Consider the following 40,601-nt stretch of genomic DNA (forward strand, 5'->3'; position numbering starts at 1 on the left):
CGACACTCGGGCCCTCGGCCTGCCCACCCTCAGCCCACGGCACGAAAACGGTCCACCGACTCCGTCGGCGGACCGTCACGAAACTTCGAGGTTAACGGCACCATCATCGAGACCGGCACCGACTCCTACCGCCTCGCCAGCACCCGAGCCCGAACCGAACAACCCGCAGCGGGCTGACCCCTGAAGCCGCTGGACTGCTGGTCAGGGCACCTGTCAGGCTCTGCCTCGTGGAAATTCTCGATGTCCTGACCAGCATGGCGAAGACGGGTCGGCTGGGCCCGGTGTTCAGCGGGGCCGACTGGAACGATGTGACCGCGGCACTCGGCGAACCGTGGGACATCGGAGCAATGAGCCGGAACAGAAAGTGGCCGCGGCTCTTCGCCTACGGAGACCTTGAACTGAGTGTCTGCCGCTGCCGCAAGGTCTCCCTCATCTGCGTCCAGACCTGGCGTGACGTCGTCGAGCTCCCCCCGTCGGCTGTCGGGGGAACGGGCACCTTCCCGGCGGGGCTCAAACACGCGGACGTCGTTTCCGCCTTGGACAAGACCGGCTGTTCCTGGGAGCCCTATCCTCCGCTGACCTTCGGCGACCAGTGCTCACTCACGGCGATCCCGTCAGGAGCGAACTTCACCTTCGAGATCCCCGAGGGCGAGGAACCCGTGCTGAACATCATGGGCCTGCCCGGCGACGGACACGACTGCTCCGTACGGACTCCAGGCCAAGATCACTGACGCGAAGCGCCGTCAAAACTCATGAATATTCATCGTCCCAGAGATCGCTAATCGCCGCTCAAACTGGTCGACAAACGCTGTCACTGAAGGTGGACGAAGCCACCCACCAGATTTCGCCACGTTGCACATGTCCTCCTGACACAGGACCGGGGAACAGGACGGCTGCGCGCGGAGCGGCTCAGCAGTCGGGAGCACTTCCGCGGTGTGGCAAGGCGACGGCCCTCAGGGGAGCCCGAGGGCCGTTGGCCAACCGGGGGTCAGAACAAGGTGTGGTCCTTCCAGGCCGGGGAACTCAGCGCCTCAGGGGGTCCCAGGCTGCCGTCCGGCGCTGCCGGATGCAGTGCGAGTTCCCCTGCCCCGTCGCCGGTCACCACGTCAACGGTTCCGTCGGCGTTCACGTCACCGACGACGGCCAACTGGGGACGCTGTGCTGCTGCCCAGCCGGCCGCGGCGACCGTCGTCGGTGTGCCCAGGTCCCACATCTGGCTGGTGCCGTAGTCGAGGGGGAAGAGCTGCAATGTCCCCTGCTCCGCGTCTCGGGCCCACAAGGAGGGCGCACCCGATTCCGAGGGCGTGTCCGAGAAGTGCACCGACGTCGAACTCCAGCCGCTCGTGCCCAGGACGGACGGCTCACCGACCCATAGCTCTTCCTGCAACTGCAGTTCGAAAAGCAGGAGTCGGTCGGATTCCACGGCCAGCAGCATGGGACTGGAGTCTTCAGTCCGGTTCAACGCGATCCTGGTGACGTGGGACCAGTCGTAGCCAGTGATCTCCGCTGGCGCGCCGAACCCACCGAGACCGTCACCGGGGTAGGCGAACAGCTTGCCGTCCTGGAGGGCCACGATGTCGTTGCGGACATCATTGGCCTCTTGAGGACCGTACCGGTTCAGGAGCCAGCTGGCCCTTGCCACCGTGGCGTGCGACCAGTCTCTTCCGTCAGCCACCTGGGAGGTGGCGAAACCCCCACCCTCGACACCCGGTGACAGGACGAGCTTGCCGTTTTCGCCGACACCGAGCAGGTCCGGGTGGCTGTCGCTGTTGTAGTCGCCGAACCGCTCGATGAAGGGGTACTGGACCCAGTACCCGGCATGGACGCGATCGGAGATGTTGCCTGCTCTGTCTGCCGTCCGGGCCGAGATGCTCGCCGGGCCCGTTCGCTCGGGAGTGATGAACGTGGCCGTGACGGTTCCCTCCGGTCCGATCGGGACGCCTTGGCCTTCCGGGCAACCGTTGAGCTCACGTTCCGGGTCGAAGCAGATGCGGGTGGCCTCTGTCCCCTCCGGAAGGGTGAAACGTATGGTGCGCGGCGTGCCGGGCGGCGCGCCCTGGGGATAGGTGGCTGCGTCGAGGAAGGAGATGGCAGGTTCAGCCGGTCTCGTCCTGTCCATGTTGAACCCGCAGGCGGTGGTCCACGGTGAGGTACCGCCGATGCCCTCCAATCGTGCTTGCCACCAGTAGTTCTCCTTTTCGGGAAGTAGGTCTTGGGGCACGCGCAGGGTGGCGGAGCCGCTGGAGCCAGCTGGGACCGACACGTCGAGTACGGGTTCACTGCTGTCCTGCTGACGCAGGACGAACCGGGCTTGTGGGTGGCCTTCGGTGTTGCTTTGTCCGTCGACGCCCACCGACAGACGCACGTCCGTGTTCCCGAACCAGGGCAGTGATCCGGCGGTTACGCAGTTCCCCCCGGGATGCGTCTGCGGGTTGCTCGGCGTGTACGGGTACTCCGCAGCGAGCGCCGGGCTGCCGCCCAGCAATCCGGTGGCACACACCAGAGCCAGCACACCGGCTCTGAGTGACATGCTGATGCTCCTCATGTCCCCCTCCTCCAACAGCACTTGACGACTGGAGAAAACCTACCGGGCGTAGCAAGGCCCATCACTGGGCTGTCGGAGTCAACGCCAGCGGGCAGAAGGTGGGGCCTTGACCCTGAATCTTGAACACGGGTTATGCGGCTTGTGCCAGCGTAGTTGGTCTGAGGTGGAAGGCGTTTTCGTAGGCGATCGGTGATCGTTGTCCGAGGCGGGAGTGTCGGCGTCGGGTGTTGTAGCGGTGGAGCCATCGGAAGGCGTCGAGTCGGGCCTCGCGCTCGGTTGGCCAGCTCTTTCTTCCTTGCAGGGTCTCGCGTTTGAAGGTCGCGTTGAAGGACTCGGCGAGTGCGTTGTCCGCGCTGGACCCGACGGCGCTCATGCTGCGCCGAACCCCTGCTGACCTGCAGGCTTGGCCGCCTGCCGGGCGGCCCGGCCGGCGGCTGTCCGGCGCCAGTAGTAGAAGCTCGAGCGGCTGACGCCGAGGATGCTGCACAGCCGCTTCACGCCCTTTACGCAGGATTTCGCGTTCCTCCTCCAACTCACGGACCTTCTTCCGCAAGGCGGTGTTCTCCGCCTCCAGCGGCGCCGACGGCTGAGAGGGCTCCTGCGTCCGCCGCCCCCGGGGACGACTCACCCCGGCTGCCCGAACCCAGTTCCGCAGAGTCTCCGGATTGATTCCCAGATCGGCGGCGACCGACCTGATCGTCGCTTCCGGCCGCGACTGGTACAGCGCGACCGCGTCCGCCTTGAACTCCGGCGGGTAGTTCTTCATGACCACGAGATGTCCGTTCTCAGATCCGCAGGATCCAGTGTCTCGTGTGTTCAACATCAGGGGTCAAGGCCCGATCCCCCCTTCTAAGGGCTTGCCGGAAATCAACACGTTGGTTTGATCTTGGTTTCGTCAGGGGCGAGGCACCGGGCGATATCGTCTGGTGTGCGGAAACGGGCTGTTGAGGCAGGGAGGCAGACATCGTTGGCTTCCAGGAGCGGGCGGACGTCTTTCACTGCACGGCTGATGGTCATGGCAGTGGTGTTGAAGAGCTGGCCGAGGAGCTCCTGAAACGAGTGTTTCCGCAGGTAGAGGATGGTGGCCAGGATCTGGTCGGCGGGGGTGAGTGTGGGTTTACGGCCGGTGTCAGGGGCGACGCGGCGTGGGCCGCCACGGGCTGCTTGGCGGACTTGTTCGCGGTGCTCTTCCAGCACGGGGACCAGGGTGTCGATGAGGTCGCTGAGTTGCTTGCGGGGCATGCCGGTCAGCTCGGGGTGCTGCAGGTCATGGAGCGTGAGGGGGCGAGAGCTCTCGGCCAGCCACCCGTGTTGCCAAGGCAGGCATGGGCCCGGTTGATGATCTGCGGGGTGAAAGGTGTAGTTCCAGTCCCCGTGGAAACGGTGGCGGGTGAGCGGCAAGGCGGCGATGGCCTCGTCGCTGATGCGAATGCTGGTGGGGTACTCGCCGCTGTCGAGTTCGGCGTGCACGGTCAGACCGGTGCGGCTGGTGGTAGCGGCGATGGTCTGGAGCATGACTTCATGGCTGGTCAGGGGCCTGCCGCGCCAGTTCATGGTGATGTGGGAGAACAGCCGGTGCTCGATCTTGTTCCACTTCGAGGTGCCGGGCGGCAGGTGACACACGGTGATCTCAAGGCCGGTCTCGGCGGCGAGGTCGGCCAGGTGAGTCTTCCAGCCGCGGGTGCGGTAGCCGTTGGAACCCCCGCCGTCGGCGGTGATCAGCAGTCGGCGGGCGTGGGGGTAGTCGTGCCGGCCGACCGCCTGCCACCAGCGACGGATCGAGGCAACGGCGAACGCCGCGGTGTCGTGATCGGTGCCGATGGTGACCCAACCGGTGTTCGCCGCCAGGTCGTAGATGCCGTACGGAATCACCTTCTCGGCCTGGCCGAGGAAGTCGTGCGTGTTGACCCTCACGGGCTGCCCGGCGGGCCGCCACTCCTGCCCGGCGTTCTTGTAATCGCCGATCAGCTCCTTCTTCTTGGTGTCCACGCTGATCACGGGGTCACCGGCGTCCCGGTGATCGCATGCCTGCTCGTTGAGGTAGCGGAACTGGGCATCCCGGTCCGGGTGCTGGGCGCCTTCGATGGTCTTGGCGTTGCCCTGCAAGCTGAATCCTTCCTCCCGCAGCAGGCCGGCAACGGTGTCGGCGGATACCCGGTGGCCCCGCCGGGTCAGCTCTACTGCCAGTCTCCGGGTCGACTTCGTCGTCCAGCGCAGCGGCGACATCGGATCGCCCCGCTCGTCGGGCTCGACCAGCGCCAACAGCGCCGGCCGCAGCCCCGCATCCAGCTCGGTCGCCTTCTTCCGGCCCCCACCAGGACGACGGACCCGCCCCAACGGCGCCCGGCCGGAATCCAGTTCATCCACCCCGGCGCGAGACTGTGCCCTCCCGCACCCCGGCTGCAGCGGCGACGAGCCTGATCCCGCCATGCCCCAGCGACCGCGCTTCCGCCCCTATGGCCAGTCGACGCTGACGCCCGTCCAGATGCGGCAACAACGCCTGGAACTTCGCAGCCAGGACCGCCTCAATCCCCTCCGGTCTCCCCTTACCAGAACAACGATCCCCACAGCTGAAGCCACGACTTGTTCCCGGCAAGCCCTAAGACGATGATGGGGAGCTGGACGTCGGGCTGGCAGTGGGTGCAGGCCTTGAGTGCGGCGGCGAGCAGGCGACGGGCTTCGTCGTGGTCCTGCGGATGAATCCGCTCACCCGCACGACGGGCCCGAGCGACGGAGGGGAGCTATGCGGTGACTCTGTCCGTGGCCGCGGTGTCGTCGTCGAAGGTCATCTCCGGTGCGGGCCGGCGGAAGCCCTTGGTCAGGACGGCCAGGTAGACGACGCCGACCGCCAGCCAGACGCCGCCGATCTGGAGTGCGACGTCGCCGAGCTTCGTGAGCAGGTAGAGGGAGACGGCGGCGCCGATGGTCGGCATCACCAGGTACGAGAAGAGGTTGGGGGTGCGGCCGTGTCTGCGCTCTCGGACCAGGTGGGCGATCACGCAGACGTTCACCAGGGCGAAGCCGAGGAAGGCGCCGAAGTTGATGAATGAGGTGGCTGTGGTCAGGTCGAGTTTCATTGCGATGACGCCGGCGGCCGCGGTCAGCAGCAGGTTCAAGACGGGCGTGCCGGTTTTCTTCGACAGGTTGCCGAAGACGGCCTTGGGCAGTGCGCCGTCGCGTCCCATGACGTACATGAGGCGGGCGGCGGAGGCTTGCAGGGCGATGCAGGAGGCGATCGATCCGGCGATGGTGACGAAGTTGATGATCTCGGCGTACGTCTCGCCGCCGACCTGGACCTTCAGGTGATAGGCGGCCGCGTCGACGTCGGCGAACTCTGCGCCGGGGTGGGCCAGTTGCATCACGAAGGACAGCACGATGAAGATCGCTCCGGCGGCGATGACGCAGCCGATGATGCCGCGGCCGATCGTCCTCGCCCCGCCCCTGGCCTCCTCGCCCAGCGTGGAGACGGCATCGAAGCCGAGGAAGGAGTACGCGGCGATGGCGGCGGCCGCAGTGACCGCGCCGATCGAAGCTCCGGAGTTCCACAGGGCGTCCGCTGCAGGGGCGGAGGAGCCGTGCTTGCCGAGGAAGACGACACACAGGGTGGCGAAGAGGACCAGCGATCCCAGAGCGATGAACATCAGGACCTTGTTGACACGGTCCGCGAGCTTCATGCCGAAGACGTTGATGGCGGTGGTGATGCCCACCGAGACGATCAGCCAGACCCACTTGGGTGTCTCAGGGAACTGGGCGTTGAAGTAGATCGCCGTGATCAGCCAGCCGACCATCGGGATGAAGAAGTAGTCGAGCAGCATCGCCCAGCCGGACAGGAAGCCGATGCGGCTGTCGAGCATCTTGCGGGCGTAGGTGTAGACCGACCCCGCGCCGGGCACGGCGCGCGCCATCTTTGCGTAGCTCAGCCCGGTGAGCAACATCGCGAGGGTGGCGACGGCGAACGCGGTCGGGGCCACGCCGCCGCTGGTGGCGGCGACCACGCCGAAGATCGTGACGACGACGCCGGGGGAGATGTAAGCCAGGCCGAACAGGACGACGGAGAAGAGGCTCAGGTCGCCCTTCAGTCTCACGGTGTGCCCGGTTGTCTCGCTGTTCATCGTGGTGGCTCCTCGGTGGTGTGGGCGGGGTTCCAGGTGGCGGGGTCGATGCGGCCCCCGTACAGCGGGAGGTCGAGGGCTGGGTCGCCCGGGCGGAATTGGTCCCAGATCCGGTTGAGACCGGCGGTGCCGTAGCGGCGGACGTTGCCGACCTCGTCGAGGTCGATCACGTCGGTGAGGGTGGAGTCGCCGGCGTCGACGATTTCGGCGCGCACCGTGCCCTGTGGATCGATGACGAGGCTGCGGCCGACCCCGGAGGGGGCGGCAGCGTTGACGCTGGCGACGAAGACCTGATTGGTGATGGCGTTGGCGCGGCTGAGGACGACTTCCTGCGTGCGGTCGCTCGTCGGCGTGCGGACCACGTTGACGATCAGCTCTGCGCCCATCCATGCCAGGTGGCGGGAGACCTCCGGGAACCAGGTGTCGTAGCAGATGGACAGTCCGATGCGGCCAACCCCTGCGAGGTCGACGACCTGAAACCGGTTGCCGGGTGTGGTCGTCTCGTACGGCCGCCACGGGCAGATCTTGCGGTACGCGGCGAGGCGCTCACCCCGGGGTGAATAGACCGGTGCCGTGTTGTGGACGCGGTCGCCGGTGCCTCGCTCGTAGACGCTGCCGGGCACCAGCCAGATGCCCAGATCCCCCGCGAGCTCGGCGAAGGCCGCATCGCGTTTGCCGTCGAGCGGCTCGGCCCCCTCCTGTGGGGCGGCCGCAACGCCGGGGGCGCTCTCGCCGAGGTGCAGTTCGGGGTAGACGACGAGGGCGCCGGGTGCGCGCAGTTTCACGCGCCGCTCCACGTCGGCGGCAAAGCCTGCGAGGTCGTCGGCCGGGCGGCCTGGCGCCTGGGCGAGGATCAGGGGCAGGGGGCGGGCCATGCGGAAACACCAGCCAATCGAAAGAACTGTTCGGTGAGAAGTCGACGGATGTTCGGGCGCCGATCGCCAGACATTCCGGTGGGACAAGGATGCGACCGGTCAGCCATAGCTTCAAATACTTGCCAGGGGTGATTACCATGCCTCTGAGGCATGTAGGTGTCATGCCTCCTCCGTCTCCCGAGGGGCCACCGCCATGGAACTCCGAGTGCTGCGTTACTTCCTGACCATCGTGGAGACCGGTTCCGTCACCAAGGCTGCCGAGGTGGTCCACGTCGCCCAGCCCTCCCTGTCGCGCCAGCTACGCGGCTTGGAGAAATCCTTGGGAATGACGCTCTTCGACCGCGGCGGCAAGCAGATGGCCCTGACGGCGGCCGGCCTGCGCTTCCTTCCCCTGGCCCGCGACCTGGTCACTCGCGCGGACGCCGCCGAGGCCGCAGTCGGTGCGCTGGCTGCTGGTCGCGCCATGCGGATCACCGTGGCGGCGCCGCCCACCACCATCACCGACGTGATCGCACCGTTCCTGGCCACCTGGGGACCGGAGGATCCGCTCGTCACTGTGCAGGCGGAGAGTCCGGCACGTGCGTACCAGGCCCTTGCGCAGGGCGCAGACGTGGCCATCTCCTCGGCACCTCCGAGACGCCGTTTCGCCGGGCTTCCGGTGGCTCGCCTGCCGCTGTGGGCCTATGTCCGTGCCGACCATGCCTGGGCGGACCGGGACCGCGTCACTATCAGGGAGCTTGCCGCGGAGCCACTCATCGTCCTCACCCCGGCGCACCGCACCCGCCGCATCCTGGACTATGCCGTGCAGGAAGCGGACGCCTCCTACGACATCGTGCTCGAATGCGACACCCCGCACGTCGCTCAGGCCATGGCGGCTTCGGGCCATGGTGTCGCGGTGGTCTCCGACGATCCCCGCTTCGACCTGCACCCGCTCTTGATCCTCGACAGTACGAGCGAACCGCTGCAGATCCACCTGCACGCGGCGTGGGACGCCGGCCACTACGCGCTGCGCAGCATCGAAGCATTCGCGGCCGGGTTGTCCCGCTTTTGTGTCGAGCGGTACGGGCCACAGGTCGCCGACCGCCTGTGAACTGCAGCGACGACTACCGACCACAGCTCTCACCACGACGCGAGGCGTGACCGCACACCGACCCGACGGCCGACAGGCCAACGAGAGCTGGAGGTATACCCGGCAAGCAGCCTGACCAGACCGGGTAGGCATTGGACGGCGGTCCCGGCGCGCCCCACCATGCGGCGATATCCCCCAACAGCTGCCAGCCCGAGAGGACCTCGGACCATGCCGAGACTGTTCCATGCCCGACGGCTACGCCGTGCCGCCGCCACTGCCGCCGTGCTCGCGGGGCTGTTCGCCGCCCCGCTGCCGACGATGGCGGCGCCCGCCGTAGCCGCACCCGTACCAGGGGATCCGCTCACCGGAAGCGGTGCGGTGAACCGAACCGCACTCACCGCCGGCCAACTCACCGGGGGCACCGCCGAGGACACCGTGTCCGACAGTGCCTTCGCCCTGCCGGCGCAAGCAGCGCCACCCACCCACAGCTTCGAAGGCACCTTCACCCTCGACGGCCTCTCCACCGCCGGCGGATTCCGCGCACTGAAGGACCCGAACAGATACGGAGACGCAGCAGCCACCCGACACCTACCGCCGGTCGACATTGCGCTCGTGCAGAACGGCAGCCACCTCGTCCCGGCGAAGCGCGGGCTGCAGTACACGGGTAACCAGGCGTGGAACCTGGCGGTGGGACCCGGCCGCGCGTGGAACGAGGACGGCGACGGCCAACGCACCCGCGCCTCCCTGCCATTCGCGCTCGTCGAGCGCAACGCCAACTGCGTGCACAACGGCGCCCTGACGTTCCTCTTCGACCACACATCGATCTCCGAAGTCCGCTACCAGATCACCACGGAGACCTGCGAGTACTTCCAGTTCGACATGTGGGGCCAGGTACCGGCCGACTACCGGCCCGGTCCCGTTGACGGCGCCGAGAACCTGCGCGACGCGTACGCCTCCGAGGTCAGGGACCGGCTCCCGACCAAGCCCATCCCGACGCTGGCCACCGACTACCCGGACAGTCAGGTGGACGTGGCGAAGTTCGGCTCCGGTATCACGCCGTCCGCGCTGAGCACCTTCGGCTTCTACTTCGGCGGGGTCCACTACGTGGGCAACTGTCGGACCCGGCAAGGGCAGTACCCATTCTGCGGCCAGATGCTGCTGCCTTCGTACTCGACGGCGAAGTCGGCGTTCGCGGGAACCGCCATGCTGCGCCTGGCGCAGCGATACGGCCCGGCCGTGGCCCGGGAGAAGCTCTCCGTCCGCATCCCCGAGACCGCCGGCAAGACTGCCTGGAGCGGCGTCACCCTCGACCGCACCCTCGACATGGCCACCGGGAACTACACCTCGCCCGGCTACGAGAGGGACGAATCAGGCCGCACCATGGCGGACTTCTTCGCGGCCGAGCCGTACGCCGTCAAGATGCGACTCGCTCTGTCCTTCCCGCGTAAGGCCAGCCCCGGCAGCAAGTGGGTCTACCACACCTCGGACACCTTCCTCGCCAGCCGCGCGATGAACAACTACCTGCAGGTAAAGGCTGGTTCGGGTGCCGACATCTTCGACATGCTCCGTGATGACGTGCTCGAACCAATCGGCGTCGGGCCCGACTCCCTCGTCTCCTCCCGCACCGACAACAGCCCCGGCGGGGCAGCCTTCGGCGGCTACGGCATGTTCTGGACGCAGGACTCCGTCGCCCGGTTCGCGAAATTCCTCAACAACGACCACGGCGCCGTCAACGGCACGCAGATACTTGACCCGGCACTGCTCGCGGCCACCATGCAACGCACGCCGCAGGACCGGGGCATGACCACCACCGGCACCAGGCCCATGAAGTACCAGAACGGCTTTTGGGGCGCCGAGTTCACCTCCGCCGACAACCCCGCCTACACCTGCCCCTTCTACGTACCCTTCATGTCGGGATACGGCGGCATCACCGTCGCGATGATGCCGAACGGCGCCACCTACTACTACTTCAGCGACAACAACGAGTTCAGTTGGAACGCCGCCGTCGCCGAAGCCGACAAGCTAGCGCCCATGCCCAGCGCGGCAGTTACTGCGAGGCAGACCCCGTCAAATGACCCTTGTCGGCCTGGGGTGCGCCTCACCTGTCCATGACCGTGGCCTGGGTGTCCCACCCGAACCTTTCCAGGTTTCATTACGGCGATACGAAGGGGCTTGTGCGGGGACATCAGGGCTCCGTTCCATGGCAGGGGCGGTGCCCGGGCCTTCCACCTTGATCGTGGACACCTCGACACTGGATCTTGGGTCCAGGGAGAGGAGTCCCAGGTGGGGGCCTATAAGTACTCGGCGGAGTTCCGGTCCGACGCGGTGGCACTGGCCCGTTCATCGGGCCGGCCCGTCTCGCGCGTCGCCGCTGAGCTGGGCGTGAACCACGAGACGCTGCGGCAGTGGATCAAGACCGCGGAGCATGCCGAGCGGCCCGAGGGGGTCGCGCAGTCCACGAAGGACGCGGAGCTCGCGGCCTTGCGCAAGCAAGTCCGCGAGCTGGAGATGGAACGCGACATCCTGCGCCGGGCGGCCAAGTATTTTGCGGGCGAGACGAACTGGTGAGCCGCTTCGAGTTCGTTGCCGACCACCGCGGCGCCTTCGGCGTGAAGCGGCTGCGCACCGTGCTGAACCTGTCGAGGTCCGGGTTCTACCGGTGGCTGAAGCCCCCCGGACCGAGCCGCGAAGAAGGCCGCGGACGCCGCACTCACCCGACGAATACGCACGGTCCACACCGAGTCCGGGAAGACGTATGGAGCCAAGCGGATCACCGCCGAACTCCGCGCAGGCGGTGTGATGGTGAACCGCAAGCGCATCGAGCGGCTCAGGCGCCAACACGACATTCAGGGACGGATGTTGCGACGGCGACACCGCACTACGATGCCGGGCCCCGCCGCCCAGGCGGTGCCCGACCTGCTGCGGCGGAACTTCACCGCACCCGCCCCCGACCGGGCCTGGGTCGGTGACATCACCTACCTGCCCATCGCCGACGGAAGGTCGCTTCGCCACCACGGCCCTCGCAATCGAGGACCTCTCCCCCGGCCTCGCCCACCGACTCCTCGGCCCGCTCCGTCTCGCACTCGGCGACGTTCACAGCTACCTCGTCCCCTCATGGGCCGGCAGCATGTCACACGAGGCGATCTCGCGACGCCGCATACCAACGACCATTGAACCTGAGCCTTGCGCAGCGCAGATGACACGACCTGATCGCCCAGACAACTGACGAAGCCACAGGTCAGGCCGCTGATCCGGTACAAGCCCACAATCACTGCAGCTACTGGCACACTGCAATCCCCCCACCCACCGAAGCACCACAAACTGATCAGTGCAGGCCAGACCACCAACTACTGATCAGGAAAACCGCCCTTGGACAAGAGGCGCTGCGGGAGCCGGGTGTGGAGTGGGCGCAGACAGCGAAGGTCTCCCGTGGAATCTCTGACGGGGTCTGTTGTCAGAGGTGCCAGGGACACTGGTCGCATGCCTCAGCGCGGCCTGAGGCGTCAGCTTCCCGCACTCGAGGGATTGGCACACGCTCACCGAAGCGTTCATGGCCGTGGCCGGAGCCGGCGGTGCCGCCGTCGTCCAATCCGCCGGCACCAACGCATGGGCCAGTCTGATCGCGGAGGCGCGGGCATGCTACATATGACGGCGCGCGGGTGTGTCAATATCTGCGCCCGCGAGTTGAGATTTCAACGGAACAGGCTGACAGATTCTTTGCCGCAATGAGCGGAGAGGAATTTTTCACCGCACGCCGGCTGCTGCGGCGTGCTACTGTCGATCTCAGTTGCAGTTGTGGTTCCCGAAACTTCAAGTGCTCTCCGGTCGGCCATTGTTCCACTGGAAGCGCTTTTGTATTTCCGGTTTTTTCCGGGCGGGGTGATCATCGCGGCGACACGGTGTCCGCACGGTGCGGGCTCCGATGCATTGCCCCAAAGGAGAATGACATGGCTGCTGGTACCGTGAAGTGGTTCAACGCGGAAAAGGGCTTCGGCTTCATCGAGCAGGACGGTGGCGGCGCTGATGTGTTCGCCCACTACTCGAACATCGCCGCCCAGGGCTTCCGCGAGCTGCTGGAGGGCCAGAAGGTGAACTTCGACATCGCGCAGGGCCAGAAGGGCCCGACGGCTGAGAACATCGTTCCCGCCTGACGCTGACTGCCGCGTTCTTGTAGCTGGGGCCCGCATCCTCCCGGGGTGCGAGCCCCAGCTACATGCGTTTTCCGCAGTGATTCCACCTGCGGACGACAACCAGGAAATCCGTAGGCTCACCGCACACGGATCGTCCTTCAGGGGTGCAGACGCATCCCTTCATAGCTACCTCGCCGTGGACGCTCCGAATATTGAGTTCCCACCGCGCCACTCATTTCAGCGCCTACGCTCGCACGGGTTCACCGTCGGGGGATTCGCTGCCGCCGTTCCGTCGGTCCATTCTTGCAATTCTCCGTGCCGCTCATCGCTGCGGGAATTCCTTGATATGTGCCGCATCGAGGAAGGTTCCGCATGAACCGCACACGTACGAACGACCGCTTCGCCCGCACCCGTAATAGCAGTGCCGACTCCGGAAGGGGTGGCAGCCGCTTCGGTTCGCCGGCCCCGCGCCGGTCGGCCGGCCCGAGCCGCTCCGGCGGTTACGGCCGCCGGCCCGCCACAGTGCAGGGGGAGTTCGCGCTGCCCAGGACGATCACTCCCGCGCTTCCCTCTGTGGAGGGCTTCGCCGATCTCGACATGCCCGGGGAACTGCTGGCCGCGCTCAGCCGGCAAGGCGTGACCGTACCGTTCCCGATCCAGGCCGCTACCCTGCCGAACTCCCTCGCGGGCCGCGACGTGCTGGGCCGCGGGCGTACCGGCTCCGGCAAGACCCTCGCCTTCGGGCTGGCCCTGCTCGCCCGTACGGCCGGACAGCGCGCCGAGGCCCGGCAGCCGCTTGGGCTGGTCCTCGTACCGACGCGTGAACTGGCGCAGCAGGTCACCGACGCGCTCACCCCGTACGCCCGCTCCGTGAAGCTGCGGCTGGCCACCGTCGTGGGCGGAATGCCGATCGGCCGGCAGGCGAGCGCACTGCGCGGTGGGGCCGAGGTCGTCGTCGCCACCCCGGGTCGTCTCAAGGACCTCATCGACCGCGGCGACTGCCGGCTGAACCAGGTCTCCATCACCGTCCTCGACGAGGCCGACCAGATGGCCGACATGGGCTTCATGCCGCAGGTCACCGCCCTGCTCGACCAGGTACGCCCCGAGGGACAGCGCATGCTGTTCTCGGCCACCCTCGACCGCAACGTCGACCTGCTCGTGCGCCGCTATCTGACCGATCCCGTCGTGCACTCCGTCGACCCCTCGGCCGGCGCCGTCACGACGATGGAACACCACGTGCTCCAGGTCCACGGCGCCGACAAGCACGCCACCACCACCCAGATCGCCGCACGCGACGGCCGGGTGCTCATGTTTCTCGACACCAAGCACGCCGTCGACAGGCTGACCCAGGACCTGCTGAACAGCGGGGTGCGGGCCGCCGCCCTGCACGGCGGCAAGTCCCAGCCTCAGCGCACCCGTACTCTGGCGCAGTTCAAGACCGGACACGTCACCGTGCTGGTGGCGACCAACGTCGCCGCGCGCGGCATCCACGTCGACAACCTCGACCTCGTCGTCAACGTCGACCCCCCGACCGACCACAAGGACTACCTCCACCGCGGCGGCCGCACGGCCCGTGCCGGTGAGTCCGGCAGCGTCGTCACGCTCGTCACACCGAACCAGCGCCGCGGCATGGTCCGTCTCATGTCGGACGCCGGGATCCGGCCGCAGACCACCCAGGTCCGCTCGGGCGACGAGGCCCTCAGCCGGATCACCGGAGCCCAGGCCCCGACCGGCATCCCGGTCGTCATCACCGCACCGGTGGCTGACCGCCCCAAGAAACGCGGTGCCACCTCCCGCGGCCGGCGCCGCCCCACCTCGGCGACCTACCGCACCCCCGCACTCCAGTCCACTGCCGGTGCGGCCGCATAAACCGCCCTGATCAAAAAACCCGGCCCGTCTGCGCAGGAGGCACCCTTTGACGCTGGTCCAGTCACAGATTCATTCCGTGAGCGCTCACCCCGTGCACAGCACGGTGGCCGACGCCATGGACGCAGCCGGGCCGCAGGTCTGGTACGACATGACCGTCGAGGTGGCGCTGTCCGTCATGGCCGCAGCACGTGCCGAGCATCTGCTCGTCTGCGACGAGGACGGCCTGTGCCTCGGCCTGGTCACCCAGGCCCGGCTCACCGCCGTCCGGGACAGCCCCGGATACACCGACCGGGTCCGCCTGGACGACCTCACCGACCGCAGCGGGCCCTTCCTCTCCCCCCTGGCCTCGAGGGAAGAAGCCGAGGACGCGATGCCTTTCGAGCGGCTCGGGCCCGTGCCCGTGGTCGACGAACACGGCAGCGCCCTGGGCGTCCTCGCCCTCTCCCGCTGAACCGCTCAACCGCTCGACCGCTCAACGGCGGTCGGCCCGTTTCCTCTTCGCCTGTGAGGCATCATGCGCTGTGTCATTGCCCGCTTCCCGTTCAACCTGACCAAGAGCGGCGTGCTGGATTCGATGAAGGGCATCAAACCCGAACCGGTCACCGGCGAGTCCGTGATCATCGGACGACGCCACTACCCAGTCAAGCAGGTCGGCCAGGTCATCACCCGCCAGGACCGCCGCGATTTCAGCGCCGGCGAAGTCCTCAGGGCCATGACCCTGCTCGGCTTCACCTGCCGCACCCTGCCCCAGGCCGCCCCCGCGCGCATCGAAAGTCCGCTGCAGCGGGCTTCCGCGCTGCTCGGCGCCCCCCTGGCCGTCTGACCCACGCGACAAGCGCACGCTGACACCAGGACAGCAGTGAGGGCCCGGCCGGCGCGCGCCGGCCGGGCCCTCACTGCATGCCGCACCCCCCCGATCGGTACCCGAGTAGGGCGACAGCACCGTGCCACACGGGCGATTCCTCCTACCGGGGTCAGTAGACGGCGAGGGAGACGGTGATCCAGTACTCCAGCAGCGGTTCGCTATCTGGCCTGGTCAAAGGCGCCGTCGGGAGTGTAGTCGGCTGCCGGTACGCCAGGGGCGCGACCGCCCTCCAACGAATGACATGGAGAACTGTCTGCGCAGTGACGAGGGCAGCCTTCCAGCGTGATCGACGACCTTGCCGACGCGGCCTGGGACCGTGAACTCGACGACCTCTTCCTGGGCACCGGCCACCGTTTCGGCCGTGCCGACCTGCGACGCCGCATGCGTGACTACGTGCGCGCACTCGCCTCGCCGCTGCCGATCGCCTGGGTGACCGCGGATGCCGCCTACGGCCAGGAGTGGCGCTTTCGGCGGGTACTGGAAGAAACCGCCGTCGGCTATGTGCTCGCCGTCCCGAAGTCCCAGCCGATGCCCCGCTTCGGCCGGATCGACCATCTCTTCAGCCAAGCACCGGATGAGGCACGGGAGCAACGCTCGTGCGGCGACGGCGCCAACGGCCCGCGCGTCTATGACTGGGCAGCCGTCCAGCTCCCGGTGATCGAGGACTTCGACGGTGAGCGGCCCACCCACCATCGCTGATGCTGGCCCGGCCCAGCATCAGCAGACCCGATCAGGTTCCCCTGCTGCCTCGCATACGCGCCGGTGGGAGCCGGCATCGACCAGCTCGTGCGCGTTGCCGGACGTCGGTGGGCGATCGAGGAACGCTTCCAGGCTGCGAAGAACGAGTGCGGCCTGGACCCCTACCAAGTCCGCCGCGACGTCCGATGGATGAGGCACCTCACCCTGGCCATGCTCGCGCATGCCCTTCTCACGGCCACGGCGGCCCGATCGGCGGCAAAGGAGGACGCAGAAACGGTTCCACCATGGTCCCGCTCACCGTGGCAGAAGTCCGTCGGCCGCTGGCAACCGGCCCCGCCCGCCCCTTCGCATCCATGCGCTGCGTTGGTCGCGATGACGGCGAAGGCGTCAGGCCGTGGCCCGGCACTGCCACTACCGACGACGATGTCATTCGTTGGAGGGGCGGTCCCACCCGCGCCGGCTGCACCGTCGACGGCCAGCACGCAGCACTCGACGACGGGCATCACGACGCTCACCCCCTGTGCGCAGCCCCACCGCAGCGGGACGATCGGCCGGCCGGGCCCGTGCCGCCGACTCCGTGCCGGTACAACCCTCGCGGCCCGTCCCGAGTCTGATACACCGCGATGAGGTGAGGGCCTGTCCTCGAGCCACCGGGTCACGACCGGACACAGAGATGGCATACGATCCGCATACCTCGCATAAAGATCAAGTAAGAGGATGTACACGCCATGACTGCCCGTGCCCCCTATCGTTCCCTTCGCGGTATACCCGCCGTTGCCGCCCTGCTCGCGATCAGCGCGGTGGGGTGCTCGGACGTCACCGACGCCGTCGACAGTGCCAAGGACGGCGCGAAGAAGGTGGCCCGCCAGCGCTCGGTGTTCTCACTGGACACCGGTGACTGCTACAACCCGTCCGGCAAGGCCGAGGGGACGGCGTACACCGTCGAGATCGTGCCCTGCGACGAAGCGCACGAAGGCCAGGTCGTGGGCGAGTTCTCGATCGACGAGGGCAAGGAATACCCCGGCGACGACGGGGTCTCGGCGATCGCGGACACCCGCTGCCCCGTCGAGGCGCAGAAGTACACCCCGGACACCTGGGCGCTCCCCGAGAGCGCCGAGCTCTTCTACTACACCCCGACCGCGCAGAGCTGGGCAACGGGCGACCGCTCGGTGAGCTGCGCCTACACCGCCGAGAAGGGCGCGCTGAGCGGCACGCTGGACACCGCGAAGTCCCTCAAGCCCGAACAGCTCACGTACCTCAAGGGATCGAACTCGGTCTACGAGGCCCTATGGGCGAACCAGTCCGAGAAGGACACCGTCGAGGCCGACCTGCCCGGTTACAAGGCACAGGCCAAAGCCGTCGCGGCCGCGCTCCAGACCCACCTCGAGGGCCTGAACGGCATCAACGGCGCCGAGATCGGCACACTCCGTTCGACGCTGGCGAAAGCGGCCGGCAACTGGACAAAGGCCGCGGACGCCACCGACGCCGACACGTTCTACGCCGCCTACGACCCGGCGTTCACCGGCATCGACCCGAACAAGTCGGTCGCCGCCCGCAAAGAGCTGGGCCTGGCCACCACCGTCCCGGCCGACGACGCCGAGGCCTGGGCGGGCTGACACATCCGCCATCTCCGGGCCGGTGTAGTACCAGCCGACGGAGTACCGGCGCAGCAGCCGCGACGGGTCGTCCAGCAGCCGCATGTCCCGGTCGTAGGTACGGCGGCCCTGGGCGTCGTAGACCCACAGCCCGACATAGTGGTCCCGCCAGGAGACGAGCCGGACTTCCAGCGGAGCCTCCCGGCCCGGCTCCCGGTACACCACCACGTACGGAAGCCCGGCGACATCCCGCTCCCGGGCCTCCTCCGCGGATGTCGGCCGCCAGGGCGCGCAAGCCTTCAGGTCCCACGCCTGCGCGTACCCCACCTCGACAACCACCGCCGCCCCCGTTCCTGCAACCCAATCGTCCGCTATCGCGGTCCATGATCCGCTCAGCGAGTGACTTGCCACATGATCCGCTGAGCATCGGCGTCCCGGATGACGCTCCTACAACCGGATGCTGACCGCCGTGGGCCTCTGGGGCGTGCCCGCAGCGTGGTGCGAACAGCTCCCCGACTGCGGCCGGCTCATGCTCCTCCCCTCCGTTGGCTCGGCCAGGCACGATCCGTGGCCCTGACCCGGTCGGCAAGGCGACAGGCTCGTCAGCGATGTCATGGCACTATGCGGCTTCGTCCCCGTCATCGGACAGGACGGCGAGAAGACGGCCGCCGTCGGCGCGACCGGCGACGTCGAGGTCAACGACCGTGCCATCGTCGTGGAAGGACTGGACGAGCCGCCCCGCTACTGCCTGCGGCACGGCTTCGGCTGCCAGTGCCACGACCGGAGCAAGCCCCACCACTACCGCCAGCACGGCCGGGCCCCCATCGGCTGGGAGGCGGAGGACGGATCCGAGACAGCATGTACTTCGCCACCTGGCCCGCGTTGCTCGTCGTCGACGTCGAAGGCAACGGCTCCAACCCGCCCGACCTCGTCGAAGTCGCCGCGCTGCCCATCCGGGACGGACGCCCCGACAAGAGCACCGCGGGCTGGTGGCTGACCCGCCCGCATCATCCGGTCACTCCGTTCGCCACGCGGGTGCACGGCCTGACCGACACCGACCTGGCCGGAAAGCCCGCGTGGACCGAAGTCGCGGACCAGGTGGGCGCCTTCCTGGGCGACACCTGGATCTGCGCGCACCACGCGCACACCGACTACCGCGTCCTCAGCGCCCACCTGCCCGGCTGGGAACCCGCCGGCGTCCTGGACACCCTCCGCCTGGCCAAAGCCACCTTTCCCGACCTCGGCAAGTACAGCCTGGACAAGCTGATCGAGCACGTACAGCCCGACCTGCGCGAAGCGCCCGGCGCCCGGCACCGGGCCACCTTCGACGCCTTCGCCACCGCGCAGCTCCTGATCGCCATGGCCTCCGGATACGACTCCTGGGACCGGGTGGTCGCCGCGGCCGTGCCGCCCGGACTGCCCGGCGCCCCCGAACCAGAAAAGGACCCCACCCTGTGGTGACCTCCTCCAAGCCCCTGCGGATCGCGGTGCTCGGCACCCACTCCACGGACAGGACGACGCTTCTGAAGCGCATAAAGACGGAGCTGCGGGGCCACGGCATCACCGTCGCGCGTACCGGCCGCCTCGGCAAGCGCGCCGCCGCGGCCGGCCTGCCGAAGATGCAGCACCACACCGTCCAGTCCACCGAGTGGATCATGACGCAGGGCATCCTCGACGAGACCACCGCCGCCGTACAGGGCGCCGAAGTCGTCCTCATCGACCAGCACCGGCCCGCACCAGCCGTCACGAACCAGGTCAAGCTTGTTCGAGGCGTTGTGCGCAGGGGTATGCCCTGTCTTGCCGACCGCACGTCAGGCTCGGACCGGAGCTGGCCGATGGGGGAACCGTGCGCACTCGCGTGTCCGGAGCGGGCCTCGGTCCGATCCGAGGGGACTACGCCGTCATGAACCCGCTCGTGGGCACCCTGCTGCAGATACTCCGGGGATTCCTGCTGATCGCCTGGGTTGTCATGGCCGGTTTCACCGTGTTCACTCCCGACCAGGTCGACGGGAACCTCGCCTGGACGACGGCGGTGGTGATCGCGGTGTACACCGTGACGTTCGGATGGCGTCTGCTGACCGCCCGGCTCGGCATGAACCGGTGCTACCTCCTGGCGGAGGGGGTGGCCGTGACCAACCGCTTCGGCCGGGTGACCGATTCCGTGGCCTGGAGCGACGTGACCGGTATCCAGCAGACAACGGTCGTGGAGCTCTACATGGGAGCGCACCGCATGGAGATCCACCGGAACCAGTCCGCCGAACCCCTTATGTTCCTGGCACCGGGCGTGAAGTCGAAACTGGTGGAAGCACTGCTCGCCGAGGGCCGCCGCGCAGGAGCCCTGCAGTGAGTCTTCGCCAACTTGAAGCCAAAGGTCACAGGGCTGGTGCGACGGTCTACCGGGGTGCTCGTGCTGGTCATCGGCGGCTGTCTACGGCATGGATCGTCCGTCAGCCCGACCGGTTCGCCGGTTCCTGCCGGCTGTGGCCTGGTGACCTTCCACGATCCGGTGCATGGATCCCGAGCTGATGGAACGGTCACCGCCCGGCGCGCGGAGCTGGACGAACTCGAAGAACATCTGGTCAAGCAGTTGGCGGAGGTACGAGCCGAGCGCGACGAACTCGCGGTCGCTGAACGGGTTCTTGAGCGGGTGAGTGAGCAGCTCGCCGCGGAGCGTGCTTCGGCCGCCCGACGCCCGGGCAGGTGGGCGGCCCGGCGGTGATGCTGATCCCGCACCGCACGTCCGGCGTGGAGGAGTGGGCTCTCCCGTCGGACTACCGGCGTATTCTCGCCGCCGACAGAGGGGTTGCATGTGCCGTAGCGGCATGTGGTCCAGTAGGCGGCGAGCACTACATCGAGAGGTTCCCTCGCATGCCCCTTCCTGCGATTCCCCGCCGGGTCAAGATCGGCGATGCCGCCGCGTTCGCCGGGACCACACCCCGCGCCATCCGCCACTACCACGCCATCGGGCTCCTCGCCGAACCGGAACGCGGCAGCGACGACCGCCGCCGTTACGGATACGACGACATGATCCGCCTGCTGTGGATCCGCAAGATGGCCGATGCGGGTATCTCCCTGGACGACATCCGGGCCGCCTTCAAGGGCACCACCGGCATCGAGCAGTCCCTGGCCCGGCTGGAGGAGTCCCTCGCTTCCGAGGCGGCCGCCATCGAAGCCCAGCGGGCCGCCGTGCACCGCCTCCGCGGGGTGGGCAGCCCCCTGGGCCTGCTCTCACCGCTGGTCACTGGCCGCCTGCGCGATCTACCGCCCGGATCCCTGCGCTCCGCCGACCTCGATACCCTCCTGGTCACGGAGCGCATCTTCGGCCCTCTGGGCGCCGCTATCCAGGCCGACCGGTTCATCGTCCTGGCCACCCACCCCGAGCTGCGGGCCGAGGAGGACCGCCTGGCCGAGGCCGAGGCGGCCCTGGACGACACCGTGTCCCCCGACGACCCTCGCATCGAAGACCTGGCCGCCCAGCGATGTGATCACGAGACCGCCCTGGCAGCCGCCATCGAAAGATCCGGCCTGGACGAGGCCATCGACGTCCTCCTGGACCAGGAGGACGAGCGCGCCGGCGAGGAAGAGGAGGGGGCGGGGATGAGCGTGATGCAGGCCATCGGCAAGATGCCGTACGACTTCTCCCCGGCCCGCGTCCGGTACGAGGAACGTGTCATCGAACTGTTTCACTCGGCCGATCAGGACGGCGACAACCCGCGGATCTGCTGACTGGCGTCGGCCCTCGGGGCGAGCCCGACAAGAGCAGCCCGGAGTGGTGCCGCGCGAGTAACCCCGTTGCCGCCGACGGCCGTTGGAATTGTTGACGAAAGCCAAAGAGTATGCCGAGGGCGCCTGCCCGCTTGACTATCAGTGCCGTCTGCCGCTGACCAAGCACCGCAGCCACGGCCTGCACTTCCTCGCCCTGACTGACGAGAAGGGCCGCCTGATCTGGATATCCGTCGCCCGGCCCGGCCTCGCCCACGACAACACCGCGGCCCGCCACAACCACTTCCAGGCCCACCTGCGCACCGCCGGCCTCGGGGCGCTGGCCGACCTCGGCTTCCGCGACCTGGACAACGACATGCTCGACCCTGTGATCGTCACCGGCGGGCTGTGCCATGGGGTTCCTCGGGGTCTGCGGGGCCACGAAGAGGCGGCGGTACGGCTGGATGGTGGATTCGACGGTGAGGGCGCCGGACGCCGCACGCCCCGTGCGGACCACGGCAGTTGGGGAAGAGTTCAGCTGGGTGAACAGGCGGCTCGCGCGGGTGATGCCGGGGTGAATGCCGTGGAGGTGCCGTGGGCGCAATCCCCGGTTCCTCCACCCGGCGGTGGGCTCCGTGCCCGCCCGCCCCGAGCGGGGCAGTTCACCCAAAGATCATCTCGGGCCGGCGGGCACCCCGGCCGGTCAACTCGCCGTGCTAGACACCGGATCGGCAGTCGATCAGTTCGGATCGCGGTCGGCCGGCGCGGTAGACGCCCTGGTCACCAGGCTCTTCCCGGACCGGTACCGCTGTCGCGCCACGCTCGCCGCTCACCCCGTATGCGCCTGGGAGTACGTACGTGCAAGACGACCACCTTCGTGGCCTGCCGCTGACCCCGGGACAGTCGGGCATGTGGTTCGGCCAGCAACTGGCCCCGGACAGCCGCGCCTACAACCTCGGCGTCTACGTCGACATCGCCGGCCCGCTCGACATCGCGCTGCTGGCCGAGGCGACGCGCCGCTTCCTGGACGAGGCCGAGGGGTTCCGCGTCCGGATCCGGGAGCACGAGGGCGAGCTGCGCCAGTGGGCCGAGCCGGACGACGCGTGGGAGCAGCTCTTCGTCGACGTGTCCGCCGCGGCCGACCCCGAGGCCGCCGCGCACCGCTGGATGACGGCCGACATGGCGCGCCCGCGCCGCGTGGGCCATCCCCCGAACCTCACCAGCGCGGTGATCCGCGTCGCCGAGCAGCGCCACTGGTGGTACGCCGGCGTCCACCATGTGATCAGCGACGGGGCCGGCGCCGGTATCGCCGTGCGGCGTGCCGCGGCCATCTACACCGCTCTCCTGGAAGGGCGCGATCCCGCGGAGGGGGCGGTGCGCCCGTTCCGTGAACTGCTGGACGAGCAGGCGGCCTACCGGGCCTCGGACGACTTCCGCGCCGACCGGGCGTACTGGCGGCAGCGGATGGCCGGCCGGCCCGCACCGGCCGCTCTCGTGGCACGTTCGGCGCCGCCCCGCGCCCCGGTGCACCGGCGGGCCGCGTACCTGAGCGGGGAGGCCGAGTCGGGGATGCGGGCGGTCGCGCGGACCGTCCGGTCGAGCTGGCCGGCCGCCTTCGTCGCGGGCGCCGCCGCCTACCTGCACCGGATGACCGGGGCGGACGACCTGGTGCTGGGCTTCCCGGTCACCGCGCGCACCGGGTCCGCCTCGGGCGCCGTCCCGGGCATGGTGTCCAACGTGGTCCCGCTGCGCCTGAGGGTGAGTCCCGGCCTGACCTACGGCGAGCTGACCGCCCGGGTCGCGGCCGAGATGAAGGACGCGGTACGGCATCAGCGCTACCCGGAGGCGGACCTCGCCCGCGACTTCGGCCTCTCCGCGGGCGGCAGGCTGTACGGACCGGTCGTCAACGTCATGCCGTTCGGCCAGGACTTCTCCTTCGGCGACCTGTCCGGATCGCTGCACAGCCTGGCCGTCGGACCGGTGGCCGACCTGTCGATCGCCAGCTACGGCGGACGCCCGGGGCAGCGCGGCGCCATCAAGGTCGTCGTCGACGGCAACCCCGCCCTGTACTCGGACGGTGAACTGGCCGGACACCATGCGCGGTTCCTGCGGCTGCTGGAACGGCTCACCACGGGGGACGACGCCGCCACGCGGGCGATCGGCCGCGGTGACCTGCTGGACGAGGACGAGCGGCGGCGGGTGCTGGGCGACTGGTCCGGACCCGGGTACGACGACGACCGCGCCGTTTCCGTTCCCGCGCCGGTGCCCGTGCCCGTGCCCGTGCCGGTGAACGACCCGACGGGTGGCCCGGCGGGTGACCCGTGGGAGCTGGTCGCGGCCCAGGCGGACCGGACGCCGGACGCCGTCGCGGTCACCGCCGGCGCGGAGAGCCTGACGTACCGCGAACTGGTCGCCCGGGCGGCCCGGCTGGCCGGTGTCCTGGCCGGTCACGGGGTGGGCCCGGAGGACCGCGTGGCGCTCGCGCTGCCGCGTTCGACGGACCTGGTGGCCGGAGTGCTGGCCGTCCTGCGGTCCGGCGCCGCCTATCTGCCGCTGGACCTGTCGCACCCGGCCGAACGCCTGGAGGTCATGGTGGCCGAGGCGCGCCCGGCCGTCGTGCTGACAACGGCCGCGCTGGCCGAGCGGGTGCCCAGCAACCCGCGCCGCATACTGACCGACGGGCCGCCACGGCCCCGGGAACCGCAGGGCGTGCTGCCCGCCGCGGTGCACGGATCGGCCGCCGCGTACGTCATCTTCACCTCGGGGTCCACGGGTCGGCCCAAGGGCGTCGTCGTCCCCCGGTCGGCCCTCGGCAACCTGCTGCTGGACATGGCCGGGCGGGCCGGTCTGGGCGCGGGTGACCGCCTGCTCGCCGTGACCACCCTGGGCTTCGACATCGCCAACCTGGAACTGCTCGCGCCCCTGGTGGCCGGTGCCGCCGTGGTGGTGGCCGGGGCAGACGAGGTACGCGACCCCGCACGGCTGCGGCAGCTGCTCGTGGCCGAGCGGGTGTCGGTGATGCAGGCGACACCGAGCCTGTGGCAGGCGGTGGCCGTCGAGGTCGCTCCCGTCCTCGGCGGTGTCCGCGTCCTGGCCGGCGGTGAGGCGCTGCCGGCCGCCCTGGCCCATGACCTCCTCGCGTCCGCCGCGTCGGTGACCAACCTCTACGGCCCCACGGAGACGACGGTCTGGTCGACCGCGGCACAACTGTCACCCGAGGACGCGCAAACGTCGGCGCCGGCCACCATCGGGCGGCCGATCACCGGCACGGCCGTGTACGTCCTCGACGGAGCCCTGCAGCCCGTACCGCCCGGCGTGGTGGGCGAGTTGTACATCGCCGGCGCCGGACTGGCACGGGGGTACGCGCGACGGCCCGGTCTGACCGCCGAACGGTTCGTGGCCGACCCCTTCGGCGCGCCCGGCACCCGCATGTACCGCACCGGCGACCTCGCACACTGGGCGCCGGACGGCCGGCTGGTCTGCACGGGCCGGGCGGACCAGCAGGTCAAGGTGCGCGGGTTCCGCATCGAGCCGGGCGAGATCGAGGCCGTGCTCGCGCAACAGCCGGGCGTGGCCCGCGCCGCGGTCGTGCTCCGCGAGGACACACCGGGCCGGCGGCAGCTGACCGCGTACCTCGTCCCGGGTGCGCAGCCCGTGGCGGGCGACCGGGAGCTGGCCGAGGCACTGGCCCGGCGGCTGCCCCCGTACATGGTGCCCGCGGCCTTCGTGACCCTCCCGCGGCTGCCGCTGACGGCGAACGGCAAACTCGACCGGGCCGCGCTGCCCGCCCCTGCGGCGACCGCCGCCGACGCGGGCCGGGCACCCCGCAACGTGGTCGAGGAGACCCTCTGCCGGCTCTGCGCCGACCTGCTCGACGCGCCGTCCGGCGTGAGCATCGACGACGACTTCTTCGCCCTCGGCGGCGACAGCGTCTCGGTGATGCGCCTGGTCGCCGCCGCACGCCGCGAAGGGCTGGCCTTCACCCTGCGCGACGTGTTCGAGCACCCGACGGTGGCGGACCTGTCCGTCGTCGCGGTTGCGCAGGCCGGCGACACCGGTCAGGCGGCCCCCGCGCAGGACGCCGCCCCGTCCGCTTTCGACGAGGACGACCTCCGGCGACTGCGGGCCCGCGATCCGCGCCTCTCGGACGTCCTGCCCCTGTCCCCCGTACAGCAGGGCCTGCTGTTCCAGTCCCTGCACGACGCGCAGGACGCCGGGGACGACGACTACACCGTGCAGCTCGGCTTCACGGTCGAGGGTCCGCTGGTCGGGACCCGGCTGCGCGCCGCCTGGCAGGCCCTGCTGCGCCGGCACCCCGTGCTGCGCTCGGCGTTCGTCGCCGACGCCACCGACGTACCGGCGCAGGTGGTGCTCGACGACGTCGAACTCCCCTGGCGCGACGTCGACCTCACCGGGCCACCGCCGGCCGCCGGCCCCCGGGAACAGGAGCTGCGGCTGCGGCAGGTGGCCGCCGGGGAACGGGCCGGGCGCTTCGACCTGGCGCGTCCCCCGCTGCTGCGCGTCGCCCTCGTACGGCTGGCCCCCGAACGGCACGCCGTGCTCTTCACCCACCACCACATGCTGCTCGACGGCTGGTCGCTGCCCCTGCTGGGCCGTGAGCTGTTCGCCCTCTACCACGGCGAACCCCTGCCGCCGGCGACCCCACCGCGCACGTACCTGTCCTGGCTCGGGCGGCAGGACCGTGACGCGGCCCGCGCCGCGTGGCGCGCCGAGCTCGACGGCCTGGACGCGCCGACGCTCCTCGTGCCGGACGCCGCGCAGGGGGCGGAGCCGTCGCAGGGCCGCCACACCGTCGGCCTGCCCGCCGGCACCACCGACGCGCTGCGGGACCTGGCCGCCGCGCACGGGCTCACCCTCAACACCGTCGTCCAGGGCGCGTGGGCACTGCTCCTCGCCGGGCTGACCGGGCGCGACGACGTCGTGTTCGGCACCACGGTCGCCAGCCGTCCGGCCGAGATCGAGGGGGCCGAGTCTATGGTCGGCCTGTTCGTCGACACCGTCCCCGTGCGCGTACGGCTGCGTCCGGCGGACGACCTGCGGGACGTGCTGCGCGGGATGCAGCACCGGCAGTCGCGCCGCACGGCCGCCGCGCACCTGGGCCTGCCGGACATCACCCGCCTCACCGGCCTGGACCGGCTCTTCGACACCGTACTGACCTTCGAGAACTTCCCCGTCGACCCGGCCACCTTCCGGCCGGGTCCCGGCCTCGCCGTCACCGACCCGCACGTCCACGCGGGCACCCACTATCCGCTGACGCTGCTGGTGGTGCGGGAGGACGCCGGGCTCAGCCTGCGGTTCGGCTACCGCACCGGCGTCCTCACGTCCGACGACATCACCCGCGTCGGCGCCCGGCTGGTGCGGCTGCTGGAGGCACTGGCCGCCGACCCCGCCCGCACCGCCGGCGCCGTCGACGTGCTCCTCCCCGAGGAGCGGCGGCAGGTGCTGGTCGAGTGGAACGACACCGCCGTGCCGGTGCCGCCCGTGTCGGTGCCCGAGCTGGTCGCAGCGCAGGCGGCGGCGACGCCCGACGCGACCGCCGTGGTGTACGCGGACCGCGGGGCCGGTGGCGAGGAGTTGACGTACGCCCGGTTCGACGCCCGGGTGGCGGCGCTCGCGGCACGGCTGCGCGAGCGGGGCGTGGCGCCCGAGACCCGGGTCGCCGTCGCCCTGCCGCGCTCGGCCGACCTGCTCGTCGCCGTGCACGCCGTGCTGCGCGCGGGCGGCGTGTACGTGCCGGTGGACCCGGAGCTGCCGGCGGAGCGGATCGGCCTGCTGCTGGACGACGCGGCCCCGGCCTGCACCCTCACCACGCGCGACCTCGCCGGGCGGTTCCCCTGCCTGAACGGCCCGGACACCATCCTCCTCGACGCCGACGCGCCCGCCGGCGACGGCGCCGCCCGCACCGCTCCGGTGCCCGTGGCACCCGGCTCGGCCGCGTACATGATCTTCACCTCGGGCTCGACCGGCCGTCCCAAGGGCGTCGTCGTCTCCCACGAGGCCATTGCCAACCGGGTGCTGGGCATGCAGCGGGAGTTCGCGCTGACCGCCGACGACCGGGTGCTGCACAAGACACCCGTCGGGTTCGACGTGTCCGTGTGGGAGCTGCTCTGGCCGCTGGCCACGGGCGCCGCAGTGGTCGTGGCACGTCCCGGTGGGCACCGCGACCCGCACTACCTGGCGGACGCCGTCGAAGACCACGGGGTGACGACGGTGCACTTCGTGCCGTCGATGCTCCGCGTGTTCCTCGACTCCCTCGACGGACCCGCCCCGGCCGGGTTCCGGCTGCGGCGCGTCATCTGCAGCGGCGAGGCACTCCCCGCCGACCTCGCCGGCACCTCCCTCGCCCTCCTCGGCGTCCCGCTGTTCAACCTGTACGGGCCCACCGAGGCGGCCATCGACGTCACACGGTGGCGGTGCCTTCCCGCATGGACGGGCACGGTGCCCATCGGCGGCCCGGTGGACAACACCCGCGTGTACGTGCTCGACGCGGCGCTGCGGCCGGCCGCCCCGGGTGTGGCGGGCGAGTTGTACCTGGCGGGACGCCAGCTCGCCCGCGGCTACCCGGCCCGGCCCGGCACGACCGCGCTCCGTTTCGTCGCCGACCCCTTCGGCCCGGCGGGCAGCCGGATGTACCGCACCGGCGACCTGGCGCGGTGGCGCGGTGACGGCACACTGGAGTACCTGGGCCGCACCGACCACCAGGTCAAGATCCGCGGAGTGCGGGTCGAACCCGGTGAGATCGAGGCGGTGCTCGGCACGCACCCGGCGGTGGGCCGGGCCGTGGTGACCGTACGGGAGGACGAGCCGGGCCGCAGGCAGCTCACCGCCTACGTCGTGCCGGACGTCCAAGGACACTCCGGGTCCGGGATCGGGACCGGGGCCGCGCCCGGGACAGGGACAGGGTCCGCGTCCGAGCAGGTGCGGGAGTGGCAGGCCGTCTGGGAGTCCGCCTACGCGCCCGCCCAGGCACCGAGCACGCCCGGCGGCACACCGGGCGACGAGGGAGAAGGCACCGCTTTCGCCTTCGGTGAGGACTTCTCCACCTGGGACAGCAGCTACGACGGCCGGCCCCTCCCGCTCGGGGAGATGGGCCGCTGGCGGGACGCGACCGTCGAGCGGATCCGCGCGCTGCGTCCCGTGCGCCTGCTGGAGATCGGCGTCGGCGCGGGCCTGCTGCTGTCGCGGCTCGCCGGGGACACCCAGGCCTACTGGGCCACCGACTTCTCCGCCGCGGTGCTCGACACCCTGCGCGACCGGATGCCGGACCACCTCGCCGGCCGGGTGACCCTGCGGCACCGGGCGGCGGACGACACCGAGGGCCTGCCCGCCGGGTTCTTCGACACCGTCGTCCTCAACTCGGTGATCCAGTACTTCCCGGACGCCGGCTACCTGGGCCGGGTGATCGACGCCGTCACGCCCTTGCTGGCGCCCGGCGGTCGGATCTTCGTCGGTGACGTACGGGATCTGCGGGCCGCCCGCGTGTTCGAGACGGAGAAGCACCTCGTCCGCCTCGCTCCGGGCCGGCACACCGGCACGGCGGCGCTGCGCCGCTCCATCGGCCGGGCTCTGCTGAACGAGGACGAACTCCTCGTCGACCCCGCCTGGTTCACCGCGCGGACCGGCGCCGGCACTCCCTTCACCGCCGTGGACGTCCAGGTGAAGCGGGGCGGCTACCGCAACGAACTCAGCCGCTACCGCTACGACGTCGTCCTGCACGCAGCCCCGGCAGCGTCCTGGGCCGGTCTCCACGAGGCCGGTGAGAACATACCTCCGCAGGGGCTGCGGCACACCCTGTCCACGGCCCGCCCGGCGCGGCTGCGGCTGTCGGGCGTACCCGACGAGCGCACCGCCCGGCAGGCCCTGGCGGCCCGCCGGCTGGACGAGGGAACCGAACCGGCCCTCGCCGCCCGTCTCCTGGCGGACGACGTCCCCGTGCCCGGCGCGGTGGACCCCGAGTACCTGTACGCCCTCGCCGAAGAACTCGGCTACCGCGTCGCCGTCGCGCCGTCGGTCACCGGTCCCGGCGCGGTCGACGCGGTCTTCCGGCGCGCGGACGCGCCGGACGCGCCGGACGCCGAGTCCGGTGAAGCCGGTGATTCCGCTGGTTCCGGTGATTCCTCTGGTTCCGGTGATTCCGCTGCTTCCGGTGATTCCAGTGAAGTGCTGTGCGCCTACCGCCCCGCGCCCGAATCCGTCATGGCCCCGGCACGGCTCACCAACGAGCCGGGACTCGCGCGTCAGGTCGCCGCGCTCCCGGCCGCGCTGCGCGCCCTCGCCGAACGCGCCCTGCCCGAGGCCCTCGTGCCCGCGGCCTTCGTGGTGCTGGCGGAACTGCCGCTCACCGCGAACGGCAAGCTCGACCGTGCCGCCCTCCCGGCGCCCGACTTCGCCGCCGCACCGGACAGCCGGGCACCGCGCGACGCGACCGAGCGGGCCCTGTGCGCCGCCTTCGCCGGGCTGCTGGGCCTGCCCCACGTGGGCATCGACGACAGCTTCTTCGCGCTGGGCGGCGACAGCGTGCTGGCCATGCGGCTGGTGGGAGCCGCACGCCGGGCGGGCGTCGTCCTGGCCGTCCGTGACGTCTTCGCGCACCCCACCGTCGCCGCGCTCGCCGGCATGGCGCGGGCCATGGACACGGCTGAAGCGCGGGGCGAGGCCCGCGAGGAGGACCTGGTGCCCGTACCGGCGCCGGTACGGGAGCGGCTGAGTGCCCCGTACCCGGGTCCGGCGAAGATCCTGCCCCTCACACCGCTGCAGGAGGGCCTGCTCTTCGAGTCCCTGGCCGACGCGCCGGCCCCGTCGGCGGCGGGCGAGGACGGCCCGGACCGGACGGACGACTACACCGTCCAGCTGGCGCTCACCTTCGACGGTCCCCTCGATCCGGCCCGGCTGCGTGCCGCCTGGGCCCGGGTGCTGGCCCGGCACGACAGCCTGCGCGCCGCCTTCGTGCACGACGCGGACGCGGGCCTGGTGCAGGTCGTCCCCGGCGCGGTGGACCTGCCCTGGCGGGAGACGGATCTGTCCTCGGCCGGTGAGGCGGAGCGGGAGTCCCGCCTCACCGTGCTGCGGACCCGGGAGCGGACGGCCCCGTTCGACCCGGCCCGGCCGCCGCTGCTGCGGGTGGCGCTGGCCCGGCTGGCCCCGCGCCGACACACGATGATCGTGACCTACCACCACCTCCTGCTCGACGGCTGGTCGCAGCCGCTGCTGCTGAACGAGCTGCTGACCGCCTACGCGGAGCCGGACCCGCTGCCCCCGGCGCCCCAGTTCCAGCGGTACCTGGCCTGGCTCGCCCGGCAGGACAGGGACACCGCCCGGCAGGCGTGGCGGGAGGCGCTCGATGGTGCCGAGCCCACCCTCGTGGTGCCGGTGACCGGCCGCCGGTCGGACGGCCCCGCGGCCGGCGCACCCGGGCACGACGTCGTCGAACGGCTGCTGCCCCAGGACCTCACGGCCCGCCTGGCCGCGCACTGCCGCCGCCACGACCTGACTCCGGCCACCCTGGTGCAGGGCGTGTGGGCCACCTTGATCGGCGCGCTGACGGGCCGCGACGACGTCGTCCTCGACGCACCCAGCGCCAGCCGGCCGGCCGACGTCGAGGACGTGGAGTCCATCATCGGCCTGTTCCTCAGCACCGTCCCGGTGCGGGTCCGTCTCGATCCGGCGCTGCCGGCGGCCGCCGTCCTGCGCCGGCTGCAGGAGGAGCAGTCCCTCCTTGCCGCCCACCAGCACCTCGGGCTGCCGGAGATCCAGCGGCAGACCGACGCCGCCTCGGCGCTCGCCGACACGATGGTGGTGTTCCTCAACTTCCCGCTGGACCCGGACGCGTTCCGGCCTGCGGACGGCATCCGTGTCTCCGCCGTCGACGGCGGCGTGGCCACGAGCTACCCGCTGCGCCTCCTCGCCGCCCCCGGCGAACGGATGCACCTCACCCTCGGCTACCACACCTCCGCCTACGACCGGGAGACCGCCCAGGCGTTGATGGACCGGCTGGTGCGGCTCTTCGAGGAGCTGGGCGAGGGCTTCGACCGGCCCGCCGGACACGCCGGGATCCTCACCCCGCGCGAACGCGGCCACCTGCTGACCGCGTGGCAGGGAGCACCGGACGGGGACGGGGAGGAGTCCACGACGGCCGGCACCGTCACCGGCATCCTCAGCGACCGGAAGGCCACCGGCTCCGGCACGCCCGCGGCCCCCTCCGACACGCCCGCGGTCCTCTTCGGCGACGAGCGGCTCACCCGCCGGGAGCTGCGTGCCCGAACGAACCGCCTGGCCCGCCTGCTCGTCGGCCGGGGCGCCCGCCCGGAGCGGACGGTCGCCGTCGCGGTGCCCCGCTCCCCGGAGCTGGTGGTGGCCCTGCTCGCGGTCGTCGAGTCCGGCGCGGCGTACCTCCCGGTGGACCCGGACTATCCGGCGGACCGTATCGCGCACATGCTGGCCGACGCCCGGCCGGTGACGGTGCTGACCACCACCGAGGCGTCGGCGTCGCTGCCCCAGGACGTCCGCGACAGCGCCGTACTGCTCGACGGCCCGGCCACCGGACGCGCGCTGTCCGCCCTTCCGGACGGCGACCTCACCGACGACGAGCGCACCGATCCGACGCCCGACCACCCGGCCTACGTCATCCACACCTCGGGCTCCACCGGCAGGCCCAAGGCGGTGGTGGTGCCGCACCGCGGGGTCGCCGCCTACGTGCCGTACCTGACGTCCGGCGTCGCCGGGCTCGGCCCCGGGGACGTCGTGCTCAACCTGGCGTCCGTGTCCTTCGACCCCTCGGTGCGTGACATCCTCGGCACCCTGGCGGCCGGCGGCCGCGTGGTCGTGGTGCCGCCCGACGAGGCGAACGACGCGCGTGCCCTCGTCCGCGCCATGCGCCGCCACCGGGTCACCGCACTGCTGTCCGTCGTACCGTCCCTGCTGACCGCCCTGGGCGAGGAGGCGGACCGGCTGCCCGCCGGCGAGCGCCCCTGTCTGCGGCTGGTGATGACGTGCGGCGAGGCGCTCACCGAGGGGCATCTTCGGCAGGTGGCCGCTCTCGGGGGCCCGCTGGTGGTCAACCAGTACGGGCCCACCGAGGCCACCATGAGCAGCACCTTCCAGGCGGTGGACGAGCCGGGCGCGCTGCGGTCCGGCGGCCGCTTCCTGATCGGCCGTCCCCGCCCCGGCGTCCGCGCCTACGTCCTGGACCACCGCCTGCGCCTGGTCCCGGCCGGCGCTCCGGGCGAGCTCTATGTGGCGGGGCCCGGCGTCACCCGCGGTTACGCAGACCGCCCCGGCCCGACCGCCGAACGTTTCCTCGCCGACCCGTACGGCGGGCCCGGCACCCGCATGTACCGCACCGGCGACCTGGCCCGCTGGACCTCGGACGGCCGCCTGGACCACCTCGGCCGCGCCGACCACCAGGTCAAGGTGCGCGGCCACCGTGTCGAACTCGGCGAGATCGAGGCGGTCCTGGAGGGGCACGGGGCGGTCGCCCGCGCCGTCGCGGACGTACGCCGGGACGGCTCGGAAGGCGACCCACGGCTGGTCGCGTACGTCCTTGCGGGGTCCGGTGAGCCCACTGGTCCCGGTGAGCCCACTGGTCCCGGTGGGTCCGGCAGCGCCCCGGCCCCGGCTGAGCTGCGCCGCCACGCCGCGGCCCGGCTGCCCGGGTACATGGTGCCCGCCGCGTTCGTCGTCCTGGACCGGCTGCCGCTGACCCCCAACGGCAAGGTGGACCGCCGCGCCCTGCCCGCCCCGGGCCCCGCCGACGCCGGTGCGGCGTCCGGCGGCCGTGAGGCGCGCACACCGCTCGAGGAGGTGCTGTGCGGGCTGTACGCGCGGCTCCTCGGCACCGGCCGGCCCGTCGGCGTCGACGACGGCTTCTTCGAGCTGGGCGGACACTCGCTGCTCGCCACCCGCCTCGTCGCCCACATACGCAACGCGCTCGGCGCCGATCTCCCCGTCCGCGCGGTCTTCGAGGCCCCCACGGTCGCGCAGCTCGCCGAACGCGTCGCCGCCTCCACCGGCGCCCCTGCCCGGCCCCGCCCCAGCGCCGTGGCCCGGCCGGACGTCGTCCCGCTGTCCCCCGCCCAGCGCCGCCTGTGGTTCCTGCACCAGCTCGCGCAGGGGGCCACGGACGCCTACAACATGCGGGTGGTGCTGCGGCTGCGCGGCCGTCTCGACGTCCCCGCGCTGCGCGCCGCGCTCACCGACCTGACGAGCCGTCATGAGGTGCTGCGCACGGTCTTCCCCGACATAGAGGGCCTTCCCCGCCAGGAGATCCTGGACCCCGGTACCGGGCGGGCCCGCCCAGGCCTGGAGACCGGCCGGGTCGCGGAGGCGGAGCTGGCCGCCGTGCTGGAGCGGACCGTTGGGCGGCCCTTCGACCTCACCTCCGACCTCCCCCTGCGGACCGCCCTGTTCGAACTGGGCGAGGACGACCACGTCCTCGCGCTGGTGCTGCACCACATCGCCGCCGACGGCTGGTCGTTCGGGCCGCTGGCCGCCGACCTGGCCGCCGCGTACCGCAGCCGTACGGCGGGGCGGGCTCCCGAACGGGCCCCCCTGCCCGTCCAGTACGCCGACTACAGTCTGTGGCAGCACGCCCTGCTGGCGGACGACGGCGCGGACGGCGTGACGGGCCGTCAGCTGGCGTACTGGCGGCAGCGGCTCGCCCACCTGCCGGACCGCATCGACCTGCCCGTGGACCCCCGCGCCGCCGCGTCCCGTGACACCGCGCCCGGTGACACCACCGGTGCCGTGCCCGGCGGCTCGTACACCTTCCGTCTTCCCGCGCCGCTCCACGCCCGCCTGGCGAAGCTGGCCCGCGAGCACTCCGCCACCGTCTTCATGGCGCTCCAGGCGTCCCTCGCCGCGCTGTTGACCCGCCTCGGCTCGGGGACGGACATCCCGTTCGGCACGGCCGTGGCCGGACGCGGCGACGAGGCGCTGGAGGACCTCGTCGGGTGCTTCGTCAACACGCTCGTCCTGCGCACCGACACCGGCGGCGACCCGGACTTCCGGGAACTGCTGCGGCGGGTGCGGGAGACCGACCTCACCGCCTACGCCCACCAGGACGTGCCCTTCGAGCGGCTCGTCGACCACCTGGGCGTGGCCCGGTCGGCCGACCGCAACCCGCTGTTCCAGGTGATGCTGACCGCCCAGCCCGAACTCACCCGCGACGCCGTCGCGCTCCCGGGCCTGGACACCGAGCTGGTCCGCGTCGGCGCCACCACCGCCCGCTTCGAACTCTCCTTCAACATGGCCGAACGCCGCACCCCAGAAGGCGCCCCGGACGGGATCGACGGCCGCGTCGAGTACCGCGCGGACCTCTTCACCCCCACGGCCGTACGCCTGCTCACCCAGCGCTGGACCCGGCTGCTGGAGTCCTTCGCCGACGACCCGGACCTCACCGTGTCCCGCGCCGCCACCACCGCCGACGACGAACGCCGGCAGGTCCTCACCGACTGGAACGACACCACCATGGACGTCCCGTCCACCACGCTCGCCGAACTCCTCGCCGACCGCGTCGCGCGCACCCCGCACGCCGAGGCCGTCGTCTGCGGCGCCGACCGGCTCACCTACGCACAGCTCGACACCCGGGTCGACGCCCTCGCACGCCGCCTGCGCGCGGCCGGGGCCGGACCGGAGCGCCGCGTCGCCGTGCTCGTCCCGCGCTCGGCGGGCCTGCCCGTGGCCCTGCACGCCGTCGTGCGCACCGGCGCCGCGTACGTGCCGGTGGACCCCGAACTGCCGGCGGCGCGCGTCGCTCTGCTGCTCGCCGACACCGGCCCGGTGTGCGTGGTGGCCACGGACGAGGCGCGCGGCCTGCTGCCCGCCTCCGTGCGGGTCCCGGTCCTGCCCCTCGACGGGACGCCGCCCGCGTCGTCGGCGGCCGCGTTCCCGGCGCCCCACCCCGACAGCACCGCCTACGTCATCCACACCTCCGGCTCGACCGGCCGCCCCAAGGGCGTCGTCGTCTCCCACCGGGCCGTCGTCAACCGCCTGTTCGGGATGCAGGAGCAGTACGGCCTGCGGTCCGACGACCGGGTGCTGCACAAGGCGTCCGCGGGTTTCGACGTCTCCGTGTGGGAGTTGTTCTGGCCGGTCCTCGCCGGTGCCGCCGTGGTCGTCGCCGAGCCCGACGCGCACCGCGACCCCGCCCGCCTCGCCGCGCTGATCCGGGACGGGGCGGTCACCACCGCGCACTTCGTGCCGACCGTCCTGCGTGCCTTCCTCGACCAGCCGGGCGCCGCCGAGTGCACCGGTCTGCGCCGGGTGTTCTCGGGCGGCGAGGCCCTGCCCGCCGACCTCGTACGGCGCTTCCACGGCGCCCTCGGCGCGTCGGGCGTGGCCCTGTTCAACCAGTACGGCCCCACCGAGGCCACCATCGACGTCACCTGGTGGCGCTGCCCGGCCGATCCGCAGGGCCCGCCGCCGCTCGGCCGTCCGGTCGGCAACACCCGCCTGTACGTCCTCGACGCGGCCCTGCAGCCCGTACCGCCGGGCGCGTCGGGAGAGCTGTGGATCGCCGGTGCCCAGCTGGCCCGCGGCTACCTGGGCCGTCCCGGCGCCACGGCGGAGAGCTTCGTCGCCGACCCCTTCGGCCCGCCCGGCTCCCGGATGTACCGCAGCGGCGACCTCGCCCGCTGGACCGAGGACGGGGTGGTGGAGTACCTGGGCCGCGTCGACGACCAGGTCAAGGTGGGCGGCGTACGCGTCGAACCGGGCGAGGCCGCGGCCGCGCTCGGCGAGCAGGACGGTGTGTCCGCGGCCGTGGTCGTGGCCCACGACTCCCCCGCGGGCGGCGGCAAGCGCCTGGTGGGGTACGTCGTGCCCGAGCCCGGCCGCACCCTGGACGGCGGGCAGGCGCGCCGCCGGGCCGCCGACCGCCTGCCCGAGTACCTGGTCCCCGCCGAGGTCCTGGTGCTCGACGCGCTGCCCGTCACCCCCAACGGCAAGCTGGACCGCGCGGCCCTTCCGGTGCCCGGCCCCGCCGGTCCGGCGGACGGCGGACGCGCGCCGCGCACGCCCAACGAGGAGACCCTCCGCCGCGTCTTCGCCGAGCTGCTCGGCGTCGACGAGCGGAGCGTGGGCGTGGACGACGGCTTCTTCGCCCTGGGCGGCGACAGCATCATGTCGATCCAGCTGGTCAGCCGGGCACGGCGGGCCGGTCTGGTCCTCACCCCGCGCGACGTCTTCACCCACCAGACGGTGGCCGGGCTGGCGCGGGTCAGCGGGCGTGCGGACGACCGGCCGGCCGTGCGCGCCGAGGACAACGGGACCGGTCCCGTCGAACTCACCCCGATCGTCCACCGGCTGCGCGAGCGCCGCGGCCCCGTGGACGCCTTCCACCAGTCGGTGCTGCTGCAGGTCCCGGCCGGGCTGGGTCAGGAGCGGCTCACGGCGGCCGTGCGGGCGCTGCTCGACCACCACGACGCGCTGCGGCTGCGGCTGACCCGCACGGCGGGCGGACTGGTCTGGGCGCTGGAGGCGGGCGAGCGCGGCTCGGTGGACGCCGCCCGGTGCGTGCGCCGCGTACCCCTGGCCGGTGCCGACGTGGCGCGGGAGGCGCGGGAGGCGGTGGCGCGGCTGGCGCCGGAGTCGGGCGTGATGGTGCAGGCGGTGTGGTTCGACGCGGGGCCCGAGGACTGCGGCCGGCTGCTGGTCGTGGCGCATCACCTGGCGGTCGACGGGGTGTCGTGGCGCATCCTGCTGCCGGACCTGCGGCAGGCGTGGGAGGCGGTGGCGGCGGGGGTGCCGGTCCGGCTCGACCCGGTGGGCACGTCTCTGCGGCGCTGGGCGGCCCTGCTCGGCGAGCGCGCGCAGGACCCGGCGCTGCTGGAGGAACTGCCGTACTGGACGGACACGTTCGCGGCGCCGGATCCGCCGATCGGCGCCCGCCCGCTCAACCCCGTACAGGACACGGTGGCGACGGCGCGGCAGCTCACGGTGACCCTGCCCGGGGCGCGCACGGGCCCGCTGCTGTCGTCCGTCCCGGCGGCCCTGCACGGCGGCGTCAACGACGTGCTGCTGGGCGCGCTGGCCCTCGCCGTGCGTCAGTGGCGCGAGGGCCGCGGCGGTGGCGCCGAGGGCGGGGTACTGATCGACCTGGAGGGCCACGGCCGCGACACCGACCGCCCGGACGTGGACCTCTCCCGCACGGTGGGCTGGTTCACCCGCGTCCATCCCGTACGGCTCGACGTCACGGGCGACGACCCCGTGGGCGCTGCCAAGCAGGCCAAGGAACAGCTCGGCCGGGTGCCGGGCCAGGGCGCCGGCCACGGACTGCTGCGCTACCTCAACCCGCAGACGGCCCCGCTCCTGACGCACTGCGCGCGGCCGCAGATCGGCTTCAACTACCTGGGCCGTACGACCACGTCGGTGTCGGCCTCGGAGCACGGCGCGTGGACGGTGGCCGACGACGCGCACGGCCTCGGCGCCGGCACCGATCCGGCGGCACCGCTGCTGCACGCGCTCGACGTCAACGCGGTCGCGGTCGACGGTGCGGACGGCCCGGTGCTGTCGGCGACGTTCGCGTGGGCGGGCGGGCTGCTGGTCGAGGCGGAGGTGCGGGAGCTGGCCGAGCGGTGGCTGCGCGCGCTGGAGACCCTCGCGGACCTGGGCACCGGTACCGGGACGGGTGGTCACACACCGTCCGACTTCCCCCTCGTACCGGCGCTCACCCAGGAGCAGGTCGAGACCCTGGAAGCCGCCTACCCCGGCCTGGAGGACGTCCTGCCGCTCTCCCCGCTCCAGGAGGGTCTGCTCTTCCACGCCGTCTACGACGGCGGCGAGAGCGACGTCTACACCCCGCAGCTCTGCCTCGACCTCGAAGGGCCCCTCGACGCGGACGCGCTCCGGGCCGCCTGCACGGCACTGCTGGACCGGCACGCCAACCTGCGGGCCGCGTTCGTCCACGACGTCACCGACACCCCGGTCCAGGTGATCGTCCGCGCTCCCCGGCTCCCGTGGCTGACGGCCGACCTGAGCACCCTGCCCGAAGCCGAGCAGGCCGCCGAGAGCGACCGGATCGCGGACGCGCAGCTCGCCGAGCGCTTCGACGCGGCGCGCCCGCCCCTGCTGCGGGCCGCGCTGCTCCGCCTCGGCGACGAGCGCCACCGGCTGGTCCTGACGCACCATCACCTCCTGCTGGACGGCTGGTCGGTGCCCGTCCTTGCCCGGGACCTGTTCGCCCTGTACGCGGCCGAGGGCGCGGCGGCCACGCTGCCCCGGGTCACCCCCTACGGCGACTACCTGCGCTGGCTGGCCGCGCAGGACCGCGACGCCGCGCACACCGCCTGGGCCCGGGCCCTGGAAGGGGTGGACGAGCCCACGCTCGCCGCGCCCACCGCCTGTGACCGGACCGCGCCGGCCGCGCGCCCCGGGCGGGCGCACCCCGAGCTGCCGCCGGGACTGGCCGCCCGCCTCGTCACGTACGCCAGGTCCCGCGGGCTCACCGTCAACACGGTCCTCCAGGGCGCCTGGGCGCTGCTGCTGTCCCGGCTGACCGGCCGCGACGACGTGGTCTTCGGCACGACCGTCTCCGGCCGGCCGCCGGAGATACCCGGCATCGAGACCATGGCGGGCCTGTTCATCAACACCCTGCCCGTCAGGGCGCGGCTCGACCAGGACCGGACCCTGGAGGACCTGCTGCGCGGCCTGCAGGACGAGCAGGCCGACCTGATGGACCATCAGCACCTGGGACTGAGCGACGTCCAGCGCCTCGCCGGACTGCCCCGCCTGTTCGACTCGGCCATGGTCTACGAGAACTATCCGGTCGACGAGAAGGCCACGGCCCTCACCGGAACGTCCCTCGTCCTCACCCGCGCTCAGACCCGTGAGGCGGCCCACTACCAGCTGATGCTGCTCGCGGCACCGCACGAACAGGGGGTGACCCTGCGCGTCGAGTACGCGCCCGGCGCGTTCGGCGACGAGGAGGCCCGCGTGCTCGCCGACCGGTTCGTCCGGGTGCTGCGCACGTTCGTGGACGAGCCGTACCGGACCGCCGGCACGGTCGAGGTCCTCACGGCCGAGGAGCGGCGCCGCATCCTCACCGACTGGAACGACGTCGACGCGGACTCGGTGAGACCCGCCACGAGCGTCGTGGAGGCCTTCGCCGCGCAGGTGGCCCGTACGCCCGAGGCCGTGGCCGTCCGCTGGGACGGCGGCGTGCGCACGTACCGCGAACTGGACGAACGGGCGGACCGGCTCGCGGCCCGGCTGCTGTCCCTGGGAGTCGTCCCGGAGGAGCGGGTCGCGCTGCTGATGGAACGCTCGCCCGACATCGTGACGGCGGTGCTGGGTGTGCTCAAGGCCGGGGCGGCCTACGTACCCCTCGCCCCCGACCTTCCCCCGGCCAGGCTGGACGTGATGCTGCGGCAGACCGGGGCGTCGGTCGTCGTCACGGACGGCGCCCACCACGACACGGCACCCGCCCTGCTGCCGCGCGCCGACCACTTCGTCACGGTGACCGACGAGACCCCGCGCCACGCACCGGCCGCCGTGCGCCCCCGTCCGGACAACGCCGCCTACGTGATGTTCACGTCCGGTTCCACCGGCGAGCCGAAGGGCGTGACGGTCACCCACCGGGGTGTGGTGGGCCTGGCCGCCGACCGCCACTGGGCGACCGCGTTCGGCGCCGGGCGCCCGGTCCGGACGCTGCTGCACTCGCCGTACGGCTTCGACCCGTCCACCTGCGAGCTGTGGGTCCCGCTGCTGAACGGCGGGGAGGTCGTGGTGGCCCCGCCCGGTGACCAGGACGTGGCGGCCCTCGCGCGGGCGGTCGGCGAGCACGGGGTCACCCTGCTCCTGCTCACGGCCGGCCTCTTCCGCGTGGTGGCCGAGGAGGACCCAGGCTGCCTCGCCGGCGTCCGCGAGGTGATGGTCGGCGGCGACGTCGTCACGGCCGCCACCGTGCGCCGGGTGCTGGAGCACTGCCCCCGGACCGTGGTCACCGACGCGTACGGCCCGACCGAGATCACCGTGTACGCCACCGCGCACACCATGGAGGACCGGGACGCGGTCCCGCCGACCGTGCCGATCGGCCGCGCCCGCGACGGCATGCGGGCGTACGTGCTCGACGGCCGGCTGCGCCCGGTGCCGCCCGGCGCGCCCGGGGAGCTGTACATCGCCGGC

The 40,601-nt window shown here is 71.5% G+C and carries 23 protein-coding genes and 4 pseudogenes; 19 read left to right on the top strand and 8 right to left on the bottom strand.

The features are described 5' to 3' along the window. Positions 1-93: 93 nt before the first annotated feature. Positions 94-177, top strand: a pseudogene (locus ACH4F2_RS33485) (ATPase); the annotation flags it as partial. 50 nt (positions 178-227) lie between these two features. After that, positions 228-731, top strand: a complete 504-nt coding sequence (locus tag ACH4F2_RS33490) for a hypothetical protein (RefSeq protein WP_398136506.1) — start codon at positions 228-230, stop codon at positions 729-731. Positions 732-988: 257 nt separating this feature from the next. Here ACH4F2_RS33490 and ACH4F2_RS33495 read toward each other — a convergent pair whose 3' ends face one another. The 6 genes and pseudogenes from ACH4F2_RS33495 to ACH4F2_RS33520 all read right to left on the bottom strand — a co-directional run bounded on the left by ACH4F2_RS33495 (position 989) and on the right by ACH4F2_RS33520 (position 7,532). Continuing rightward, positions 989-2,545, bottom strand: a complete 1,557-nt coding sequence (locus ACH4F2_RS33495) for a hypothetical protein (RefSeq protein WP_398136507.1) — start codon at positions 2,543-2,545, stop codon at positions 989-991. A gap of 130 nt (positions 2,546-2,675) precedes the next feature. Then, positions 2,676-3,317, bottom strand: a pseudogene (locus ACH4F2_RS33500) (transposase). Positions 3,318-3,412: 95 nt separating this feature from the next. Continuing rightward, positions 3,413-5,063, bottom strand: a pseudogene (locus tag ACH4F2_RS33505) (ISAzo13 family transposase). 28 nt (positions 5,064-5,091) lie between these two features. Further along, positions 5,092-5,247 (bottom strand): hypothetical protein, encoded by a 156-nt coding sequence (locus tag ACH4F2_RS33510; RefSeq protein ID WP_398136527.1) that lies wholly within the window; start codon positions 5,245-5,247, stop codon positions 5,092-5,094. Positions 5,248-5,286: 39 nt separating this feature from the next. Then, positions 5,287-6,657, bottom strand: a complete 1,371-nt coding sequence (locus ACH4F2_RS33515) for an APC family permease (protein ID WP_398136508.1) — start codon at positions 6,655-6,657, stop codon at positions 5,287-5,289. Continuing rightward, complete coding sequence (locus ACH4F2_RS33520; protein WP_398136509.1) at positions 6,654-7,532, bottom strand: carbon-nitrogen hydrolase family protein; 879 nt, start codon at positions 7,530-7,532, stop codon at positions 6,654-6,656. Before ACH4F2_RS33520 ends, ACH4F2_RS33515 begins: the two co-directional genes overlap by 4 nt. Positions 7,533-7,725: 193 nt before the next feature. Between ACH4F2_RS33520 and ACH4F2_RS33525 the strand changes: the two genes are divergently transcribed. The 4 genes and pseudogenes from ACH4F2_RS33525 to ACH4F2_RS33540 all read left to right on the top strand — a co-directional run. After that, positions 7,726-8,622 (top strand): LysR family transcriptional regulator, encoded by an 897-nt coding sequence (locus tag ACH4F2_RS33525; RefSeq protein ID WP_398136510.1) that lies wholly within the window; start codon positions 7,726-7,728, stop codon positions 8,620-8,622. Positions 8,623-8,829: 207 nt separating this feature from the next. After that, a complete protein-coding gene (locus ACH4F2_RS33530; RefSeq protein WP_398136511.1) occupies positions 8,830-10,713 on the top strand; it encodes a hypothetical protein in 1,884 nt (627 codons plus the stop codon). A gap of 171 nt (positions 10,714-10,884) precedes the next feature. Beyond that, complete coding sequence (locus tag ACH4F2_RS33535; protein WP_398136512.1) at positions 10,885-11,169, top strand: transposase; 285 nt, start codon at positions 10,885-10,887, stop codon at positions 11,167-11,169. A gap of 144 nt (positions 11,170-11,313) precedes the next feature. Then, positions 11,314-11,775: pseudogene (locus ACH4F2_RS33540) on the top strand (IS3 family transposase); the annotation flags it as partial. Between the two features lie 518 nt (positions 11,776-12,293). On the opposite strand, the gene ACH4F2_RS33545 reads toward ACH4F2_RS33540, so the two are convergent. Continuing rightward, positions 12,294-12,488 (bottom strand): hypothetical protein, encoded by a 195-nt coding sequence (locus ACH4F2_RS33545; RefSeq protein ID WP_398136513.1) that lies wholly within the window; start codon positions 12,486-12,488, stop codon positions 12,294-12,296. A gap of 60 nt (positions 12,489-12,548) precedes the next feature. Between ACH4F2_RS33545 and ACH4F2_RS33550 the strand changes: the two genes are divergently transcribed. The 6 genes from ACH4F2_RS33550 to ACH4F2_RS33575 all read left to right on the top strand — a co-directional run bounded on the left by ACH4F2_RS33550 (position 12,549) and on the right by ACH4F2_RS33575 (position 17,780). After that, entirely contained in the window at positions 12,549-12,752 is a 204-nt protein-coding gene (locus ACH4F2_RS33550; protein ID WP_003973099.1) for a cold-shock protein, read from the top strand. A 351-nt stretch (positions 12,753-13,103) separates the two neighbouring features. Next, entirely contained in the window at positions 13,104-14,600 is a 1,497-nt protein-coding gene (locus ACH4F2_RS33555) for a DEAD/DEAH box helicase (protein ID WP_398136514.1), read from the top strand. A 46-nt stretch (positions 14,601-14,646) separates the two neighbouring features. Beyond that, a complete protein-coding gene (locus ACH4F2_RS33560) occupies positions 14,647-15,051 on the top strand; it encodes a CBS domain-containing protein (RefSeq protein ID WP_398136515.1) in 405 nt (134 codons plus the stop codon). Between the two features lie 63 nt (positions 15,052-15,114). Further along, positions 15,115-15,423 carry an SCO5918 family protein gene (locus ACH4F2_RS33565; protein WP_398136516.1) on the top strand — a complete coding sequence of 103 codons (309 nt, stop codon included), beginning with the start codon at positions 15,115-15,117 and terminating at the stop codon, positions 15,421-15,423. A 324-nt stretch (positions 15,424-15,747) separates the two neighbouring features. Beyond that, the gene (locus ACH4F2_RS33570; RefSeq protein WP_398136517.1) at positions 15,748-16,164 is read left to right on the top strand and encodes a hypothetical protein; all 417 of its coding nucleotides are present in this window, start codon (positions 15,748-15,750) and stop codon (positions 16,162-16,164) included. 728 nt (positions 16,165-16,892) lie between these two features. Then, a complete protein-coding gene (locus tag ACH4F2_RS33575; RefSeq protein WP_398136518.1) occupies positions 16,893-17,780 on the top strand; it encodes a septum formation family protein in 888 nt (295 codons plus the stop codon). 598 nt (positions 17,781-18,378) lie between these two features. On the opposite strand, the gene ACH4F2_RS33580 is transcribed toward ACH4F2_RS33575, so the two are convergent. Further along, the gene (locus tag ACH4F2_RS33580) at positions 18,379-18,537 is read right to left on the bottom strand and encodes a hypothetical protein (RefSeq protein WP_398136519.1); all 159 of its coding nucleotides are present in this window, start codon (positions 18,535-18,537) and stop codon (positions 18,379-18,381) included. An 80-nt stretch (positions 18,538-18,617) separates the two neighbouring features. Between ACH4F2_RS33580 and ACH4F2_RS33585 the strand changes: the two genes are divergently transcribed. The 7 genes from ACH4F2_RS33585 to ACH4F2_RS33615 all read left to right on the top strand — a co-directional run. Then, complete coding sequence (locus ACH4F2_RS33585; RefSeq protein ID WP_398136520.1) at positions 18,618-19,220, top strand: exonuclease domain-containing protein; 603 nt, start codon at positions 18,618-18,620, stop codon at positions 19,218-19,220. Beyond that, complete coding sequence (locus ACH4F2_RS33590; protein WP_398136521.1) at positions 19,217-19,666, top strand: hypothetical protein; 450 nt, start codon at positions 19,217-19,219, stop codon at positions 19,664-19,666. Before ACH4F2_RS33585 ends, ACH4F2_RS33590 begins: the two co-directional genes overlap by 4 nt. Next, a complete protein-coding gene (locus ACH4F2_RS33595; protein WP_398136522.1) occupies positions 19,663-20,106 on the top strand; it encodes a hypothetical protein in 444 nt (147 codons plus the stop codon). Before ACH4F2_RS33590 ends, ACH4F2_RS33595 begins: the two co-directional genes overlap by 4 nt. Before the next feature lie 54 nt (positions 20,107-20,160). Further along, positions 20,161-20,478, top strand: a complete 318-nt coding sequence (locus ACH4F2_RS33600; RefSeq protein ID WP_398136523.1) for a hypothetical protein — start codon at positions 20,161-20,163, stop codon at positions 20,476-20,478. 149 nt (positions 20,479-20,627) lie between these two features. Then, positions 20,628-21,485 carry a MerR family transcriptional regulator gene (locus tag ACH4F2_RS33605; protein ID WP_398136524.1) on the top strand — a complete coding sequence of 286 codons (858 nt, stop codon included), beginning with the start codon at positions 20,628-20,630 and terminating at the stop codon, positions 21,483-21,485. A gap of 91 nt (positions 21,486-21,576) precedes the next feature. Beyond that, positions 21,577-22,353 (top strand): transposase family protein, encoded by a 777-nt coding sequence (locus ACH4F2_RS33610; RefSeq protein WP_398136525.1) that lies wholly within the window; start codon positions 21,577-21,579, stop codon positions 22,351-22,353. Continuing rightward, the coding region (locus ACH4F2_RS33615; RefSeq protein ID WP_398136526.1) for an amino acid adenylation domain-containing protein at positions 22,320-40,601 on the top strand (18,282 nt) is incomplete at its 3' end. The genes ACH4F2_RS33610 and ACH4F2_RS33615, both read left to right, overlap by 34 nt.

The sequence above is a fragment of the Streptomyces sp. NPDC017890 genome, assembly GCF_044328675.1.
In the GTDB taxonomy this organism is placed as follows: Bacteria; Actinomycetota; Actinomycetes; order Streptomycetales; family Streptomycetaceae; genus Streptomyces.

Bases quoted from the DNA above. Each gene is read 5' to 3' on its own strand.
- ACH4F2_RS33555 (WP_398136514.1), top strand. From the start codon at position 13,104: ATGAACCGCACACGTACGAACGACCGCTTCGCCCGCACCCGTAATAGC.
- ACH4F2_RS33575 (WP_398136518.1), top strand. From the start codon at position 16,893: ATGACTGCCCGTGCCCCCTATCGTTCCCTTCGCGGTATACCCGCCGTT.
- ACH4F2_RS33530 (WP_398136511.1), top strand. From the start codon at position 8,830: ATGCCGAGACTGTTCCATGCCCGACGGCTACGCCGTGCCGCCGCCACT.
- ACH4F2_RS33605 (WP_398136524.1), top strand. From the start codon at position 20,628: ATGCCCCTTCCTGCGATTCCCCGCCGGGTCAAGATCGGCGATGCCGCC.
- ACH4F2_RS33515 (WP_398136508.1), bottom strand. From the start codon at position 6,657: ATGAACAGCGAGACAACCGGGCACACCGTGAGACTGAAGGGCGACCTG.
- ACH4F2_RS33525 (WP_398136510.1), top strand. From the start codon at position 7,726: ATGGAACTCCGAGTGCTGCGTTACTTCCTGACCATCGTGGAGACCGGT.
- ACH4F2_RS33585 (WP_398136520.1), top strand. From the start codon at position 18,618: ATGTACTTCGCCACCTGGCCCGCGTTGCTCGTCGTCGACGTCGAAGGC.
- ACH4F2_RS33495 (WP_398136507.1), bottom strand. From the start codon at position 2,545: ATGAGGAGCATCAGCATGTCACTCAGAGCCGGTGTGCTGGCTCTGGTG.
- ACH4F2_RS33545 (WP_398136513.1), bottom strand. From the start codon at position 12,488: ATGATCACCCCGCCCGGAAAAAACCGGAAATACAAAAGCGCTTCCAGT.
- ACH4F2_RS33520 (WP_398136509.1), bottom strand. From the start codon at position 7,532: ATGGCCCGCCCCCTGCCCCTGATCCTCGCCCAGGCGCCAGGCCGCCCG.
- ACH4F2_RS33595 (WP_398136522.1), top strand. From the start codon at position 19,663: ATGAACCCGCTCGTGGGCACCCTGCTGCAGATACTCCGGGGATTCCTG.
- ACH4F2_RS33550 (WP_003973099.1), top strand. From the start codon at position 12,549: ATGGCTGCTGGTACCGTGAAGTGGTTCAACGCGGAAAAGGGCTTCGGC.
- ACH4F2_RS33565 (WP_398136516.1), top strand. From the start codon at position 15,115: ATGCGCTGTGTCATTGCCCGCTTCCCGTTCAACCTGACCAAGAGCGGC.